The organism is Phyllobacterium sp. SL163 (genome assembly GCF_049896885.1).
In the GTDB taxonomy this organism is placed as follows: Bacteria; Pseudomonadota; Alphaproteobacteria; order Rhizobiales; family Rhizobiaceae; genus Phyllobacterium; species Phyllobacterium calauticae.
The window spans coordinates 1-57671 of the sequence record NZ_JAFCVE010000001.1; the positions used below are offsets into that span (position 1 = coordinate 1).

At 60.7% G+C, this 57671-nt stretch carries 47 protein-coding genes and 1 riboswitch (1 of these 48 running past the window's edge); of the genes, 28 read left to right on the plus strand and 19 right to left on the minus strand.

Features of this window, described 5'->3' with window-relative positions; all coding sequences use genetic code 11:
• The 3 genes from ACP7B1_RS00005 to ACP7B1_RS00015 all read right to left on the minus strand — a co-directional run.
• Positions 1-513: FAD-dependent oxidoreductase (locus tag ACP7B1_RS00005; protein ID WP_426136172.1), on the minus strand; the 513-nt coding region annotated here is incomplete at its 3' end.
• 122 nt (positions 514-635) lie between these two features.
• Positions 636-1400: a DeoR/GlpR family DNA-binding transcription regulator gene (locus ACP7B1_RS00010; RefSeq protein WP_223614114.1), complete on the minus strand. Its 765-nt coding sequence runs from the start codon at positions 1398-1400 to the stop codon at positions 636-638.
• A 310-nt stretch (positions 1401-1710) separates the two neighbouring features.
• Positions 1711-2226, minus strand: a complete 516-nt coding sequence (locus tag ACP7B1_RS00015) for a DUF992 domain-containing protein (protein WP_346305284.1) — start codon at positions 2224-2226, stop codon at positions 1711-1713.
• Positions 2227-2439: 213 nt separating this feature from the next.
• Between ACP7B1_RS00015 and ACP7B1_RS00020 the strand changes: the two genes are divergently transcribed.
• A complete protein-coding gene (locus ACP7B1_RS00020; protein WP_223614112.1) occupies positions 2440-2838 on the plus strand; it encodes a GNAT family N-acetyltransferase in 399 nt (132 codons plus the stop codon).
• A 57-nt stretch (positions 2839-2895) separates the two neighbouring features.
• Here the strand turns inward: ACP7B1_RS00020 and ACP7B1_RS00025 are convergent, their stop codons facing one another.
• Positions 2896-3969, minus strand: coding sequence for an FAD-binding oxidoreductase (locus tag ACP7B1_RS00025; protein WP_346305283.1), 1074 nt, complete (start codon positions 3967-3969; stop codon positions 2896-2898).
• Positions 3970-4094: 125 nt separating this feature from the next.
• Here ACP7B1_RS00025 and ACP7B1_RS00030 point away from each other — a divergent pair, with 125 nt between their 5' ends.
• Positions 4095-4904 (plus strand): AraC family transcriptional regulator, encoded by an 810-nt coding sequence (locus ACP7B1_RS00030; protein ID WP_346305282.1) that lies wholly within the window; start codon positions 4095-4097, stop codon positions 4902-4904.
• An 80-nt stretch (positions 4905-4984) separates the two neighbouring features.
• The gene (locus ACP7B1_RS00035; RefSeq protein ID WP_346305281.1) at positions 4985-5875 is read left to right on the plus strand and encodes a DMT family transporter; all 891 of its coding nucleotides are present in this window, start codon (positions 4985-4987) and stop codon (positions 5873-5875) included.
• A 30-nt stretch (positions 5876-5905) separates the two neighbouring features.
• Here the strand turns inward: ACP7B1_RS00035 and ACP7B1_RS00040 are convergent, their stop codons facing one another.
• Complete coding sequence (locus ACP7B1_RS00040; RefSeq protein ID WP_346305280.1) at positions 5906-6931, minus strand: LacI family DNA-binding transcriptional regulator; 1026 nt, start codon at positions 6929-6931, stop codon at positions 5906-5908.
• A gap of 309 nt (positions 6932-7240) precedes the next feature.
• Between ACP7B1_RS00040 and denD the strand changes: the two genes are divergently transcribed.
• The 10 genes from denD to ACP7B1_RS00090 all read left to right on the plus strand — a co-directional run bounded on the left by denD (position 7241) and on the right by ACP7B1_RS00090 (position 18550).
• On the plus strand, positions 7241-8224 hold the full coding sequence (gene denD / locus ACP7B1_RS00045) for a D-erythronate dehydrogenase (protein WP_346305279.1): 984 nt from the start codon (positions 7241-7243) through the stop codon (positions 8222-8224).
• A complete protein-coding gene (locus ACP7B1_RS00050; protein WP_346305278.1) occupies positions 8221-8997 on the plus strand; it encodes an SDR family oxidoreductase in 777 nt (258 codons plus the stop codon). Before denD ends, ACP7B1_RS00050 begins: the two co-directional genes overlap by 4 nt.
• Before the next feature lie 59 nt (positions 8998-9056).
• Positions 9057-10121, plus strand: a complete 1065-nt coding sequence (locus ACP7B1_RS00055) for an ABC transporter ATP-binding protein (protein ID WP_403179379.1) — start codon at positions 9057-9059, stop codon at positions 10119-10121.
• Positions 10122-10243: 122 nt separating this feature from the next.
• On the plus strand, positions 10244-11557 hold the full coding sequence (locus ACP7B1_RS00060; RefSeq protein WP_223614104.1) for an ABC transporter substrate-binding protein: 1314 nt from the start codon (positions 10244-10246) through the stop codon (positions 11555-11557).
• A 237-nt stretch (positions 11558-11794) separates the two neighbouring features.
• On the plus strand, positions 11795-12721 hold the full coding sequence (locus tag ACP7B1_RS00065) for a carbohydrate ABC transporter permease (protein WP_223614103.1): 927 nt from the start codon (positions 11795-11797) through the stop codon (positions 12719-12721).
• Positions 12722-12735: 14 nt separating this feature from the next.
• A complete protein-coding gene (locus tag ACP7B1_RS00070; RefSeq protein ID WP_223614102.1) occupies positions 12736-13635 on the plus strand; it encodes a carbohydrate ABC transporter permease in 900 nt (299 codons plus the stop codon).
• Between the two features lie 32 nt (positions 13636-13667).
• Positions 13668-15470, plus strand: coding sequence for an IlvD/Edd family dehydratase (locus tag ACP7B1_RS00075; RefSeq protein ID WP_346305276.1), 1803 nt, complete (start codon positions 13668-13670; stop codon positions 15468-15470).
• Positions 15471-15492: 22 nt separating this feature from the next.
• Complete coding sequence (locus ACP7B1_RS00080; RefSeq protein WP_346305275.1) at positions 15493-16245, plus strand: SDR family NAD(P)-dependent oxidoreductase; 753 nt, start codon at positions 15493-15495, stop codon at positions 16243-16245.
• 27 nt (positions 16246-16272) lie between these two features.
• Positions 16273-17112, plus strand: coding sequence for a fumarylacetoacetate hydrolase family protein (locus ACP7B1_RS00085; protein WP_346305274.1), 840 nt, complete (start codon positions 16273-16275; stop codon positions 17110-17112).
• Positions 17113-17212: 100 nt separating this feature from the next.
• Entirely contained in the window at positions 17213-18550 is a 1338-nt protein-coding gene (locus ACP7B1_RS00090) for an MFS transporter (RefSeq protein WP_346305273.1), read from the plus strand.
• Positions 18551-18589: 39 nt separating this feature from the next.
• On the opposite strand, the gene ACP7B1_RS00095 is transcribed toward ACP7B1_RS00090, so the two are convergent.
• The 3 genes from ACP7B1_RS00095 to ACP7B1_RS00105 all read right to left on the minus strand — a co-directional run bounded on the left by ACP7B1_RS00095 (position 18590) and on the right by ACP7B1_RS00105 (position 26701).
• On the minus strand, positions 18590-23194 hold the full coding sequence (locus tag ACP7B1_RS00095; RefSeq protein WP_426136181.1) for a translocation/assembly module TamB domain-containing protein: 4605 nt from the start codon (positions 23192-23194) through the stop codon (positions 18590-18592).
• The gene (locus tag ACP7B1_RS00100) at positions 23191-25077 is read right to left on the minus strand and encodes an autotransporter assembly complex protein TamA (RefSeq protein WP_426136483.1); all 1887 of its coding nucleotides are present in this window, start codon (positions 25075-25077) and stop codon (positions 23191-23193) included. The genes ACP7B1_RS00095 and ACP7B1_RS00100 overlap by 4 nt, the downstream gene beginning before the upstream one ends.
• Before the next feature lie 349 nt (positions 25078-25426).
• Positions 25427-26701, minus strand: coding sequence for a D-amino acid dehydrogenase (locus tag ACP7B1_RS00105; RefSeq protein ID WP_346305270.1), 1275 nt, complete (start codon positions 26699-26701; stop codon positions 25427-25429).
• Between the two features lie 215 nt (positions 26702-26916).
• A riboswitch (glycine riboswitch) is annotated at positions 26917-27003 on the minus strand.
• Between the two features lie 105 nt (positions 27004-27108).
• On the opposite strand from ACP7B1_RS00105, the gene ACP7B1_RS00110 reads away from it, so the two are divergent.
• Together ACP7B1_RS00110 and ilvD are read left to right on the plus strand one after the other, a co-directional pair.
• Complete coding sequence (locus tag ACP7B1_RS00110; RefSeq protein ID WP_105733984.1) at positions 27109-27345, plus strand: Lrp/AsnC ligand binding domain-containing protein; 237 nt, start codon at positions 27109-27111, stop codon at positions 27343-27345.
• Between the two features lie 175 nt (positions 27346-27520).
• A complete protein-coding gene (ilvD, locus tag ACP7B1_RS00115; RefSeq protein WP_346305269.1) occupies positions 27521-29374 on the plus strand; it encodes a dihydroxy-acid dehydratase in 1854 nt (617 codons plus the stop codon).
• 18 nt (positions 29375-29392) lie between these two features.
• On the opposite strand, the gene ACP7B1_RS00120 is transcribed toward ilvD, so the two are convergent.
• Positions 29393-31024 carry a Na+/H+ antiporter gene (locus ACP7B1_RS00120; RefSeq protein ID WP_346305268.1) on the minus strand — a complete coding sequence of 544 codons (1632 nt, stop codon included), beginning with the start codon at positions 31022-31024 and terminating at the stop codon, positions 29393-29395.
• Positions 31025-31631: 607 nt separating this feature from the next.
• Between ACP7B1_RS00120 and ACP7B1_RS00125 the strand changes: the two genes are divergently transcribed.
• Positions 31632-33383, plus strand: coding sequence for a long-chain-fatty-acid--CoA ligase (locus ACP7B1_RS00125; protein WP_426136485.1), 1752 nt, complete (start codon positions 31632-31634; stop codon positions 33381-33383).
• Between the two features lie 38 nt (positions 33384-33421).
• Here the strand turns inward: ACP7B1_RS00125 and ACP7B1_RS00130 are convergent, their stop codons facing one another.
• The 6 genes from ACP7B1_RS00130 to ACP7B1_RS00155 all read right to left on the minus strand — a co-directional run bounded on the left by ACP7B1_RS00130 (position 33422) and on the right by ACP7B1_RS00155 (position 38635).
• Positions 33422-34057, minus strand: a complete 636-nt coding sequence (locus tag ACP7B1_RS00130) for a LysE family translocator (protein ID WP_346305267.1) — start codon at positions 34055-34057, stop codon at positions 33422-33424.
• A 121-nt stretch (positions 34058-34178) separates the two neighbouring features.
• Positions 34179-34556, minus strand: coding sequence for a glyoxalase superfamily protein (locus ACP7B1_RS00135; protein ID WP_346305266.1), 378 nt, complete (start codon positions 34554-34556; stop codon positions 34179-34181).
• Positions 34557-34684: 128 nt separating this feature from the next.
• Complete coding sequence (locus ACP7B1_RS00140; protein WP_426136187.1) at positions 34685-35425, minus strand: HAD family hydrolase; 741 nt, start codon at positions 35423-35425, stop codon at positions 34685-34687.
• A complete protein-coding gene (locus ACP7B1_RS00145; RefSeq protein WP_346305264.1) occupies positions 35425-36483 on the minus strand; it encodes a succinylglutamate desuccinylase/aspartoacylase family protein in 1059 nt (352 codons plus the stop codon). The genes ACP7B1_RS00140 and ACP7B1_RS00145 overlap by 1 nt, the downstream gene beginning before the upstream one ends.
• Before the next feature lie 80 nt (positions 36484-36563).
• Positions 36564-38192 carry a glucose-6-phosphate isomerase gene (gene pgi / locus ACP7B1_RS00150; RefSeq protein ID WP_426136486.1) on the minus strand — a complete coding sequence of 543 codons (1629 nt, stop codon included), beginning with the start codon at positions 38190-38192 and terminating at the stop codon, positions 36564-36566.
• A 173-nt stretch (positions 38193-38365) separates the two neighbouring features.
• Entirely contained in the window at positions 38366-38635 is a 270-nt protein-coding gene (locus tag ACP7B1_RS00155; protein WP_223614085.1) for a hypothetical protein, read from the minus strand.
• A 254-nt stretch (positions 38636-38889) separates the two neighbouring features.
• Between ACP7B1_RS00155 and ACP7B1_RS00160 the strand changes: the two genes are divergently transcribed.
• From ACP7B1_RS00160 to preA, 4 genes are all read left to right on the plus strand, one after another.
• Entirely contained in the window at positions 38890-39333 is a 444-nt protein-coding gene (locus ACP7B1_RS00160; protein ID WP_346305262.1) for an SRPBCC family protein, read from the plus strand.
• Positions 39334-39457: 124 nt separating this feature from the next.
• Entirely contained in the window at positions 39458-41071 is a 1614-nt protein-coding gene (locus ACP7B1_RS00165; protein ID WP_346305261.1) for a GMC family oxidoreductase, read from the plus strand.
• A 226-nt stretch (positions 41072-41297) separates the two neighbouring features.
• On the plus strand, positions 41298-42755 hold the full coding sequence (locus ACP7B1_RS00170) for an NAD(P)-dependent oxidoreductase (protein WP_346305260.1): 1458 nt from the start codon (positions 41298-41300) through the stop codon (positions 42753-42755).
• Positions 42756-42766: 11 nt separating this feature from the next.
• Positions 42767-44077, plus strand: a complete 1311-nt coding sequence (gene preA / locus ACP7B1_RS00175) for an NAD-dependent dihydropyrimidine dehydrogenase subunit PreA (RefSeq protein WP_346305259.1) — start codon at positions 42767-42769, stop codon at positions 44075-44077.
• A gap of 59 nt (positions 44078-44136) precedes the next feature.
• Here the strand turns inward: preA and ACP7B1_RS00180 are convergent, their stop codons facing one another.
• Positions 44137-44874, minus strand: a complete 738-nt coding sequence (locus tag ACP7B1_RS00180) for an acetoacetate decarboxylase (protein WP_346305258.1) — start codon at positions 44872-44874, stop codon at positions 44137-44139.
• A 292-nt stretch (positions 44875-45166) separates the two neighbouring features.
• Positions 45167-45820 (minus strand): HTH-type transcriptional regulator RutR, encoded by a 654-nt coding sequence (gene rutR, locus ACP7B1_RS00185; RefSeq protein WP_223614079.1) that lies wholly within the window; start codon positions 45818-45820, stop codon positions 45167-45169.
• A gap of 210 nt (positions 45821-46030) precedes the next feature.
• Here rutR and ACP7B1_RS00190 point away from each other — a divergent pair, with 210 nt between their 5' ends.
• The 8 genes from ACP7B1_RS00190 (at position 46031) to ACP7B1_RS00225 (ending at position 54434) form a co-directional block, all read left to right on the plus strand.
• Positions 46031-47362 (plus strand): aspartate aminotransferase family protein, encoded by a 1332-nt coding sequence (locus ACP7B1_RS00190; RefSeq protein ID WP_346305257.1) that lies wholly within the window; start codon positions 46031-46033, stop codon positions 47360-47362.
• Between the two features lie 15 nt (positions 47363-47377).
• Positions 47378-48625, plus strand: a complete 1248-nt coding sequence (locus ACP7B1_RS00195; RefSeq protein WP_346305256.1) for a Zn-dependent hydrolase — start codon at positions 47378-47380, stop codon at positions 48623-48625.
• Between the two features lie 62 nt (positions 48626-48687).
• Entirely contained in the window at positions 48688-50142 is a 1455-nt protein-coding gene (gene hydA, locus ACP7B1_RS00200; protein ID WP_346305255.1) for a dihydropyrimidinase, read from the plus strand.
• A gap of 35 nt (positions 50143-50177) precedes the next feature.
• Positions 50178-50972, plus strand: coding sequence for an ABC transporter ATP-binding protein (locus ACP7B1_RS00205; RefSeq protein ID WP_426136488.1), 795 nt, complete (start codon positions 50178-50180; stop codon positions 50970-50972).
• Positions 50973-50984: 12 nt separating this feature from the next.
• Positions 50985-51443: a GNAT family N-acetyltransferase gene (locus ACP7B1_RS00210; protein WP_346305253.1), complete on the plus strand. Its 459-nt coding sequence runs from the start codon at positions 50985-50987 to the stop codon at positions 51441-51443.
• Entirely contained in the window at positions 51440-52315 is an 876-nt protein-coding gene (locus ACP7B1_RS00215; RefSeq protein ID WP_346305252.1) for an ABC transporter permease, read from the plus strand. Before ACP7B1_RS00210 ends, ACP7B1_RS00215 begins: the two co-directional genes overlap by 4 nt.
• Complete coding sequence (locus ACP7B1_RS00220) at positions 52312-53421, plus strand: ABC transporter permease (RefSeq protein ID WP_346305251.1); 1110 nt, start codon at positions 52312-52314, stop codon at positions 53419-53421. The genes ACP7B1_RS00215 and ACP7B1_RS00220 overlap by 4 nt, the downstream gene beginning before the upstream one ends.
• A 26-nt stretch (positions 53422-53447) precedes the next feature.
• Positions 53448-54434, plus strand: a complete 987-nt coding sequence (locus ACP7B1_RS00225) for an ABC transporter substrate-binding protein (protein ID WP_223614071.1) — start codon at positions 53448-53450, stop codon at positions 54432-54434.
• Positions 54435-54500: 66 nt separating this feature from the next.
• Here the strand turns inward: ACP7B1_RS00225 and ACP7B1_RS00230 are convergent, their stop codons facing one another.
• Together ACP7B1_RS00230 and ACP7B1_RS00235 are read right to left on the minus strand one after the other, a co-directional pair.
• Positions 54501-57638, minus strand: a complete 3138-nt coding sequence (locus ACP7B1_RS00230; protein ID WP_346305250.1) for an efflux RND transporter permease subunit — start codon at positions 57636-57638, stop codon at positions 54501-54503.
• An 8-nt stretch (positions 57639-57646) separates the two neighbouring features.
• Positions 57647-57671: the 3' portion of an efflux RND transporter periplasmic adaptor subunit gene (locus tag ACP7B1_RS00235; RefSeq protein ID WP_346305249.1), read on the minus strand. Its footprint extends 1145 nt past the window's final position; 25 of the gene's 1170 nt are visible here — the last part of the coding sequence; the start codon falls outside the window, past its right edge — the gene reads right to left on this strand; its stop codon occupies positions 57647-57649.

Sequence of the window (57671 nt, forward strand, 5' to 3'; positions counted from 1 at the left end):
CACCGCGCCGCGGTCGGCCGCATCGCGCGCATTGAGCGCCACCAGCCGCGCATCATTGACCCAGCAGTCGGAATATTCGAACGCCCGCGTATAGAGCGACTTCAGCGGCCTGGCCGCCGCATCGCGCGTCATGTCGAGCGTGCGCGTCGCGGGCAGCTTCCTGCGCCCGCCAATGTGATCGTAGAGGAACAGACCCAGCCGCAGCAGCCAGGCCGGGCGCAGCCCCGCATGGTGCGGCAGCACGAAGCGCAGCGGCCAGATGATGTGCGGCGCCGCCGCCCACAGCACCTCGCGCTCCATCAGCGCCTCGCGCACCAGGCGGAACTCGTAATATTCCAGATAGCGCAGCCCGCCATGGATCAGCTTGGTGGAGGCCGACGAGGTGCCGCTGGCCAGGTCGTTCATCTCGGCCAGACACACGCTGTAGCCGCGCCCCACCGCATCGCGGGCAATGCCGCAGCCATTGATGCCGCCGCCAATCACGAAAATGTCGTAGATCCCGTCCTGTGCCACCGCTCATCTCCCTGTTCGCAACCGTCCTGCCCGCCAGCACCAGCCAATATAGCATCACTGCGAAACAAATACGAAACCAAAAGAAAATATAACGCGCATCAACTCCCCCGGCAAGCCGGGATTCAACGGGATGTTTCGACCAACCGCACATCCGCGTCCGCACAAATCGTGCGGATGATCTCGCTGTCGCAGCGGTCGGTGATGAATGTATTGACCTGCGAGAGATGGCCGATGCGCACCGGAGCCGTCCGCTCGAACTTGGTGGAATCGGACACCAGGATCACGTGCCGGGCATTGGCCATGATGGCCTGCGCCACCTTGACCTCGCGGAAATCGAAGTCGAGCAACGCGCCGTCATGGTCGATTGCCGACGTGCCGATGACGGCGAAATCCACCTTGAACTGACGGATGAAGTCCACGGCGGCCTCGCCGACAATACCGCCATCGGAACCGCGCACCACCCCGCCGGCAATGACCACCTCAATGTCGGGGTAAACCCGCAAATTGTTGGCGACATTGATATTATTTGTGATCACCATCAGACCTTTCCGGCCCAGCAATGCCTGACCGACCGCTTCCGTGGTCGTGCCGATATTGACGAAGAGCGAGGCATTGTCGGGAATGAGTGCGGCGGCGGCCTGACCGATCGCCTCCTTTTCGGTTGCAGCGATCAAACGCCGTGCTTCATATTCCAGGTTCTGGATACCCGACGGAAACAGCGCTCCGCCGTGGATCCGGTTCAGCAGCCGCTGATCGCACAGATCGTTCAAATCCTTGCGGATGGTCTGTGGCGTCACGCTGAAATGCGCAGCGAGATCATCCACAAGCACGCGGCCATGAAGTTTGGCCATTTCGAGAATTTCAGCGTGCCGGGGCGGCAGGAACATGAGGTATACTTTCGTTTTCGTTTTTCTGAATACTATACGAAAATGAAAATGAGCGCATGTCAATTAGCAATAAAGCGAAGTTGGCAGGCGAATGTGATTTCCAACGGACCAAACCATGCGGCCATCGTCGCGGTTTGAAGATACCCAAAGCGATTTTTGTTTATTCGGCGTCTGTCTCGGACTTACGGTCTGAGGCGGGCTTTATCTGCGCGATCCGCGCCCGCATATCGTTCCGGGTTGCGGATGGCCAAGTGTGAGCCAACGCACCGATCCGGCCGCCGGCAAACGGCGGCCGGATTTTGCCCCTGTTCTATCGGGTTGCGCGCAGTGTCAGCTGCGTTGCGCCTGCAGCGACATTCAGTCCCTGGGTGGCTTCCGCGCTGAATGGCTGCAGGCCGAAGTTCTTCGATGTGCCGCCAACCAGTGCGTTTGCACCGAGACCGAGGCCGACCGAGGCACCCGCGGTCACGCCGACATAATTGCCGGCAAGGGCGCCATCGCCCGCCCGGTTTCCGGCGGCAGTATAAACAACCCACTGCAGATAGGATTTCCTGGTCACCCCGATATCGACGCCAAGTTTGCCGATGCGTCCGGCATATCGTTCAACGGAACCATTGGTCCGCATGAACTTGCATTGAACAGCCTTGCTCGACCCGATCAGCATGCCAACGCCGCCGTCGACGGCGCAGGACAGCGTGCCGAGACGGGTCTTGGGGCCGTTCGCCGCATGGGCCTGATGTTTGGCCTTCTGATGAAGGGGAGCGGCACCTGCGCCCGAAGCCAGAGCCATGGAAACAGCGGCAGCCATTACGATCATTGTTTTCATCATCTATCCTTATTCCGTTGCGGCCCGGCGGTTTGAATGCGCCGTCGAAACCTGAAAACAAACGTGTGCGGGCCGGTTTGGTTCCGGAAACAGGCTATTGCCGCCTGCAACCGGCCTTGGCGTAACTGGCACAGCGGCAGGAAGCGCGAAAACCGGCATTGAAATTTCCGTGCAATCTGCAAGGTTTGCGCAACGGAAATGCCCGGGGAGGACATGGATTTGGCTATCACGTTCCGTATTGATCCTTTTCCGTCCAATGACGAGATGAACGCGCTTTGGGAATGGGCCTGGGATGACTTCGTCTGGAAGGATTTCTCCGTCATTCTTGCCCGCAGCCTTGCCCATGTGGGGGCCTATGACGGGCAGCGGCTGATCGGCTTCGTCAACGTGGCATGGGACGGCGGTGTTCATGCTTTTCTTCTGGATACCTGCGTGCATCCCAAATTCCGCCGGCAGGGCATAGCCACACAATTGGTCAAGGAGGCTGAAAACCTCGCGCGCGATCGCGGAGCTTTCTGGCTGCACGTGGATTTTGAAGCCCGGCTGACCGGGTTCTACCGGGGCTGCGGATTCAGGATGACAGGAGCCGGACTGATCAAGCTGCAACCTTGATCCGGCGCATCGATGTTTTACCGGACAGGAGGGTTGAGGCCCTGAAGCAGCGTGCGCTCACTCGCCAAACCGCGAAAGCCGGAATGGCGACAATCGTTCCTCCGGCCTGTCCGATAAAATTTCCCGGCTCAGCAGCAGGCCGACAGCAGGCGCAAGCGTCACGCCGGAATGCATGACAGCGATGGAAAGGCCATCGAGATGTCCGGCCGGCCCGACAATCGGGAACCCGTCGGCAGGGGTCGGCCGGTAGCCGATGGTGAAAAAATCCAGTGCCAGGGTATCCACATCGTCGAGGTTTGCTTTCAGGCGGGCGAACAGCGCATCCGCGGTTGTCTGCTGATCCTCACCGGGATCGCTGCCACCAAAATCCGCACCCGCAATGATCCGCCCTTCCGCCGTCTGGCGCATGTGCAGATCAGGGGTGATCACGATGCCGTTGAGCCGTTTCTCCATCGGCTTTGAATGAACGATCAGACCCGGCGGCGTCTCCATGGGAAGGGTCACCCCCGCAGTCTGCGCCAGGGTAACGGCCCCTGCGCCCGCCGCGAGCACCACGTGATCGGCCTTCACTGCGCCGAACGACGTAACGACGCCGGCAATGCGCCCGCCCTCCTGGACGAGCCGTGTAACGTTTGCACCAACCAGCAGCCGCGCGCCGCGCGCCTGCGCCCCGGCCAGCATGCGCTGCGCCGCGGCAACGGGCTCAACGGCGCCCTCTTCGGCAATATGCACGGCCACATCCGGCAGTCGCGCCAGATAAGGCTCGCGCGCGGCCACGGCTTGCCGGTCGATGCGCCTCACTCCATAGCCCCAGTGCCCATGCTGCGTGACGTAGGCCTCAAGTTCATCCGGCGATAAATCCCAGCTGATGCCGCCGCACCAGTTCACCCCGATGCCGGGCAGCTCATCGTGCAGGCGCTGCCAGCCTTCCATGGCATAGCGGCGGAAGCGGAAATAGAACTCGGGATTGCCCCAGCTGGCATTGATCCATGCAAAGGACGCAGGCGTGGCAACCCCGCCGCTTTGTTCGGCAACCACCGTGACAGCCGCGCCCTGCCGCGCCAGATGCCAGGCAATCGACGCACCGATAATTCCGGCACCGACCACGATCACATGTTTCTGTTTCGCCATGATTCATTCCTCTTGGAAAGGCCGGGACTCTCTGCGCAGGGGAATGACAGCATCATTTCCGGGCGAATGCCACCGCAAAGGCCGCAAATTTGTGATGGCGCACATCCGGTGATAGAAAGGTCCGCATGATGAAGGGCCAGTTCAGGATAATGCGCTGTACAACCGCGGGGGTGGATGCCGTCGCGGCGGCCACGCGGCACAGCTTTTCCCGGCACACACACGAACAGTACGGCATAGGCGTCATTCACCAGGGCGCGCAAAAATCCCTGAGCGGCCGGGGAATGGTGGAGGCCGGCCCCGGCGACATCATCACCGTCAATCCCGGCGAAGTGCATGATGGTGCGCCCATCGGCGATGCAGGCCGCTCGTGGAAAATGCTCTATTTCGATCCGTCCCTCATTGGCGCGGTGACCGCAGATCTGCAAGAGCACGGCGAAAGACGCGACGAATTTCCCCGGCCCGTTATCCAGGACGTGCGGCTGGCGCACCAGTTCGAGCGGCTCTTCACCGCCATGACGACCACCGGCATTCCCTCGACCATCCGGCAGGAAGAATCGCTGCTGATTCTGCTTGCCGGCGTGTTTGATGAACCGGGCAATCCGCAGCGGCTTCCGACAATACCCCGAGCCATTCGCCGTGCCCGCGACCTGATCGATGATCAGCCGGCACGCGCGGTGACATTGGAGGACCTTTCACGGGAAAGCGGTTTGAGCCGCTTTCAGGTTGTCCGTGCCTTCGCCCGCGCCACCGGCATGACACCGCATGCCTATCTGGTGCAGCGGCGCATCGACCTCGCCCGCCGGATGATCGCCGGGGGATCATCGCTGGCGGAAGCTGCCATTGCCAGCGGCTTTGCCGACCAGAGCCACATGACGCGCACCTTCATCCGCAAATACGGCCTGTCGCCCGGCGCCTATGCCGACGCCATGAACTGAAGCCTTTCCTGCAATTTCGTTCAAGACGAACCCCGCCCGATCCGCTGTTGTGCGCCTTCCCGGGATGAAAAGGATTGCGCATGTCCAAGCAGGTTCAAGGTTATGTTTTTCTCGCACTCGCCATGGTGCTCGTCGGCAGCACCATCATTGCCAGCAAGGTGATTGCAGCGGGCTTGCCGCCCTTTACGGCAACAGCCCTGCGCTTTGCCGTCGCCTTCCCGATATTCCTGTTGCTGATGCGACTGACACGAACCAAGTGGCCGCGGCTTGACCGCTCTGCCTGGATCCTTCTCGTCCTGCAGGCGGGTGCCGGCAGCGTCGGTTACACGACCCTGCTGATATCCGGCCTCACACTGACCTCGGCAACGGATGCCGGCGTCATCATAGGGACGCTGCCGGTGGTTGCCGCAGCCATCGCCATTCTCGTCCTCGGCGAACGGCCGCACCGCTTTACCCTGGTCGCCATTCTGCTGGCGACAGCGGGCGTTGTCAGCATCGCCTTCCGCCCCGGCGAAAGCGGCACACACTCCCTGCCGGGCAATGCGCTGATCTTTGCGGCTGTCATCTGCGAGGGCCTGTTCATTCTGATCAACAAGCGCCTGAGGACGCCCATTCCGCCGCTTGCCCTTTCAACGCTGATGACAGGCCTTGGACTGGCGGTGGCCATCGTGCCTGCCCTGTTCGAAATGCCGTGGACGGGCGGCATGAGCATTGGATCATTCTGGGCTGTCATCTACTACGCCATCGTTCCGACGGTTGGCGGCTTCCTCTTGTGGTATGCCGGTGCCGCGCGGGTCAGTGGCGCCGAAGCCTCGCTCTTTACCGCCGTTGCGCCCGTCTCGGCGGTGGTATTCGCCGTCATCTTCCTCGGGGAAACCGTCAGCCGGAACCAGATCATCGGCATCGCCTGCGTGCTCCTGGCCGTTGGCGGCCTCGGGCTGCAATCCCTGAAACCGGTCAAATCCGCCTGAGCGCGGCGGCGAGTTCGGACAGGACCGCCGTCATGCGGTTGCTCCTTCTATGATGTCATAGCCGGTGTTGATGATGGTCTTTTCAGCCGGGCGTTCGCGGCTTTCCAGGAGTTTTTCGGCGGCGGTCTTGCCGATCAGGAATCGCTTGGAAAGAATCGTCGACAGCGGCAACGGCAAGGCCTGCCCGATATCGAGGCCGTTGAACCCGAAAATGCCCAGCTGTTCCTTCGGCGTAATCCCCGCATGCATGCAATGGAAGATGCCGCCCATGGCCATGTCGTCATTGGGGAAGACGACCACATCAAGCCCCGGCGCTTTCCGGAGGATCGCCTCGAGCAGATGGCGTCCAGCCATGGTGGAGCTGCCCCCCTGCACGCGCTCTTCGGCAACCAGCAGCAGACCGGCCTCTTTCAACGCGGCCCGCAAGCCATCATAGCGGGCGCGGGCGCGATCATCGCTGGCAATGCTGTGACCGGCATAACCGAAGCGGCGGTAGCCACGCTGCACCAGATGTTTGCCGGTGTCATAGCCGGCTTGCCAATGCGACATGCCCACGGCGATATCAACCGGATCGCCATCGATGTCCATGAGTTCGGCGACGCGAAAACGCCCATGCTCCAGATGCCGCCGTGCGGTGGCCGTATGATGCAATCCGGCCAGAATCACCGCTGCAGGCTGCCATGCGAGAAAAGACAAGAGAATGCGTTCTTCGATCACCGGATCGTAGTCGGTGACGCCGATGACCGGCTGAAACGCTGTTTCCGTGAGAGCTGTGTGGATGCCGCGCAGCACATCCGGAAACACAATATTCGACAGGGAAGGCAGCAGCACGCTCATCAGTGTGGAACCCGAAGAAGCAAGACTGCCTGCCGCCCGATTGGGAATATAGCCAAGTTCGGCGATGGCGGCGAGGACCTTCGCCCGTGTCGCGTCGGCGATCGGCCCCTTGTTGCGGACCACGCGAGAGGCGGTGATATCGCTCACACCGGCAAGCCGCGCCACGTCAGCCAAAGTCGGCGTGTCGGCATTCCGGTGCGCGTTGCGTTTGCGTGGCATGGCATGATCCCGGTGGGATTGAGCAGAATAATGATAGCGCTACCATAAATCGCTTGATGAATGCTAGTGAGTGTGCATAACTTTGTGTTAGCGCTGTCATAAGACCCGTCAGGGCTGGCAGGATAAGACGTTCTGGGAGGATCGGTTCTTGAGTTCAGCGGCAGGTATTGCAGGGATTGGCCATGGCCCAACGGGGCTTGGCATGGCCTCTCCGCCACTGTGTCACTGCGAACCTCGCATCTTTTCCCTCGCGCATAGCGTTTGAACAAAACGGGCGGCCTGCCCGCATGACAAAGAGGTTGATTGCATATGCACGTACTGGTTATTGGCGCCGCCGGGATGGTGGGCCGCAAATTGCTGGACAGGATCGCGGCTGAAGAGGGTATCCTCGGCGGCGGCATCGACACGCTGACGCTGGTCGATGTGATCGAGCCGGTGGCGCCCCGCCCCCTCGCCGGTATTTCCACGACAAAAGCGGCCGACCTTTCCGATGCCGGTGTTGCGGAACGACTGATCGCCGGCCGCCCTGACCTGATCTTCCATCTCGCAGCCATTGTGTCGGGGGAAGCGGAAGCGGATTTCGAAAAAGGCTACAAGGTCAATCTCGACGGCACACGGTTCCTGTTTGAAGCGATCCGGCTGGAAAGCGCCAAGGCACCTTATCGTCCGCGTGTGGTCTTCGCCTCCTCCATCGCCGTGTTCGGCACGCCCTTTCCCGACAAGATCGGCGACGAATTCTTCACCACGCCGCTCACCAGCTATGGCACGCAGAAGGCGATCTCCGAGCTGCTGCTGTCCGACTACAGCCGCCGCGGCTTTTTCGACGGCATCGGCATTCGCCTGCCGACCATCTGCATTCGGCCCGGCAAGCCCAACAAGGCGGCTTCGGGGTTCTTCTCCAACATCCTGCGCGAGCCGCTGGCGGGGCAGGAAGCGATTCTGCCGGTGGACGAGAATGTCCGGCACTGGTTCGCCAGCCCGCGCTCGGCGGTCGGCTTTTTCGTGCACGCGGCAACACTCGACCTCGAAAAAGTCGGGCCGCGCCGCAACCTGTCCATGCCCGGCCTTTCCGCCCTCGTCGGCGAAGAGATTGCAGCCCTGAAACGCGTGGCGGGTGAAAAGGCGGTCAAGCTGATCCGACGCGAACCGGACGCGACCATCCAGAAAATCGTGGCCGGCTGGGCGACGGATTTCGACACGCGGCGCGCGGCCGCGCTCGGGTTCAAGGCGGAGACCGTCTTTGACGACATCATCAAGGCGCATATCGAAGACGAACTGGGCGGAACACTATGACCAATTATCAGGATTCAGGCAGAGGCAAGATTGCACTGGTGACCGGCGGCGGCACGGGTGTCGGCAAGGCGATTTCTGTGGCACTGCTCGGTGTCGGCTGGACCGTCGTCATCACCGGGCGGCGCAAGGACGTGCTCGATGAAGCAGCAAGGGCACTGGCCGCCGAGACCAAGGGAACGGTCAATCCCATTGTCTCCGATGTCAGCGATCCCAAATCCGTCGCCGCACTGTTCGAAGCCGTCGAGGCGGCCTATGGACGGCTGGACCTGCTGATCAACAATGCCGGGATCAATGTGCCGAATGTCGCCATGGAAGAGGTGACGTTCGAGCAGTGGAACGCCATTGTCGGCGCCAATCTGACCGGCGCATTCCTGTGCACGCAGCAGGCGCTGAAACTGATGAAGGCACAGACGCCGCGTGGCGGGCGCATCATCAACAATGGCTCGATTTCCGCAACGACGCCGCGGCCGAATTCAGCGCCCTATACAGCAACGAAACACGCCATCACGGGTCTGACCAAGTCGACCGCGCTGGATGGGCGGCCCTTCGACATTGCCTGCGGCCAGATCGATATCGGCAATGCCACCACCGAAATGACGTCGAAAATGGCGGGCGGCGTGCTGCAGGCCAACGGCGAGACGGCAAGCGAGCCAACCATACCGGCGCACTATATCGGCGATGCCGTTGTCTACATGGCCGGTTTGCCGCTGGAGGCCAATGTGCTGTCGCTGACGGTCATGGCGACGAAGATGCCGCTGGTCGGCCGGGGATAGTATTTTCGCGCGGTGTTTTGGGAGAAGCACCGTTGGGCACATTTCAGGGAGGAACAGGCATGGCATCAGTCGAATTCGCCAATGTCAGAAAATCATTCGGGACGCATCCGGTTATCAAGGGGGTTGATATCGAGATCGCCGATGGCGAGTTCGTCATTCTGGTCGGGCCGTCGGGCTGCGGCAAGTCCACGCTGCTGCGCATGCTGGCGGGGCTGGAGAATATTTCCGCCGGCGAGATCCGCATCGGCGGACAGGTGGTCAATGGTCTCGCGCCGAAGGAGCGCGACATCGCCATGGTGTTCCAGAACTATGCGCTCTATCCGCACATGACCGTTGCCGACAACATGGCCTTTTCGCTGACGCTGAAGGGTGCCGCCAAGGCCGAGATCGACAAGCGCGTCAAACCGGCAGCGGAAATTCTGGGCCTCTCCCACCTGCTCGACCGCTTTCCCCGGCAATTGTCCGGCGGCCAGCGCCAGCGCGTGGCCATGGGCCGCGCCATTGTCCGCGATCCGCAGGTGTTCCTGTTCGATGAGCCACTCTCCAATCTTGATGCCAAACTGCGCGTCGCCATGCGCGCGGAGATCAAGGAACTGCACCAGCGCCTGAAGACGACCACGGTCTATGTGACGCACGACCAGATCGAGGCCATGACCATGGCCGACAAGATCGTCGTCATGCATGACGGTATCGTCGAACAGATCGGGGCGCCGCTCGAACTCTATGACCAGCCGGCCAATCTGTTCGTCGCCAGCTTCATCGGCTCGCCCGCCATGAACATGATCAAGGGCAGGCTCGACCCGAATGATGCGCTGAAATTCGTGACGGAGAAGGGTGTTGTCCTGCCGGTGGCCAAAGCGCCGGAAAGCGCCAGAGGACGCGCCCTGATCTACGGCCTGCGGCCCGAGCACATGACGATTGCCGATGGCGGCATTCCGGCAAACGTCGTGGTGATCGAGCCCACCGGATCGGAAACCCAGATGATCATGCGCATCGGCGGCGACGACATTACCGGCGTGTTCCACCAGCGCATCAATGCCCGTCCGGGCGAGACGGTCGGCCTGTCGATCCACGCCGAGGCGACGTATCTCTTCGACGCGGAGAGCGGCAAGCGGCTCGTCTGAAAACCACCAAGCGGCACCTGCCAGTCGGGGAGCGTGTGCCGGTCATATAAGCCCCCGGAAAGCATGGGCCGGAAGCGGGAGACGTTCCGGACATGCTTGTGAAACCCCAAGGAGGAGCATCCATGACCATCAACAGACGACATCTTCTCGGCGCTTCTGCCGGACTTGTGGCCGCTGCCGGGTTGAACCGGCTGGGCCTTACTCCGGCCTTTGCCCAGGCCGCCCCCGCCTACAAGCCGGAAGCAGGTGCAAAACTGCGCCTGTTGCGCTGGGTGCCGTTCGTGCCGGCAGAAGAAGCCGCATGGCTTGCCAATACCAAGAAGTTCAGCGACGCCACCGGTGTTGAAGTGCGTATCGACAAGGAAAGCTGGGAAGACGTGCGCCCGAAGGCCGCCGTCGCCGCTAACGTCGGCTCGGGCCCGGACATGGTGATGAGCTGGTTCGACGACCCGCATCAATATCCCGACAAGCTGGTCGATGTCAGCGAGCTCGGCACCTATCTCGGCGGCGCCCATGGCGGCTGGTATCCGGGTCTCGAAGGCTATGCCAAACGGGACGGCAAATTCATCGCCCTGCCGCTCTGCGCCATCGGCAACGCCATCGTCTACCGCGACAGCCACATGAAGGCCGCCGGCTTCAGCGAATTCCCCAAGGACACGGCAGGCTTTCTTGAGCTCTGCAAGGCCATGCACGCCAAGGGCACGCCCGCAGGCTTCCCGCACGGCAAGGCCGTGGGCGACGGCAACAATTACGCGCACTGGCTGCTGTGGAGCCATGGCGGCAAGATGGTTGACGAAAGCGGCAAGGTTGTCATCAACAGCCCGGAAACGCTGGCCTCGGTGAAATATGCGCAGGAGCTGTACAAGACCTTCATTCCCGGCACGGAAAGTTGGCAGGACGTCAACAACAACCGCGCCTTCCTGGCCGGACAGATATCGCTGACCGCCAATGGCGTGTCTGTCTATTATGCGGCTAAGAAGGACCCGGCGATGGCAGCCATTGCCGACGACATGCGCTCGGTCAATCTGCCCATCGGCCCGGTCGGCCAGTCGGTCGAGCTGCACCAGGCGTCCACGGTCTCCATTTTCAAGCACACGAAATATCCGGAAGCCGCCAAGGCCTATCTGCAGTTCATGTATCAGGCAGACAATATGAACGCCTGGATCGAAGGCGCCAGTGCCTATTGCTGCCAGCCGCTGAAGGAATATGCCGCCAATCCCGTGTGGACATCCAACCCCATCCACGCGGCCTATGCCAAGGCATCGGGCAGCCTGCGGCCGAACGGCTATGCCGGACCGCTCGGAACGGCATCGGCCGGCGTGATGGCCGACTATGTGCTGGTCGACATGTATGCCACCGCCGTGACGGGACAGATGACGCCGGAAGACGCCATCGCCCAGGCGGAAAAACGCGCCAACCGTTACTACAACGTCTAGCCAAAGGGTGGAGACCGGCAGGATGACAAAGAGCGTGAATACAGGATGCTGTGAAGGGAGTGATGTTCTTCACCCCCCTCTGTCCTGCCGGACATCTCCCCCACAAGGGGGGAGATCACATCGGCATCTGCACTTTTGCTTACCTCGCAGTGGCTCAGAGCTGATTGAAACAGCGGTGAAGGTTGATCTCCCCCCTTGTGGGGGAGATGGGCGGCAGCCCAGAGGGGGGTATTCCTTATGACAGCAACAACAAAGCCACCTTCAGCGCTCGGCGCGCTGACCCGGAACAATACGTTCCTGGGTTTCATGTTCCTGTTGCCGGCGGCGGTGTTCCTGCTGTGCTTCCTGACCTATCCGCTCGGCCTTGGTGTCTGGCTTGGCTTCACCGATGCCAAGATCGGCAGGGATGGGGTTTTCATCGGTCTCGACAATTACATAGCGCTTGCCAACGATTCCGTGTTCTGGATGACGGTCTACAATACGGTTCTCTATACCTTTATCGCATCGGTCCTGAAGTTCGCGCTGGGCCTGTGGCTCGCGCTGATCCTCAATGAAAACCTGCCGTTCAAGTCATTCTTCCGCGCCATTATCCTGCTGCCATGGGTTGTCCCGACGGTGCTGTCGGCGCTGGCTTTCTGGTGGATTTACGATGCGCAGTTTTCGATCATTTCCTGGTCGCTGATCAAGCTCGGCCTGATCGATACGCCCATCAACTTCCTCGGTGACCCCAACAATGCGCGGGCATCGGTCATCGCTGCCAATGTCTGGCGCGGCATTCCCTTCGTTGCCATTTCGCTGCTCGCGGGCCTGCAGACCATTCCGCAATCGCTGCACGAGGCGGCCTCGCTCGATGGCGCGACCGGCTGGCAGCGGTTCCGCTTCATCACCCTGCCCATGCTTACCCCCATCATCGCCGTGGTGATGACCTTCTCGGTGCTCTTCACCTTCACCGATTTCCAGCTGATCTACGTGCTGACCAAGGGCGGGCCGGTCAATGCCACCCACCTCATGGCCACGCTTTCATTCCAGCGGGGCATCCCCGGCGGGCAGCTCGGCGAAGGCGCGGCGATTGCCGTCGCCATGATCCCGTTCCTGCTCGCCTCGATCCTGTTCTCATTCTTCGGCCTGCAGCGCCGGAAATGGCAGCAGGGCGGACAGGATTAAGGGGGAGAACGACCATGAGCATTTCCGAACAGACCGCCACGGCGCCACTCACCGACGACGCGCAGGGCATGAGCTATCTCAACCGGCTGCCGCGGCGCATCGTCGTGCTCTATCTGCCGCTGGCCGTTTTCATCATCGTGTTGCTGTTCCCGTTCTACTGGATGGCAATCACGGCGGTGAAACCCAACTCGCAGCTGACGGACTACAACAATTACAGCCCGTTCTGGGTGGTCGGGCCGACACTCGACCATATCAAATATCTCCTGTTCGAGACCTCCTACCCCGGCTGGCTGTGGAACACGCTCGTCGTCTCGGTCTGCGCGACCGTGCTGTCGCTTGCAGCTTCGGTCTTTGCCGCCTATGCCATCGAGCGCATCCGTTTCAAGGGCTCGCGTTCCGTCGGGCTCCTGATCTTCCTTGCCTATCTCGTGCCACCTTCCATCCTGTTCATCCCGCTGGCGGTGATCGTCTTCAAGTTCGGCATCTATGACAGCAAGCTGGCGCTGATCTTCACCTACCCCACTTTCCTCATTCCGTTCTGCACCTGGCTGCTCATGGGCTACTTCCGTTCGATCCCGTTCGAGCTGGAAGAAAGCGCGCTGGTGGACGGCGCATCGCGCTGGCAAATCCTCGTCAGGGTCATATTGCCGCTGGCGGTGCCAGGACTGATCTCTGCCGGCATTTTCGCCTTCACTTTGTCGTGGAATGAGTTCATCTATGCGCTGACCTTTATCCAATCCTCGGAGAACAAGACTGTCCCGGTCGGTGTCCTGACGGAGCTGGTGCGAGGGGATGTTTTCGAGTGGGGTTCGCTGATGGCAGGGGCGCTGTTTGGCTCGCTGCCCGTCGTCATCCTCTACTCATTCTTTGTCGATTATTACGTGTCCTCGATGACCGGTGCGGTCAAAGAGTAATTGGGGCGTGCCCCCATCCAGGAGTTGCTTTCATGACCACCAACAAAACCCCGAAAAAGCTTCGCTCGCAGGAATGGTTCGACAATCCTGACAACCCGGGGATGACGGCGCTCTATCTCGAGCGTTATCTCAACTACGGCCTGACACGGGCGGAATTGCAGTCGGGCAAGCCGATCATCGGCATCGCCCAGACCGGCTCGGACCTTTCACCCTGCAACCGCCATCACATCGAATTGGCCAAGCGGGTGCGCGACGGCATCATCGCGGCGGGCGGTATCCCGTTCGAGTTTCCGGTTCATCCCATTCAGGAAACCGGCAAGCGTCCCGGCGCGGCGCTCGACCGCAACCTTGCCTATCTCGGGCTGGTGGAAGTCCTCTTCGGTTATCCGCTTGACGGCGTCGTGCTGACCATCGGCTGCGACAAGACCACACCAGCCATGCTGATGGGCGCCGCCACGGTGAACATTCCCGCCATCGCCCTCTCCGTCGGGCCCATGCTGAACGGCTGGCACCGCGGCGAGCGCACCGGCTCCGGCACCATCGTCTGGAAATCGCGCGAAAAGCTGACTTCAGGTGAAATCAACTACGACGAGTTCATGGATATTGTGGCGTCGTCGGCACCGTCCGTCGGCTACTGCAACACCATGGGTACTGCGACCACGATGAATTCGCTGGCCGAAGCACTCGGCATGGAACTGCCCGGCGGCGCTGCCATCCCGGCACCGTACCGTGAACGCGGCCAGATCGCCTATGATACCGGCAAGCGCATTGTCGATATGGTGCGCGAGGACCTGAAGCCTTCCGATATCATGACGCGCGAAGCCTTTGAGAATGCGATCGTCATCAACTCGGCCATCGGCGGTTCGACCAATGCGCCGATCCATCTGAACGCGATTGCCCGCCATCTCGATATCGCGCTCGACAATGATGACTGGCAGACCATCGGTCATGACGTGCCGCTGCTGGTCAACCTGCAGCCTGCAGGGGAATATCTTGGCGAGGATTACCACCGCGCAGGCGGCGTGCCTGCCGTCGTGGCGGAACTGCTCAAGGCGAAGCGACTGCCGCACCCATCGGCACTGACGGTCAACGGCAAGAGCATCGGCACCAATTGCGAGGGCGTGGAAAATCTCAACACCGACGTCATTCGTCCCTACGAGACACCACTGAAGAAGAAGGCCGGATTCATCAATCTCAAGGGCAACCTCTTCGACAGCGCCATCATGAAAACCAGCGTGATTTCCGACGAATTCCGCGAGCGCTATCTTTCCGATCCGGACGATCCGGAAGCGTTCGAAGGCATCGCGGAAGTGTTCGAAGGTCCGGAAGATTACCATGCGCGGATCGACGATCCGAAACTTGGCCTCGACGAGAACAGCATTCTGATCATGCGTGGTACCGGCCCCATCGGCTATCCCGGCGCGGCCGAAGTGGTCAACATGCAGCCCCCGGGCTATCTGCTGAAGAAAGGCATCCACGCGTTGCCATGCCTCGGCGACGGCCGGCAGTCCGGTACGTCAGGTTCGCCGTCCATCCTCAATGCTTCGCCCGAGGCGGCGGTCAATGGCGGCTTGGCACTGGTGCGCTCCGGCGACCACCTGCGCATTGACCTGCGCAAAGGCACCGCCAACATCCTCATCGATGACGAGGAACTGCAAAAGCGCCGGGACGACCTTTTGGCAGCGGGCGGCTACAAATATCCGGCCAGCCAGACGCCATGGCAGGAAATCCAGCGCGGCATGGTCGATCAACTGGCGCAGGGCATGGTTCTGAAACCGGCGGTCGATTTCCAGCGCATTGCCCAGACCAAGGGATTGCCGCGCGACAATCACTGAGGCCAACCGTTCGGGAGGGAACATGGCGAACACCATCAGGCGCTATGAGGGGCGGCATGCGGTCATTACCGGCGGTGCTTCCGGCATAGGCTACAGGACGGCGGAGCGGATCGTGTCGGAGGGCGGCACGGTCAGCCTCTGGGACGTCGATGCAGCACGGATCGAGGAAGCAAAAGCCAGGCTCGGTGAGGGCGCGCACGGGCTGGCGCTCGATGTTTCCGACCCGGCGCAGGTGGAAAAGGCGGCGCAGGACACCGCCGCCAGCACCGGCAGGATCGATATCCTCATCTGTTCGGCCGGGATCACCGGGCCGAACGCCAAGGTGGCGGATTATCCGATCGATCAGTGGAAACGGGTGTTCGATATCAACCTCAACGGCCTGTTCTACTGCAACCGCTTCGTCGTGCCGTTCATGCAGAAGAACGGCTATGGCCGCATCGTCAATGTTGCGTCCATTGCCGGCAAGGAAGGCAATCCGAACGCCTCGGCCTATAGCGCGTCGAAGGCGGCGGTGATCGGCCTGACGAAATCGCTCGGCAAGGAGCTGGTGCATGACGGCATCACCGTCAATGCCATTACGCCAGCCACCGTCGATACGCCGATCCTGCAGCAGCTCAAACCCGAATTCATCGACTACATGCTGTCGAAAATACCCATGCAGCGGTTTGGTACCGTCGATGAACTGGCATCCCTGATCAGCTGGATCGCCAGCGAGGAATGCTCGTTCACGACGGGTGCCGTTTTCGACATTTCCGGTGGCCGCGCCACCTATTGATCCCCTCCCAATCAGAAAGGTTACTCCATGAAACTCGTGCGTTACGGTCCTGCCGGTCAGGAAAAGCCCGGGCTTGTCGACAAGGATGGCAAGGTTCGCGATCTCTCGGCTCATGTCGGGGATATCGCCGGTGAAGCGATCTCACCCGCAGGGCTGAAGAAGCTTGCAGCCATTGATCCAGCCTCGCTGCCCGAGGTCGCCGTCGACCGTTACGGTCCCTGCGTCGCGGGAACCGGCAAGTTCATCTGCATCGGCCTCAACTATTCCGACCATGCGGCGGAAACCGGCGCAACCGTGCCGCCGGAGCCGATCATCTTCATGAAGGCGACCTCGGCCATTGTCGGCCCGAATGACGATGTGGAAATTCCGCGCGGCTCGCTGAAGACAGACTGGGAAGTCGAGCTCGGCGTGGTCATCGGCAAGCACGCCAAATATGTCAGCGAAAACGAGGCGCTCGACCATGTGGCGGGTTATTGCCTGATCAACGACGTGTCGGAGCGGGCCTTCCAGGCCGAACGCCAGGGGCAGTGGACCAAGGGCAAAAGCTGCGACACATTTGGTCCCACCGGCCCGTGGCTGGTGACGAAAGATGAAGTGGCTGATCCGCAAAAGCTGAAAATGTGGCTGGAGGTCAATGGCCACCGCTATCAGAACGGCTCGACCGAAACGATGGTCTACGGGGTCAAGTATCTCGTTTCCTACCTGTCGCAGTTCATGAGCCTGCATCCCGGCGACATCATCTCGACCGGCACGCCGCCCGGTGTCGGCCTTGGCCAGAAACCCAATATCTTCCTGAAGGCCGGAGATGTCATGACACTGGGCATCGAGGGGTTGGGCGAGCAGAAGCAGACCGTGGTTCAGGGCTGACAAGGAGCCGGTTTTCCTTACTATGAGAATCACCGCGCCGGATGACGGCGCGGTTTCATGGGCGTTGCGCAGCGTCCGAACGGTACTGGGAGGTCCATTCATGAGCATCGCAACGTCATCTGCCCATCCGCCGCAAAAGGCGCCGGCGGGCGCCAGCAAGGTCCGCTACATCATTCTTGCCATGTGCTTTCTTGGCATAACGATGAATTACCTCGACCGGGCCAATCTGAGCGTGGCACTGCCCTATATCGATGCCGAACTCAATCTTCAGCTGACCAATGCGGAAAAGGGTCTGATCTTCGGCGCCTTCTTCTGGGCCTATGACGGGATGATGCTCATTGCCGGCTGGTTCACCGACAAGGTCGGTTCACGCCGGTCATTCACCATCGCGGCGGTCTGGTGGTCGATCTTTACGGCGCTGACACCGCTGGCCACCAGTTTCTGGGGTTTTTTCGCCGTGCGCTTTGCCCTGGGCGCCGGTGAGGCCCCGGCCTATCCCAGCGCAACCAAGGCAGCCTCCCGCTGGTTCCCCAAGAGCGAGCGGGCCTTCGCCACGGCAGTGATCGATTCCGGTTCACGTGTCGGCACGGTGCTTGCCTTGCCTATCGTTACGGGAATTATCGCCCTGACCACCTGGCACTATTCCTTTGCCATCCTCGGCGCACTCGGCCTTGTCTGGGCCTTCTTCTGGTATGTGATGTATCGCGATCCGGCAGAACACACCGGCGCCAATGATCTCGAGCGTCAGTACATCACCGACAATGGCGGGCGCACCGATGCAACCGACGATGCGGAAGCGGTCAAGATTCGCTGGATCGACCTTTTCCGCTACCGCACCATCTGGGGCATGATGATCGGATTTTTCTGCCTGAACTTCGTCATCTATTTCTTCCTCACCTGGTTTCCGGACTATCTGAAGAATGCCCGTGGCCTCAACCTGGCGGAGCTCGGTACATTCGGCATGATTCCGGGCCTGACCGCGGTGGTCGCCGCATGGAGCGCAGGCGCCTGGGCGGACCGGGCGATCCGCGGCGGTGCCGACGTCACGGCCATTCGCAAGCTCATCATGGTCGGAGGCCTGCTGGGCGGCGCGGCCATTCTCCCGGCGGCACTGGTCTCATCGCTTTACATGGCACTCATCTTCCTGGCGATTTCCTACAGCAGCCTCGCCGTAGCCGCCACGGCCATCTGGTCCCTGCCCGCCGATGTGGCGCCCAGTTCCCATCACGTCGCATCCATCGGCGGTATCCAGAATTTTGCCTCGAACATTGCCGGCATTATCAGCCCGTTCCTGTTCGGCGCACTGCTTGACCGTTTCCACGGCAACTATACGCCCTCCTTCGCCATGGCAGCCCTCATGGCGCTTGTCGGCGCTTTCACCTATGCCTTTGTGGTCGGCCGCGCAGAACCGTTGCCCGTGCTTCCGCCAAGAACCTGAGACGGAGAAGGACATCCCCCTCCGTCCCCGCAGCACCGCTCAATAATCTCTTTCGAAGAACACACCGGCGCCGGAGTCGCCATCGCTGCCGACGGAGCCCTTGGCCTTCAGCTGCGGCGTCACGTCGAGATTGATCGTGCCCTTGGTCTTGCCGCCGGCGCCTGCTTCCACGCCAAGATAGACATTGTCGCGGATATAGCGCCCGGCCTTGACACCGGCATTGCCTTCGCTGTCCGTCGTCACATCGAGATCGTCGAGGCCGGTGCCCTTGCGCAGGCTGTCGAGCAGGGATGAGTTCGATCCGCCGGCTAGTTCCGCCGCGGCGGCTGCCAGCCGCGCAATCTGCAATGGCGACAATTCACTGATGGAACGGTTGAAGATCAGGCGGGCGAGGACCTCGTCCTGCGGCAATTCCGGCTGCGACGAGAACGCGATCTGCAGATCGGATACCCGCCCCTTGACCGTGACATTGACCGTAATGTCGCTGCTCTGGGTGCTCGCGACGAAATTGAGTTCCGGGTTGAGGTCCCCGACCAGCGTGACCTGGCCTTCGGTGAAGGTGATACGCTGCCCGAGAATTTCAAGGCGCCCGCGCACCAGGTCGAACGCACCGACCGGCTGGATATCGGTTGCGGGGCCAGTCAGCCGCACCGAGCCGCCAATTTCCGTATCCAGACCCCGACCGCGCACGAAGATTTTGTTGGGCGCTGTCACATTGATATCGAGCCGCACCACACTGGGCCGTGCGGTGGGTGTTGCCGTGGCGGGCTGGTCGGCCTTGGCGCGCTTCAGCGTCGTGGCGACGGCCTTCGGCGTCTTCTTGTGCTTGACGTCGATGACCGCCGACGAACCGCCAAAGCTTTCGGGAACGCTGATTTCCGCACGGTCGACATTGATGTTGCCGGAAATCACCGGATCGCGCGTCAAGGGGCCGTTGACGCCGAGCGCACCGGTCAGCGTGGCAACAACAAGATTGCCGTCGGCATAGCGGGCCTTGTCGAGTTTGATCTGGATGTTGGCGGGGAAATTGGCCGCTGCATCGGTGGAGATGGTACCCGTGGCGCTGACGGTACCGCCGGTGGAAAGCCCGGCATTGAGTGTGCGGATGGTGACGGTCTGTCCTTCCATGCTGCCAAGCAGGGTAATGCGCTGCAGCCGCAGATTGGTTTCCGGATCGACCACTTCGGCACCATTGGCCGAGAACATGCCGCGGATCAGCGGCTGCTGGAAGCTGCCGGAGACGGATGCGGTGACGTCAATATTGCCTTTTGCCTGCGTGCCGCGATCGGCAAGGAAGCGGTTGGCCAGGGACAACGGGATATTGCCCGTTACATTGATGCCAAGCCCGTTTCCGGAAACCGGCACATTGCCATTGGCCGACACGGTGAAACCCTGCGGCCCGTCAGCCTTGGCCGAGGTCAGCGTCAACGTATCATTGGCAAAGCGGCCGGCGGCGGTCAGCTGCAACGGCGACAGACCGGCGTCCTGCAAAGGCTTGGCGGACAGGCCCGACCCCTTCAGGTCAAACTCCGCATTGGGCTTTTGCAGTGTGCCGGTGATGCGGCCCCTGCCGGTGACGTTGCCTGCCAGGTTCTGATCCTTGACGACGCCATTCAGAGCGCGCAACGGCAGGTTGCCGAGTGTCAGATCGACGGCAAGCTGTCCCGGTGTCAGTGGGACCGAGCCTTTGGCCGATGCATCGAGCCCGTTTGCACCAGTCAGGCGCGCATCGACATTGAGCTGATCGGTGGTCGATGTGCCCTTGGCGTCCAGATTGAGGCCGTCCAGTCCGGCCTTTTTCAGCACGGCGGCGGTGATCGCACGGGCCTGCACATTGAAGTTCACGTCGGGCTTGTCGCGCGTGCCGCCGATCCTGGCGGTGCCATTGACTTCACCGCCCAGTCCCAGATCGGGCTTGACCGCATTGGCGACATCAAGCGGCAGCTTTTCGATGGCAACGGCAAGGTCCAGCTTCTCGGCGACATCGCCGCGGATCGTGACCTTGCCCTTGCCGATATCCAGAATGATATCACCGAAGGAAACATTGCTGCCGGCGACATTGATGGCGGCCGGCTGGACCAGCCGGGCGGCAAGCGCGCCACGGGTCAAGTCCGCATTGGCGAGCGACAGGAGAAAGCCCTTTTCCGTCGGTTGGAGCGAACCGCCAACGGATGTCTTCGCACCATTTTTCAGCGCGGCGTTCAGCTTGAAATCGGTGGTCTTGCCCTGTTGCGCGGCCTGGGCATCGAGGGTTGAGATATCGACACCACCGGCCGAAACCGTGGTGGCCGTGATCGTGCCGTTGGCGGACGGAACCTTGAAGATGTTCTGGGCGGCCAGCACAATCGCCGCCTTGCCGACGATGACATTGTTGGCCTTCAGCCCGTCAATATCGCCCTTGATGTCGATGTTCTGGCTCTCCTCATCATGGCTCAGCGCAATGGCGGCGTTCGCCTTGCCGGTCGCCTCCACGAGGAACAGGGCTGCGGCCGTCGACACATCGCTGGACGCGAGGGTCAGGTTGCCCTGAAGCAGCCCCTTCTTGTCCTGGGTGACATCACCGCGCAGCCGCGTGCCGCCGGCAATGAACTGGATATTGCTCAGGCGTTTTTCGTCCTTGTGCAGGGCAAGTTCCGTGGCAAGATCGGCCCGCACGCCGTCGAGGAACGCCAGACCGGATACCTTGCCGTCCAGCGCGTCCTTGAGCAGAAGTCCGTTGAAGGAGAACGCGCCTTCGCTGAGCTTGCGCCCGGAAAGTTTGCCATCCGGAACCCCGGCATTGAAGGCAAGAGCTATGATGCCCTCACTGCCGCGCGCGCTGCCCTTGACCTTGAGCGCGCCGCTGGTCTTTTCCGACAGGAGCGCGAGGTTGGTGAGATCGAGACCGAAATCGAAATTGGCAGCGCCCGTGGCAAAGGTGCCATTGGCAGTCACCAGCGTCTGCGGGTTTTCGACCCGGAAATTCCTGGCGCTCAGACCCGCTTCGCCGCGCGCAAGCCCGCCGGTGATACGGGTTTCGCCCTCAAGCACGCGATCCGCCGCATCAATGCCAAGCGTCATGCCGGTTGCATGGCCATCCAGCATCAGATTGAAGCCACCGGTCAGCGCTTCGACAGCACCATTGGCCTTCAGATCGAGCGCGCCGGCGAGATCGCGTCCGGCAAGTTCGGAAAACGGTGCGATGCTCGACGCCTTGACCAGGATATCGCCGTTATAGATGAACTTGTCGATGGTACCGGCCAGCGCCGTGCTGAAGCCGTTGGCGGCAACCAGCGCCTGTTTGAGATTGACCGGCGTACCGGCCTTCCAGTCGCCGTTGATCTTCAGCTGGATCAGGTCGCCCAGTGCCTTGGCGATATCGGCGCGCTTGGCCGTGATGCCGGAGACATTGCCGTTCACATCATAGCTCAAGGAACGGGCGGCCGGGTTGTCGAGATTTTCCGCCAGGCCTTTGGCAACGAGATTGACCGTTTTGGCGGCAAAATTGTTGGTGGTGAGGTTGGTGACGTCAAGCGTGCTCGACCAGTCATTGCCGGCACTTGCCCCGAACGCAACCGCCAGCACAGCCTTGTCGACGGTTGTCTGGCCGCCCGCAACCGGCAAAATGACCTTCTTGCCGCTGGGATCGGCAATCGAGGCATCCACCTTCAGGCGGCGCAAAAATCCATCGTTGGTTGTATCGGCTGTCGCATCGACCGCAAGGGCAGCGCTCTTGATGTTCAACCGGTCAAGCGAAACACCACCAGCATCGCGCACCACGCCATTGACCGCCAGCGCGGTATCGTTGCCGAAGAAATCCCGGAAGAGCGGCGGAACCAGCATGGCGATCGCGCCATCGACGGTTGTCTTGAACGCAAGTCCCTCGCCCTGACGGTTGATCTGCGTGCTGCCGGTGAGAACGCGCTTGCCCGCGGCATCGAGCGTCAACTGCAAGGCAATATCGCTGAGCGGGCCCGATCCCTTCAGCGAAAGCGCAACCGGCGGCCTGCCTTCAATATTGAGAAGATTGGCGGCAATACCGTTCTGCGGTTCATTGAGCGACAGATCCAGGTCGAGCTTCTGGCTTTCCTTGGCGTAGGCCGCCTTGATCGCAAAGGTACCGCCCGGGCCGTCAAGGCGCTGCACCTTGAGGTTCGAATCCAGGGAGCCGCCATCGAGCGTCAGGCTACCGGCCAGAGAGATTTCCGACTTCAACCCGAAAATACTGTCGCCGAAGGCAATGCGTCCTACCTGCAAATCCTGCAGGATGACTGCAAGCGGCAACTCCGGCAGGCTGAAACCCTTGGCTTCGGGTGAAGGAAGGCTGCTGGTGTCCGGCAGCGGCTTGCGGATGACATCGATGCGCTCCGCGCCGAGGCTGTTGATATCCAGACGCCCGCGCAGCAACGCCAGACGGCTCCAGACAATTTTCGCATTGGTAATGCGCAGCCAGATTCCTTCACGGTCGGCAATGGTGATGCTGCCGATATTGGCTTCCGATGACAGCACGCCCTGAATGTCGGAAATGGAAATCTGGCGATTGGGCGTCGACAGCTGTTCCTCGACGAAGCTGAGGAAATAGGACTTTTCCGCCTCGGCGCTATCCTGCGCCAAAGCCGGTGCTGCAAAAAGCAGAAGGAATATGACTGCGAAAATCCGGGTCAAAACGCCTGTCCTATACCAACGTAGAATGCAAAACTCGGGTCGTTTGTCCGCCGGTCGAGCGGCATGGCCACATCGAGGCGGATCGGGCCAAGGCCCGTATTGTAACGAATGCCGGCACCAACGCCCACACGCAACTGCTGGGCAAAATCGGGGAAAGACTCTTCACCCACATAGCCCGCATCGACAAAGCCGACGGCACCGATGGTGTTCGTGATCTTGGCGCGCGCCTCCACGGATCCCTCGACCAGTGACCGCCCGCCGATCACATAGCTTGTGCCGTTGCGCTCGACATTGACGCCGATGTTGCGATAGGCGTAGCCGCGCACCGAACCGCCGCCACCGGCAAAGAACAACTGGTCCGAAGGCAGTTCGGCAATTTCTGCGCCGACAATCGTGCCGAGTTTCAGGCGGCTGGCGAGCACGAACCGGTCGTCCTTGCCGAAGCCGAAATAGGTGCGGCCCTCCGCCGTGAATTTGGTGGCGAAGTTGCCATGGTCGATCTCGTAGAATGGCGACAGCAACCCTTCCAGAAAATAGCCGCGCGCCGGATCGACCTTGCTGTTGCGGCTGTCATAGGTGAGGCCGCCCAGCAGACCGACGGTGAGAAAATCGCGCGTGCCGAAGAAATCGTCCTTGAACTGCGATTTGGAAACATTGGCCGTAAGCCTGCCCGAGAGCTCATCGGAGAAAATCTGGGTGAACCCGGCATCGGCCGTAATCGACGTCTGCGTGTAGGCATCGAGCACCTTGCGCTCGCCAATCAGCGAGGCGATGAAATCGGTATCAGGCGTATAAACGCCAGGCTTGGTGAAACTTGCACCCAGCAGATAGCTGTATTCCGAGGGATCGTAGGACTGACTGCCGATGCCGCCGATCTTGGCGTCAATGCGCAGCCGTTCCGCCCGGCCGAAGAGGTTGCGGTGCAGCCAGTATGTCTCAAGACCGAGACCGTCCAGCGTCGAATAACTGCCGCCAACGCCGAAGCGGCGCAACTTCTGTTCCTGCACCGCCACGGTGATCGGCAGCAGGCCGTTGCTATCAATTGCATCGCCTTCCTCGATCCGCGCGGAGCGGAAGACTTCAAGGCGCGACAGTCGTTTCTTGGCTCTCTCGATTTCGTCGGGATCGTATTCCTGTCCCGGCTGCAGGCCGGTGATGAACGCCACGAATTCCGGGTCCATGCGCTCGGTGCCCTTGACCTGCACCGGTCCAAAACCAGCCTTGGCACCGGGATCGGCATCGATGGTCGCGTCAACCCGGTTGGTCTCGTGGTCGGCGATGACTTCACGGCTGACAATCCTGGCTTTTGGATGCCCCTGCTGGCGCCAGGCATCGACCACCAGCCGCTCAGCTTTGACGATGGCTGTCGAGCGGGCGATCTCGCCAGCGATGTAGCCCTGCTTCTCCGGGCTTTCGACAAAGTCTTTCGGGTCGAGCGTCGGCGGCGCCATGTTCTTGACCCGGGCCGACGCAAACAAGAATTGCGATCCGGGATCGACTGAAATGACCACCTTGGCCGGCTTGGACAGCACGGCATCCGGCGGAATATCGCTCGCCTCCTTGCCGTCGACCTGAATGCTGATGGTGCCGCCATAGCGGCCGTCCGCATAGAGCGCACCAAGGATGCGGCGGTAGTCTCCGCGCGCCTTGGCGAGCAGTCCCGCCGCACCGGAGGCAGGCTTGTCCTTGTCGGCAAACAGGCTCGATGCGCCCTCCACGAGCGCCTTGGTTTCATCGCTTGTCGAAGCAGCGGTTTCAACCGTGTATCTCTGCGGATCGGCGATGACCGAATCCGCATCGTCCTCCTTCTTGGCACCCCAGAGATGAACGCCGAAAAGATCAAAGGCCTGGGCAGGCGAGACAAGGGCCGTAAGGGCCAGCAATGCGGCACCGAAACAACTGGCCTGTGGGCGCTTCAAGTCCATCAACCAGCAAATTCCCTACACATCAATAAACACAAGGATACACTGCAGGAACCGTGCGCACGCTGCCTGCAATTGATAAAATTCGCCCTTCGAGCTTAAGAAAACGATAACATGCCGGGAAAAGCTGGCCAACCCGCAATGGCACCTGATCGGCCATGCAACCCGGCATTAGTGGCCATATCGCCACAAAACCGCGATACAAGCGCATTTAAACGCCAATCACTTTTTATGTGCCGCGCGCAATAGTTCGCTTCCAGACCACTTGAAGGCAAAGGGCTGCCCGGAGCGGCTGGCACTCTTGACCGGTTTATTCTGCTGCGGCGAGCCAGCCATCCTGCGGGCTGGCATTGACGGGCATGGCGGCGCTGATGTGCCCGGCGACGATTTCAGCCGTCGCGGCAGAAAGCGTCCATCCGAGATGACCATGGCCGGTGTTGTAGAACACACCGGGCCGCCTGCCTGCACCGACACGCGGCAGCATGTTCGGCATCATCGGGCGCAGGCCGGCCCACGGCACCACATTGGACGTGTCCATGCCCGGGAACAGGTCGCGGCTCCAGTCGACCAGCGGCTTGACCCGGTCGTGGCGAATGTCGCGGTTCTCGCCATTGTATTCGGCTGTACCGGCTACACGCAGGCGCCCCGCCCCAAGACGGCTTGTGACGATCTTTGCATCATCGTCGAGCAGGCTCACCCATGGCGCCGACTCCTGGCTCCCGGCATCGTCCAGATTGACGGTGATCGAGTATCCCTTGACCGGATAGATATTGACGCGGTCGCCGAGCTGGGCGGCAAATTTGCGGCTGGCAATGCCGGCGCAGATGACGATGGCGTCAAAACGCTCCGTCTCCGCCTTAGCATCGGCAACGGAGGCCCTGTTCCATGCAACCACAACGCCACCGGTGCCATGCTTCAACTCCGCCACATCAGCGTCGCCAATGAAGCGCACGCCATAGCGGATGGCAGCAGCGGCAAGGCCGCGGGTGAATTTGTGGATATCGCCGGTCGAATCGGATGGCGTGAAGAACCCGCCATAGAAGGAACCGTTCAGGGCCGGTTCGATGCTGCGGATTTCCTCGTTGGTGACGGCGCGGCGATCGAGACCGCCGGCCTCCAGCAGTCTGTTGACCTTGACGGCGTGGTCATAACCATATTTCGAGCGGTAAATATGCAGGATCCCGCGCTTTTCCAGGTCGAAATCGATCTTTTCATCCGCAGCGATTTCGAACATGCGCTTGCGCGCTTCAATGGCGAGCCTGGTGGTGGCGATGGTATTTTCTTCGTAGTGCGGGATGTTCATGACGAATTCCGCCATCCAGGAATATTTGTGCCAGGAGGGTTTCGGGTTCATCAGCAGCGGCGCATCCTTGCGCAGCATCCACTTCATGCCTTTAAGCACCGTGGACCAGCTGTTCCACACCTCCGCATTGGATGCGGAGAGCTGACCGCCATTGGCGAAGGATGTTTCCATGGCCGCATAGCGGTTGCGGTCGAACACGGTGACGGAATAGCCCTGGCGGGCAAGCGCATAGGCAGTCGTCACGCCGGTGATACCGGCGCCGATAATGGCGATATGGGTCATGATAAAACGGGCCTCAAGCAACACATGGTTTCAGTTTCGCCGTTGACAACGGCACGAAACCCCATCTGTCACGGAACCTGAGAGCTTGGCCCTTTGAGCGCCCGCCGGATGTTTGTCATCCGTGTCGTCGGCGCCTTTTTCCGGTCATGCAACCGGGCAGGGCTTTCTCCTTCGGTGGGTACGACTGTTCAAGCCATACCTCTCTCCAGATGTTCTAGACTATTCTGGTCCTTTTGCCTGAGAGTTTCCGGGGCGGTTGCTCCATCGGCGCCGGTTTTACCGGTCTCTCCCAGATAGTCTGTGCGAACGCGGGGATATATATCGCAGTTGCGAGACGAGAACAACTGGCTAAGAAGCGTCGCAGCAATTATGCTGACTGAAAATCGCCCAGCCTTCCGGAGGAATTTATGAAGCCTGTCTTTCTGCAACTGCAATGCGCACCCGGCAAGACATACGAAGTTGCAAAAACCCTGTTCGAGCGTGAAATCGTCTCGGAGCTTTATTCGACCAGCGGCGAGTTCGACCTTCTGGCCAAGATCTACATTCCGGAAGATCAGGATATCGGCAAATTCATTAACACCAACGTGCTCGATATATCAGGCATTGCGCGATCGCTGACAACGCTGACCTTCACCGCGTTCTGACAGGCCCTCGGCGGGGCGAGACATTACGTCCCGTTTCATGCGCCCGGTATCTGCCTTATGTAATCAATGCAATGAAACACGCCCCTTCAAGGCAATAAAATTCCATTCTTTTGCCATGGAAGCACTTTTTCTGTAAGAGATGCTCCCTCGCCCGTCATCAGCAGGATTTTCGACAATGCCTCCTTATCGTTCACGCACAACCACACATGGCCGCAACATGGCAGGAGCCCGCGGGCTCTGGCGCGCGACCGGCATGAAAGACGAGGATTTCGGCAAGCCGATCATCGCCGTGGTGAACTCGTTCACCCAGTTCGTGCCCGGCCACGTCCACCTGAAGGATCTCGGCCAGCTCGTGGCGCGCGAGATCGAAAGCGCCGGCGGCGTCGCCAAGGAATTCAACACGATTGCCGTGGATGACGGCATCGCCATGGGTCACGACGGCATGCTTTATTCCCTGCCGTCGCGTGAAATCATCGCCGACAGCGTCGAATATATGGTCAACGCCCACTGTGCGGATGCCATGGTCTGCATTTCCAACTGCGACAAGATCACGCCCGGCATGCTGATGGCAGCGCTGCGCCTCAACATCCCCGTCGTTTTTGTCTCCGGCGGACCGATGGAAGCGGGCAAAGTCGTCTGGGAAGACAAGGAAAAGAAGCTCGACCTGGTCGATGCCATGGTTGCGGCCGCTGACGACCGCATTTCCGACGAGGAAGTGAAGGCCATCGAGCGCTCGGCCTGCCCGACCTGTGGTTCCTGCTCCGGCATGTTCACCGCCAATTCCATGAACTGCCTGACCGAGGCACTCGGCCTTTCCCTGCCGGGCAACGGTTCGACGCTCGCCACCCATGCGGACCGCCGCCGCCTCTTTGTCGAGGCCGGTCATCTCGTGGTCGATCTCGCCCGCCGCTATTACGAACAGGACGATGAAACGGTTCTGCCGCGCTCCATCGCTTCGTTTGCCGCCTTCGAAAACGCCATGACCCTCGATATCGCCATGGGCGGCTCGACAAACACCGTGCTGCATCTGCTGGCCGCTGCGCATGAAGGCGAAGTCGACTTCACCATGAGCGATATCGACCGCCTGTCCCGCCGCGTTCCCGTCCTGTGCAAGGTGGCACCGGCCGTTGCCAATGTGCACATGGAAGATGTGCACCACGCGGGCGGTGTCATGGGTATTCTCGGCGAACTCGACCGCGCCGGTTTGCTTGATACATCCGTCTATTCCGTACACGCAGCCAATCTCGGCGCGGCGCTCGACCGCTGGGATGTGGTGCGCAGCAAGAACCCTTCCGTGCATGATTTCTTCAAGGCGGCACCGGGCGGCGTCCCCACACAGGTCGCCTTCAGTCAGGAACGCCGCTTTGCCGATGTCGATCTTGACCGCGAAAAGGGTGTCATCCGCAATCTTGAACACGCCTATTCCAGGGATGGTGGTCTGGCCGTGCTCTACGGCAATCTGGCGGAAGACGGCTGCATCGTCAAAACCGCCGGTGTTGACGACTCGATCCTGAAATTCTCCGGTCCCGCCCGCATTTTCGAAAGCCAGGACAGTGCTGTTCTCGGCATTCTCAATGGCGGCATCAAACCGGGCGACATCGTGCTGATCCGCTACGAAGGACCACGCGGCGGACCGGGCATGCAGGAAATGCTCTATCCGACCAGCTATCTGAAATCGAAGGGTCTCGGCAAGGCCTGCGCACTGATCACCGATGGCCGGTTCTCCGGCGGTTCATCCGGCCTTTCCATCGGCCACGTTTCACCGGAAGCGGCGGAAGGCGGCCTGATTGGTCTGGTTGAGGATGGCGATATTATCGATATCGACATTCCGAACCGCGGGATTCATCTGGCCGTCGACGATGCCATCCTGGCCGAACGCCGCGCAAAAATGGAAGCCAAGGGCACCGCTGCTTGGAAGCCGGAAGAAAAGCGCAAGCGCAAGATCACCACGGCTCTGCGCGCCTATGGCGCCATGGCAACCAGTGCTGCCCGGGGTGCCGTGCGCCAGATTCCCGAGGACTGGAACTGATCGGGGTTCAACGGATACCTACTGGAAGCGGGCTTCCAGTAGGTCGATATCCCGCACCATTTTTGTGGCAATGCTGCTTTCAAGCCGCCTTGCCCGAACCAGGCGGTGAATTTCCTGCCGTTCCGCCCGAAGCGCGGTGATGCGCAGCAGCTTCTCGATCTCCTCGCTTCGCGCCACCTCTTCGCGCTCTTCCCCGAGCTGCATGCGCCCGTCAATACGCTTGCGGTAAAGCTCCATGATGTGGTTGGCGACATCCGTATAGATATCGGCGTCAGCGCGACCCGATGCCAGGCTGTGCTGGGCCCGTTCGATCGCCATAATTGCGGCTTCCGCGGCAGCGATACGGGCATAATCCTCTTCGCGCTGGTTTGAATCCTCGATGGGCAGGTCGATGTTGCGCAGCAGGCGCGGCAGGCTGACGCTGGCCATGACCAGCGACAGGATGATCACACCGGTGGCGAGGAAAATGACGAGATCGCGGGCCGGAAACAGCGAGCCGTCGTAAAGGAACAGCGGCAGTGTCAGGATACCCGCAAGGGTGATGGCACCGCGAACGCCGGCAAACGACATGGCGGCAATCAGCTGCCAGCTTGGCTTGACCACGGCCTCACCCTGCCTGCGGCGCTGCGCCATGGTTACGCGCCACGACACCCAGACCCAGAGAAAGCGCAGGGCAGCCAGAGCGGCATAAATGACCACGACATAGACCAACAGCCACCAGGGGCTGGTCTCGCCGTGCCGCACATTCTCGACGGCACCGGAGAAAATGCCGGGCAGCTGTTCGCCGAGCAGAACGAAGATGGCGCCATTGGCGGCGAACTGCGCCGTATCCCACACCGCGGTGCGGCGCACGCGGGTCAGCGCCATGGACTGGGCCGTGTTCTCGGCATAGCTCATGGTGATACCGGCGGCTACGGCGGCAAGGATGCCCGAGGCATGCACATGTTCGGCCAGCAGGTATGCGCCGAAGGGGATGAGCAGGCTGATGAGAATCTGCGAGCCGCTCTCCTCGCCGAGCTTGCGGGCGAGGAATGCCTTGCCGCGCGTGACGCCAATGGTCACGCCGATACCGATGGCAATGCCGGCAAAAGCAAGCCAGAGGAACGTAAAGAACGCCTCGGTGATCGAGAAGCTGCCGGTCAGCATCGCGGCCACGGCAAAACGCATGCAGACGAGGCCGGACGCATCGTTGAGCAGGGATTCCCCTTCGAGAATATGCATCATGCGCGAGGGAATCGGCACGCGCGCCGCAATGGCGGAAACGGCGATCGGATCGGTCGGCGAGACGATGGCCGCCAGCGCGAAAGCCACCGGCAGGGGTACCGAGGGGATCATCCAGTGCACGAAGAAGCCGACACCGATCACCGTGAAGATGACAAGGCCGAGCGCCATCTCCAGAATGATGCCCTTGTCCCGGAAGAGACCCTCCTTGGGGATGCGCCAGCCATCGAGAAACAACAGCGGCGGCAGAAACAGCAGGAAGAAAATGTTGGGATCGAGCTGCACGCGGATGCTGGTAACCGAGGCAATCGCAGCGCCAAGCCCGATCTGCACCAGCGGCAGCGGTACGGCCAGAGGCAGCACGCGCACGATGGAGTCACTGACCACAACGGCCAGAAGCATCAGCAAGACGATGGTGATTGTTTCCACGGCGAATCCATTTTGATTGTCGGTGCAGGATGAAGGAAAGGCCGGTGCTTTGTCGAGGCGAACCTTGGCAACTTTGCGCCCAGATCGTGCCGATTGGGTGAATTGGCGGCAAAGCACGACAATTCCGCGACAATCAATTTTACGTTTACGTCAATGTAATACTTGCAAGCGCACCGCCTATCGCCATAGATAGAATTGTTGAGTAGCATGTTTAGGGTTGGAGGACCGTGGGCCAGCTACAAGGAAACCATCAGGGGAGGTTAATGTGGCAAAACAGACAACGCCGGTAAAAACATCCGTGACAGCCAAGCGCGCCACTGCAAAGGCAGCGCCAGCCAAAACGGCGAAACCCGCCGCCACGACTGCCAAAGCCGCCGCGAACAAACCAGCCGGTGAGGTCAAGACAACGAAAGCCGCCAGTGCGGCGAAACCCGCTGTGGTAAAGACGGCTGCCAAGGCTGCAAGAACGGCAACAAAACCTGCCGCGAAAACCACAGCGCCGGTTGCGAGCGAAGCCAAGATTGCGGCAAAATCCAAAGCCGCTGCCAAAGCAAACAGTGCAGCACCGGAAAAAGCGGCGGTGAAAACTCCCGCCAAGACACCTGCGATAAAGAAGCCCGCAGCCAAAGCCAAAGCGGCGGCGCCAGCCGCCGAGGCAGCAACGGCAAAGGCGGCGTCCCTCGCCCAAATGCCCGAGCCGAAACTGTGGGTCAAATCCTATCCGGAAGGCGTTCCCGCCGAGATCGGACCGCTGCCCTACGAGAATATCAACGCGCTTTTTGCCACCGCCTACAAGAAATACGCCAACCGGCCGGCCTTTACCTGCATGGGCAAGGTGATGACTTATGCGGAAATGGATCGCAAGTCACAGGCATTCGCGGCGTGGCTCCAGTCACGCCGGCTGGTCAAGGGCGACCGGGTCGCGGTGATGATGCCGAACATCCTGCAATATCCGGTGGCCATCGCCGCGATTCTGCGGGCGGGCCTGACTGTGGTCAATATCAATCCGCTCTACACGCCGCGCGAGCTTGAACATCAGCTCAAGGACAGCGGTGCGAAAGCGATCATCATTCTGGAAAACTTTGCCACGACGCTGCAAAAGGTCCTGACGGCGACGCCGGTCAAACATGTCGTCGTTGCGACCATGGGCGACATGCTGGGTCTCAAGGGCCATATCGTCAATCTGGTCGTGCGCCGCGTCAAGAAAATGGTGCCGGCCTGGTCCCTCCCTGGTCATACACCGTTCAAAACAGCGCTGGCGCAAGGGGCTGCGCTCACGCTGAAGCCGGTCGAGGTCAAGCGGGACGATATCGCCTTCCTGCAATATACCGGCGGTACGACAGGGGTTTCCAAGGGCGCCGTGCTGATGCACAGCAACATCGTGGCCAATGTCACGCAGATGCGCCTGTGGGTGGAGGTCGGCTTCCGCAAGAAGGGCCGTCCGGACAATCTGACGTTCATTTGCGCCTTGCCGCTCTATCATATTTTCGGCCTCACCGTGAATGCGATGATCAGCATGGAGCTCGGCGGCAACAATGTGCTGATCCCCAATCCGCGCGACATTCCCGCCTTCGTCAAGGAATTGCAGAAAGTGCCGATCCACGTCTTCCCGGGTCTCAACACGCTTTTCAACGGACTGCTCAACAACGAGGATTTCCGCAAGCTCGACTTCCGTAACCTGATCCTGACACTGGGTGGCGGCATGGCCGTGCAAAGACCGGTCGCCGATCGCTGGTTCGAGGTGACGCGCGGCCTGATCACCGAAGGGTTCGGCCTTTCCGAGACATCGCCGGTTGCCTCGGCCAACCGCCTGGATGCCACGGAATTCTCCGGCACGATCGGCACGCCGCTGCCATCGACCGACTTCTCCATTCGCGATGATGACGGCAAGGAACTGCCATTGCTGGAAGTCGGCGAAATCTGCATTCGCGGGCCGCAGGTCATGGCCGGATACTGGAACCGTCCGGACGAGACAGCCAAGGTCATGACAGCGGACGGCTTCTTCCGCTCCGGCGACATGGGCTATATGGATGAGCGCGGCTACACCAAGATTGTCGACCGCAAGAAGGACATGATCCTGGTGTCCGGCTTCAATGTCTATCCCAACGAGATCGAAGAAGTCGCCATGGAACATCCTGGTGTGCGCGAGGCGGCGGCAATCGGCGTTCCCAACGAGCACTCCGGCGAGGTGGTCAAGCTCTTCATCGTGCGCAAGGATCCCCTGCTCACGGAAGAGGCGGTCAAGGCATTCTGCGCCGAGCGGCTGACCAACTACAAGCGCCCCCGAACGGTCGAATTTCGCGACGAACTGCCGAAAAGCAATGTCGGCAAAATCCTGCGGCGCGAGTTGCGCGGCTGACATCCGAGAAAGCCGTCCCCGAGGCGGCTTTCTTCTTTTCAGACGCTGGCACGCCGGTAGAGCGCGAGCGAACCGGCAAGCGCGAGCAATGCACCGCCGCAGATGCGGTCGAGCCACAGCGCGCCTGATTTCTTCAGGACGCGGACCGCCTGCGAACCGAGCAGGGCATACCCGAACATGATTGCAAAATCGAGCGTGGCGAAAATCACCGCCAGCACAGCATATTGCGGGATTTGCGGCATATCGGGCGCGATGAATTGCGGCAGGAAGGCCGAAAAGAACAGGTAGCCCTTGGGGTTGGTCACCGCAACAAGGAAGCTCTTGAGAAAGATGGCGCGGGTGGTTGCCGGTGGCTCGTGCGTGGCTGTGCGCAGCGACAGGTCAAGTGTTCCCTTCGAGCGCAGAAGCATGAGGCCGAGAAAGGCGAGATAACCGGCACCGAGCCATTTGACCACCGAGAACCAGAACTCCGAGGCTGCAAGCAAGGCGCCAAGGCCAAGGGCAACGGAGCCGATCAGGACGAAATCGGAAATGACCGCACCCGCCATCCCCGCCAGGGCGCGGCGGACACCGAAGCGCGAGCCATTGGTCAAAGCCAGAAGAACCGTCGGCCCCGGCGTGGCTATGCCGACGAAAGCAACGAGAGCAAAGGCCAGAAGCGTTGTTGCGGTCATGTTCATCCCCTCTTGGCGCCAGATTACGGACATCCCTGCCGCTGACATTACCCATGGCACGAAGCCGGTCAAGCGGGCGCGCGTCCCTGTCCTTCACGGGGAAGGACAGGGCAGCCGGAGATTAAAGCGGCTGGCCGACATCAATGCGGTTGCCGTCGAAATCCTCGAAGACGAAGGCCCTGAGGCCATACTCCTTGTCCTTCAAACCCTTGATGATGCGCAGACCTTGTGCCCGGCAGATCGCATGCAGGGCATCGACATTGTCCACCATCATATGGATGACATTGAAGGGCGCTGCCTTGTGGCCTTTCTGCAATGTCAGGTGCAGTTCGGCATTGTCGCGTTTCAAAATCATGAACCCGACGGGATCACCATTCTGGAAGGTTCTGGAAAAGCCGAGAACGCCCGTGTAGAAATCATGGGCGCGCTGCATATCCGCAACCGGCAGCATGGCTGCTATCCGTCCGAAATGGATGGAGCGGGCGGGACTATCGTTCATGTCATAACCTCATGGCTTGAAAGCTCAGGCAGGCTTTCCCGGACGGTGCCGGTTGGAGCTGCTGCTTTTGTCGATCAGATCATGAGACGGTGCCCACCGGATTTCTATAGCGAGAGGTGTTGTCTCCATCAAGTCCGCAAAGCTTTCGCGCGTCCCGCCAGGAAATCCGGCAGATCGGCGATCGAGCCCAGAATGGCGTCGCTCAGCGATGCCAGATCATCCAGCGTGCTGTTGCCGGAGAGAACGCCGACAGCCAATCCTGCGCCGGCCGCATGGGCCATTTCCAGATCGTGGCCGTTATCGCCGACCATGGCGATGGCGCTGGCCGGAATACCGGTCTTGGCCGCAAACAGCTCGAGCTGGTCGGCGTGGGGTTTGGCCCGTGCGACGGAATCATAACCGATGATCACTGAAAACAATGCGGTCAATCCCAAAGCCTCGGCGGTTGCGCGCGCACCGGCTTCCGAATCATTGGTGGCGATGCCAAGGACGAACCCCTGCGCGGCCAGCCGCTCCAGCGTTTCGCGCAATCCGTCGATGCCGACGGCCCGGCGCGACCCTTCGCGCACCGTATAATCATCGTAGCTGCGGATACGCTCGCGCTTTTCCTCCAGCGTCAGTTCCGGATGCCAGAGATCGACAATGTCATTGATCGTTCCGGCGGCGACAACCGAGCCGCCGCGGAACCGTTCCATCTCCCAGTCATAGCCGCCCGCTTCGACAAGCGCGCGGGCGCGATCCACATCGCCATCCGCCGCCTTGTGCGCCAGTTCCATCGTGATGCCGAACCACGTCCGGTTGAAATCGACCAGCGTACCGTCCTTGTCAAACAGGATGGCACGGATTTCCGAAGGATGCGTGCGGGGCATCATGCTTCCAGCGAGCCCGGCCGCGCCTGATCGGAGCGCTTGGAACCCAGGAGCTTGAGAAGGTCGTCGCCCCGGCGGGTGTAACGATGGCTGCGCCGCGTGAGAATACGGCCCGCCTGCGGCGCCGTCAGCGTGATATCGCCGGAGGGGTCGCCGGGAACGGTGACCACCGTGACGAGTTTTGCGCCTGCCGCGACCTCGTCGCCAATGTTCACATGGAACAGGATCATGCCGCCCTGCGGCGCACGCACCATTTCGACATTCTCGAGTGGCGTAACCGGGCCCTTGAAATCAACCGTCAGCGTGACAGCGGGGTCGGTGATAACACCGCGATGCACCAGGAACCGGTAGAGGCCTTCCGCATCCGCCTTGCCTGTTGCAATATCGACATCGTTCAATCCGCGGAACTCGACTGTCGTAACAGCGCGCCGCTTCATGTCACGTTTGGCTTCCGGCAGCTGCAATACCGGATGGGCGCAGGCTTCCTCAAAGGCCGCATCGGCAGTGCTGTTCCAGGACAGGATCGCCGTTGATCCGAGCGCCGCAGCCAGATCGTACATCTCCGGCAGGAATGCCTGATGGATGTAGAGGTAGTTTTCACTCTCGTCATCGCAGTGCAGATCGAGCACGATGTCGTGCGGCAAAGCGAGGCGCAGCAATTGCGCCTTCAGCCGTTCAGCCAGGGATTTCGGACCATCGATCGGAACCAGGCCCGATGTATCGAACGTATCGAGCAAAGGAAAAGAGCGGTTGAAATTGCCGCTGGAGAAGAATTCGAAACGGCCGAGATGCTGATGCGACAACCACTGAGCGGAACCAACCGGATTGGCCTGCGGGACAACGGTAATGTTACCGGCGATGCGGCCTTCCCTGCCGGCTTTTTCCAGCATGGGGATGAGGAAATGCAGCGCCGCCTGTCCGGGCAGTTCCGAACCATGGAGCGACGATTGCAGATAGGCACTGACCGCCTTTTCATCCTTGCCGGCAAAACGCAGCACACGCAGTTCGATATGATTGCCCGGCACATCGCCGGCCAGCTGGATCGTTTCCGTCTTCATCAATGCTTTTCCAGTTCCTCACTTCCGGCCCTGGAGCAGAGGCCGGATACCCATTCTGTTTGTTATCGGGCCACTATAGCCTATTTGCCGCGACGCTTCCTCAAGTGCGCGACAAGACCTTGCGTGGATGCGTCCTTGTCCGTTGGTTTTGCCGCTCCGGAGATGATCGGCAGAAGCTCGGTCGCCAGTTCCTTGCCGAGCTCGACACCCCATTGATCGAAGGCATTGATGCCGAAAAGCTGGGCCTCGACGAAAACGCGATGCTCGTAAAGCGCGATCAGGCGTCCCAAGGAGAACGGATCGAGTTTGTCATAGACGATGGTGATCGATGGCCGGTTGCCTTTGAAAACACGGTGCGGCGCAATGCGGTTCACCTCGGATTTCGCCAGGTTCTTTGCCGCGAGCTGCGCCCTGGCTTCTTCCAGCGTGCGGCCCTTCATCAGGGCTTCCGACTGGGCCAGACAATTGGCCAGGAGCATCTCATGCTGATTGTCGAGATGCGGCTCGTGGCCCTTCGCCGCGACGATGAATTCAAGCGGGATCGTATCGGTTCCCTGATGCAGGAGCTGGAAGAAGGCATGCTGACCGTTGGTGCCGGGTTCGCCCCAGACCACCGGGCCGGTCGGACCGGACACCGGCTTGCCGTCGACGGTGACGCCCTTGCCGTTCGATTCCATGTCGAGCTGCTGCAGGTAGGCCGGCAGGCGGGCCAGCCGCTGATCATATGGGATCACGGCGCGGCTGGTATAGCCGGAGATGGCGCGATGCCAGTAGCCGACCAGACCAAGCATCATCGGCAGGTTCTTGGAAAGCGCCGCCTTGCGGAAATGTTCGTCCATCGCATGGGCGCCATCGAGAAACCGGCCAAAGTTCTCTGGCCCGATCGCAATCATCAATGGCAGACCGATGGCCGACCAGATGGAATAACGGCCGCCTACCCAGTCCCAGAAGCCGAAGATACGATCTTCCGGAATGCCGAAGGCGTCGACCTTGTCGAGCGCCGTGGAAACGGCGGCAAAGTGCTTGCCGACAGCCTTTTCACCCAGCGCATCGGCGATCCATTTGCGCGCGGCGCGGGCATTGGTCATGGTCTCGATGGTGGTGAAGGTTTTCGACGCGATGATGATCAGCGTCGTCGCCGGATCGAGGTCTTTCAAGGTATCGGCGATGTGTGCCCCATCAACATTGGAGACGAAATGGGTCTTCGGCCCGTCATGATAGGGTGACAGGGCGAGCGTTGCCATGGCCGGTCCGAGATCGGAGCCGCCAATGCCGATATTGACCACATCGGTGATCGGCTTGTTCTTCGAACCCTTGATGGCGCCGGAGCGCAGGCCATCCGCATAGGCGCCCATGCGCTTCAGCACATCGTTGACGCCGGGCATGACGTCCACGCCGTCAACCTTGATCGGCTTGTTGGAACGGTTGCGCAGCGCCACGTGGAGAACGGCGCGGCCTTCAGTATTGTTGATTGGTTCGCCGGCAAACATCGCATCGCGCCGGGCTTCCACATGGGCAACTTTTGCCAGATCAGCAAGGAGGGAAAGCGTCTCGTCATTGACCAGGCACTTCGACCAGTCGAGGAGAAGATCGTCGAGACTGAGGGAATAACGAGAGAAGCGTTTGGGATCTTCCATGAAGGTCGCGCGCATGTTTTTCGGCGCGCCGCTTTTGAAGTGTGCTTTCAATGCCTGAACGGAGCCACGCAGGTCGTTCGCTTTCACTGTCGCCATTTCTCTCTCCTGAAGTCACGCCTTGATCCTGACAGAGTGGAACCTGCCACCGGAATCATTTTGTTTCAATCGATTTAAAGCAGAATCTCTTCCGATTTTACATCAGGTAATCTGCGCCGCAAATCCGGGCGGAACTGCGGCGCGAAAGTTTACGAGCCCTTGATGGCTGTCAGAACGTCGTCATACGCCTTGCAGGCATCTTTCAGATCGGTCTGGCCCTGATATTTGGTGGCCAGTTCCTGCATCTTGGCAACGATTCCCTGAGCCTTGGACGGGTCCTTGGTAATGACCTGCTGAACGGCAGCGGTGATTTCACCGGCCTTTTTGGTCAGCTCTTCCTGGGTGCAGGTGGGGGCTTTGGAACAGCCGACGAGAGCGACAGCCAGCAGCGAAATGCCGGCGACCATTTTCAATTTCATGTGCAGTCTCCCTTGATGAGATGAATGAAGTAGAAGAATAGTTGGGTCAGTACTTTGTGGCCGTCATCCCTGCGGAATCACAAAGTCTTAATCCTGTTATTACACCGCTCCCGTCCGGTCCAGCATCTTCATCGCCAGTATCATGATGTTTTGTGACAGGATTTAATACAGTGGCAGGAAGAACGAAGTTTTATAAATCATGGACAGATGAAGTCGTCTATCTTAGCTTTCTTCTTCCAGGGAGGCATTGAAACATGGATATGACCGGCGAAGAACGCATTGCAGCGCCCCGCGAAGCAGTCTGGAAGGCATTGAACGACACGGAGGTGTTGAAAGCCTGCATCCCCGGCTGCGAAAGCCTCGAGCGGATTTCCGATACGGAACTGGAAGCCACGGTCGGCGTCAAACTCGGCCCCGTCAAGGCGCGCTTCAACGGCAAGGTCGAATTGAGCAATCTCAATCCTCCGCTGTCCTACACGATCACGGGCGAGGGCAAGGGTGGCATTGCCGGTTTTGCCAAGGGTGGCGCCGATGTCACCCTGATCGAGGAAGGCGGCGAGACCGTGCTCACCTATACGGTCAATGCCGATGTCGGCGGCAAGATCGCCCAACTCGGCAGCCGCCTTATATCCTCCTCCGCCAAGAAACTCGCCACCCAGTTTTTCGAGAATCTCAATCAGGCCGCCGCCGGCACCTGACACGCCGGACAATTCGACAGGCCTGTCGCATTTTCCATAAGCCATGGCGGAATGACGTTTGGGTTTGCTACGATGAAGCCGGATATCCTGCCTGGATAAATAGATTGTGTTCGGGCTGGAATTCATGCGCGCGTTTGATTTCATCATTGTCGGATCAGGCTCTGCCGGATCGGTTGTCGCCGAGCGCTTGTCCGCCAGCGGACGCCACACGGTTCTTGTGCTGGAAGCGGGCGGGACGGACCGTCGGTTCTTCGTGCAGATGCCGCTCGGATACGGCAAGACCTTCTACGACAAATCCGTCAACTGGATGTACAAGGCCGAAGCCGATCCGGGTCTTGGCGGCAATGCGGATTACTGGCCGCGCGGCAAGGTGCTGGGCGGGTCGAGTTCGATCAATGCCATGGTCTATATTCGCGGCGCGAAGGAGGATTTCGACGAATGGCGCGCGCGCGGCAATCCCGGCTGGGGCTATGACGATGTGCTGCCGGTGTTTCAGGCACTGGAAGACCATGACGGCCCCGCAAAAAGCCTTGGCCGCGGCGGACCACTGCATGTCACCGATTGCTCGCACCTGTTTCATCCGCTGGCCAATCAGATTCTGAAGGGCGCGCAGGAGGCCGGCCTGCACTACAATCCCGATTTCAATGGCGCCACGCAGGAAGGCACGGGGCCATTTCAGCTGACCACGAAAGGCGGACGGCGCATGTCCGCCGCCAGGGCTTTTCTGCGCCCGGCGATGAAACGCCCCAATGTCACGGTTCTGACCGGCGCGATGGTGCAGCGGATTGTCTTTGAGGGCAAACGGGCTACCGGTGTTGCGTTCACCCGCAACGGCCGGACCGAGACGGTCAGGGCCGGGCGCGAAGTGATCCTGTGCGGCGGCTCCGTCAATTCTCCGCAACTGCTCGAACTGTCCGGGATTGGCAATGCGGCACGGCTGCAGGAATTCGGCATACCCATCGTGCATGACAATGCGCAGGTTGGGGAAAACCTGCAGGACCATCTCGGCATCAATTACACCTACCGGGCCAACGTGGCCTCGCTCAACCAGGTGCTGCGTCCGTGGTGGGGAAAACTGCGCGTCGGCATCGAATATCTGCTGCTGCGGACGGGACCCCTGTCGATCAGCATGAATCAGGGCGGTGGCTTTTTCCGCACCGATCCGTCGCGGCAGCGCCCGAACATGCAGCTGTATTTTCAGGCCTTTTCCACCGTGCGGCCGAGGGAAGGCGAACGCCCGATCCTGACCCCCGATCCCTGGCCGGGCTTTTCCATCGGCCTGTCCAATTGCCGTCCGACCAGCGTCGGGTCCATCCATATCCGCTCTAGCAATCCGCTCGACGCACCGACCATCGCGCCGAACGCTTTTTCAACCGGGCATGACGTTGCCGAGATGCTGGATGCGGTAAAGTTCCTGCGGAAAATCGCAGCGACGCCAACCCTGTCGAAGCTGATCGTCGAGGAATTGCTGCCCGGTCCGCATTGCCGGAGCGATGAGGATCTCATTGCCGATTTCCGCCGGCGCAGCGGCACGGTCTATCACCCGGTTTCGACCTGCCGCATGGGGCCGGACCCGGCAGTATCGGTGGTCGACCCGCGTTTGCGGGTGCACGGCGTCGAAGGGCTGCGTGTGATCGACTGCTCGATCTTCCCCAATATCATTTCCGGCAATACCAATGCCGCCGCCATGATGGTCGGGGCAAAAGGCGCAAGCCTTGTTCTCAACGATCTGATCTAGCTTTTCCCCGCTGCCCTTGCCAGATTTGCGTGGATATCCAGCCGTGCAAACGAAACGAATATGATTCAATTTCATATTTCTTGACCGTTTGATAAAAAATTTGACCTTTTGTGAAAATCTGGCATTCTTTCCATCAACAGGCGCTGGACAAACCGGCCCATCACCAAATTGCGGCACGCCCAAAGGGAACGGGATGCTGCAGTTTCAGAAATGGAGAGGCGATTTCATGGGATCGATCGATTCTGGAATCCGTGATGTGAGGGCCGGGCGGCTAGAGTCCGATGCCTACACCGATGTTTTTTCCGATCTGCACCCGGCATTGACGCGGCATGAAGCCTTTGTCGAATCCGACCGCTGCTACTTCTGCTACGATGCGCCCTGCATGAACGCCTGCCCGACGGGCATCGATATTCCGCTGTTCATTCGCCAGATCGCCGCCGACAATCCCACCGGTTCTGCCAAGACGATTCTGGCCGAAAACATTCTCGGCGGCATGTGTGCCCGCGTCTGCCCGACGGAAACCCTGTGCGAACAGGCCTGCGTGCGTGAGACCGCCGAGGGCAAGCCGGTGAAAATCGGCCTTCTGCAGCGCTACGCCACCGACCATCTGATGGAAAAGGGCCAGCACCCCTTCAAGCGCGCCGAGCCGACAGGCAAGAGCGTTGCCGTCGTCGGCGCGGGTCCGGCCGGCTTGTCGGCGGCTCATCGCCTTGCCAAACACGGACACAACGTGACGATTTTCGAAGCCAGGCCAAAAGCCGGCGGCCTCAATGAATATGGCATTGCCGCCTATAAGAGCGTCGACAATTTTGCCCAGAAGGAACTCGATTTCATTCTGGAAATCGGCGGGATCACCATCGAGAACGACAAGGCGCTTGGCCGGGACATCAGCATCGATGCGCTGAAAGCCGGTTTTGATGCGGTTTTCCTCGGCATGGGATTGCCGGGTGTGAACGAGCTTGGCCTCGAAGGCGAAGATGCCGCCGGCTGCATCGATGCCGTCGACTACATCTCCGTCCTGCGCCAGAGCGAGGACCTGTCGCAGATCGCCGTCGGACGCGACGTTGTCGTCATCGGCGGCGGCATGACGGCCATCGACGTGGCCGTGCAGACCAAGCTGCTGGGCGCCGAGAACGTCATCATCGCCTATCGGCGCGGGCCGGAAAGCATGAACGCCAGCCCCTATGAGCAGGAACTGGCGCTGAAAACCGGGGTGATCATCCGTCATTGGTTGCAGCCGCGGGCGCTTACCCGCAACGCATCCGGTGAAGTCTGCGGCATCACGCTGGATTATACCGCCATGGCCGACGGCAGGCTTGCCGTCACCGGCGAAAGCATCACCCTTGCCAGCGACCAGATTTTCAAGGCCATCGGCCAGACGCCGGCAGAGAGCATCCTTACCGAAGCCGGGCTTGCCCTATCGAAGGGGCGTATCAGCGTCGACGCCGACCGCCGCACCTCGATCCCCGGCATATGGGCTGGCGGCGATTGCATTGCCGGTGGTCAGGACCTGACCGTGGCCGCGGTGCAGGACGGCAAGCTTGCCGCTGAATCCATCCACCGGGCGCTGACGCAGCAGCCGGAGAAAGTCAGCGGCTTTGTCGAAGCCGTCATGGCGGAAAATCCGGACGGCGCGTCGGCCCCGGCGCAGCACCCCACCCATCCAAGCCACATCGCTGGCTGAAGGAGATCGACATGGCTGATCTTTCATCGAATTTCCTCGGCATCAAATCCCCCAACCCCTTCTGGCTGGCCTCCGCACCGCCGACAGACAAGGCCTACAATGTCGAGCGCGCCTTCAAGGCGGGCTGGGGCGGCGTTGTGTGGAAGACATTGGGCGAAGAGGGCCCGCCCGTCGTCAACGTCAACGGCCCGCGCTATGGCGCGATCCACGGCCCGGACCGGCGCTTGCTTGGCCTGAACAATATCGAGCTCATCACCGACCGTCCGCTGGAAGTGAACCTGCGGGAAATGACCGAGGTGAAGAAGAAGTGGCCCGACCGGGCGCTGATCGCCTCCATCATGGTGCCCTGCGAGGAGAACGCCTGGAAAGCCATCCTGCCGCTGGTCGAGGCTACCGGTGCGGACGGCATCGAGCTCAACTTCGGCTGCCCGCACGGCATGTCCGAACGCGGCATGGGCGCGGCGGTCGGCCAGGTGCCGGAATATATCGAGATGGTGGTGCGCTGGTGCAAGCAGTATACGCGCATGCCCGTCATCACCAAGCTGACGCCCAATATCACCGACATCCGCAAACCGGCACGGGCAGCAAAATCCGGTGGTACCGATGCCGTGTCACTGATCAACACGATCAACTCCATCGTGTCGGTCGATCTCGATACCTTTGCGCCCAATCCCTCGATTGACGGGCGCGGGTCGCATGGCGGCTATTGCGGCCCGGCCGTCAAGCCCATTGCGCTCAACATGGTGGCGGAAATCGCCCGCGATGCGGAGACGCGTGGCCTGCCGATCTCCGGCATCGGCGGCATCACGACATGGCGCGATGCGGCGGAATTCATCGCGCTCGGTTGCGGCAATGTGCAGGTGTGCACGGCGGCCATGACCTATGGCTTCAAGGTCGTGCAGGAAATGATCGACGGGCTCTCCGACTGGATGGACTCCCGCGGCTTCGCTTCCATCGAGGACTTCCGCGGCATGGCCGTGCCGAACGTCTCCGACTGGCAGTACCTCAATCTCAACTACATCACCAAGGCGCAGATCGACCAGGACCTGTGCATCAAATGCGGCCGCTGCCACATTGCCTGCGAGGACACGTCGCACCAGGCCATCACGGCAATGGTGGACGGCGCCCGGCATTTCGAGGTGATCGACGAGGAATGCGTCGGCTGCAACCTCTGCGTCAACGTCTGCCCTGTCGACAACTGCATCACCATGGTGCCGATGACCTCGGGAGTTGACCCGCGCACCAAGCTGCCGATCCAACCGGACTACGCCAACTGGACCACCCATCCCAACAATCCGATGGCCAAGGCCGCCGCCGAATAACATTCAAAACCCGCCGTTAAGGCGGGTTTTTTCTTTGTCAGACTGCCCGCAACCGGCAGCTACACCTTCATGTAATCGTACACGACTTCCCCGAGCCCGAGGGTCAGATCGGCGATGAAATGCGTTCCCGACAAGACTTCCAGAACGGGCAGGCCCGCAACATTGGCCATGACATGCGCATGAAGTTCGAGCGCCGCCGGTGCCGTCCACGCGCCTTTCAGATCGATATCCTGCAGGTGATATTCGACCAGCTCGCAGATGCGCGCGGTACCGTCCACATGCGGAATGATCTTGATGAGATAATTCGGCAGCAGCATGGATTTCAGAACGGCGGCATGATCGGCCGGCTTGTGCTTGTAGCCCATGGTGCCGGTGGCACAGAGCACACTGCCGTAATGCAGCGTGCCGAGGATGGTTTCGCCCTCATGGGAGATTTTCGGCTTGGCGAGTTTCTTGGGAAAGCCCCAGATTTCGCGCCCGCCGGCAATCGGCGCATCATCGTCGAGATACATGGAATGGACGTAGACGCCATTCTTGCCATTGAAGCGGACCGGGATGACCTGGCCGGATTCGGTGTAATCGCCAAAGCCGGTGGAATCTGGCATGCGGATGAACTCGAATTTGACAATAGGCTCGGTAATCTCCAGCGGCTCAGGCACCACCGCCCGCAGCGCCTCCGGATCGGTGCGATAGGTGATGACCACGAATTCGCGGTTGATGAAGCGGTAGGGACCCGGCGGATAGGAGGGGTTGGTGAGCGGCATGGCATAGGCGGAACGAACATCGGATATTTTCACGGGGGCATCTCCGGATGTCAGGGGAACCGGCTTTGATGCAAGCCAGGCGCGGCAACGGATATTGCGACGCAGCGGAACAATAGTGCAATGCACAATCCGCGTCTGTCAATTTCGCGTGAGGCATGTGTTTTGCATCAACATCGTGCGTGGTTCGACAAGCTCACCATGAGGGATGGAGGTGGATGGCAGGGAGCTATATCCACTGCATTTCCGATTGGCCTTGCAGTCAACAATCTCCCTCATGGTGAGCTTGTCGAACCACGCACAATCGACCTGCAATCGACCAATCCCCTCACCCGCGCGGGCGAATGCCATTGAGAATGATGCTCAGGACCGCCTGCGCCGTCTGCTCGCGGAAACCGGGGCGGCCAACCTGATTGCCCATGATGGCGCGGACCTGCACATCGAAATCCGCATAGTGCTGCGTGGTCGCCCAGATCATGAAAATCAGGTGATAGGGATCGACCGGTGCGAGCTTGCCTTCGCCGACCCAGCGGCGGATCACCGCCGCCTTGTCGTCGACCAGCGGCTTCAGGTGCTTGCTCAGGAATTCACTGATCGCTGGTGCGCCATGCAATACTTCGTTGGCAAACAGCCGCGACGCCTCCGGGTGGCTCTCCGACATGCGGATTTTCAGGGTTATGTATTTGCGCAACTGCTCGATCGGGTCGCCCTCGGGATCGATTTCCGCCAGCGGCGCCAGCCACTCCGCCAGCGTCTCTTCCAGCAGCGTCACATAGATGTTCTGCTTGCGCGGAAAATAGTAGAGCAGGTTCGGCTTCGACATCCCCGCCTTGTCGGCAATCTGGTCGATGGTGGTGCCGCGAAAGCCATAGGCGGAGAAAACATCGAGAGCGGCATCGAGGATGAGACGGCGATTGATTTCCTGGATGCGCGTCGTCTTTTCCGGCACATCGCTCGTCTTTTTCTTCGCTGCCCTCGCCATGCCACTCATCCCTTTTTGTTATCCGGCGCGACGGGCCGTTTCGTCGCATCCCGGAACCGCTTTTATTCCCCATAAAGCGCTTGACCGGCTTCCTATGCTCTTCTAGCCTGCATTTTGACCAACTAGTCAAGTTTTTGATTGCACCACAGGTTCAATCATTCGGGAACACAAAACAAGCGGCAATGTCCGCAAACAGGAGGCGTACGTCACATGTCGAAATCGGCATTGGGATTGGGCACCAATAATCTCGAGGCGTTCTGGATGCCGTTTTCGGCAAACAGGCAGTTCAAGCAAAATCCCCGTCTTCTGGTCAGCGCCAAGGACATGCATTTCAAGTCCGCCGACGGCCGCGAAATACTCGACGGAACCGCCGGTCTGTGGTGCTGCAACGCCGGTCATTCGCGCCCGAAAATCGTCGAGGCGGTACAGAAGCAGGTTGCCGAACTCGACTACGCGCCCGCCTTCCAGATGGGCCATCCCAAGGTCTTCGAGCTGGCGGCGCGACTTGCGGCCATGCTGCCGTCCCCCATCGATCACGTCTTCTTCACCAATTCCGGTTCGGAATCGGTCGACACGGCACTCAAGATCGCCCTCGCCTATCACCGCGCCAAGGGCAACGGCACCAAGACCAAGCTGATCGGCCGCGAGCGCGGCTACCACGGCGTCGGCTTCGGCGGCATTTCCGTCGGCGGCATTTCCGGCAACCGCAAGACATTCGGCAATGCGCTCGGCGGTGTCGACCACATCCGCCATACCCACGATCTCGCGCGCAACGCCTTCACGCGCGGCGAGCCCGAATATGGCGTTGAATTTGCCGACGACCTGGAAAAGGTGATCGCCCTGCACGATGCTTCCAACATCGCCGCTGTCATCGTCGAACCGGTGGCCGGATCAACCGGCGTGCTCATCCCGCCGAAGGGGTATCTGCAGCGCTTGCGCGAAATTTGCACGAAGAACGATATTCTGCTGATCTTCGATGAAGTCATCACCGGCTTCGGCCGCCTCGGCACCCCCTTCGCCGTGGATTATTTCGGCGTGGTTCCCGATCTCATCACCACCGCCAAGGGCATCACCAGCGGCGTGATCCCGATGGGCGCGGTGTTTGCCTCCAAGCAGATCTACGATGCATTCATGACCGGCCCGGAAAACATGATCGAACTTTTCCATGGCTATACCTATTCCGGCCACCCCGTTGCCTGCGCGGCAGCGCTTGCAACACTCGACACCTATGAGGAAGAGGGCCTGCTTACCCGTGCGGCGGAGCTTTCCGACTACTGGGCCGATGCATTGCATGCCCTGAAGGGCCTGCCGCATGTCATCGACATCCGCAACCTCGGCCTGATCGGCGCCATCGAGCTGGAACCCATACCAGGCGCACCGACCAAGCGTGCCTTCCAGGCATTCCTCGATGCCTATGAAAAGGGTGTCCTTATCCGCACCACGGGCGATATCATTGCGCTATCGCCACCCCTGATCATCACCAAGGGCCAGATCGAGCACCTCTTCGATACACTGGCCGACGTCCTGAAAAACCTGGCATAGTTGAAAGGCTCTCACATGGCGCTCACTGGAAATCTCAGGATCAACGGCGACCGTCTCTGGGACAGCCTGATGGACATGGCGAAGATCGGACCGGGACTGCGCGGCGGCAACAACCGCCAGACCCTGACCGACGAGGACGCCGAAGGCAGGCGCCTGTTCCAGAGCTGGTGCGAAAAGGCCGGGCTGACCATGGGCGTCGATACCATGGGCAACATGTTCTTCCGCCGCGAAGGCACCGACCCGGATGCCCTGCCCGTCTATGTCGGGAGCCATCTCGACACCCAGCCGACCGGCGGCAAATATGACGGCGTACTCGGTGTCCTCGGCGGCCTCGAACTTGTCCGTACGCTCAACGATCTCAACATCAAGACCAAGCACCCGATTGTCGTGGTCAACTGGACCAATGAGGAGGGTACGCGCTTTGCCCCCGCCATGCTGGCATCGGGTGTCTTTGCCGGTATCCACACGCAGGACTGGGCCTATGCCCGCGAAGACGCCAAGGGCAAGACGTTCGGCGACGAGCTGGAGCGCATCGGCTGGAAGGGCGACGAGGAGGTGGGCGCGCGCAAGATGCACGCACTGTTCGAACTGCATATCGAGCAGGGCCCGATCCTCGAAATCGAAGGCAAGGATATCGGCGTCGTCACCCATGGCCAAGGCCTCTGGTGGCTGCAGATCACGCTGACCGGCAAGGACAGCCATACGGGTTCCACACCGATGCCGATGCGCCGGAATGCCGGGCTGGGCATGGCCCGCATCACTGAACTCGTCCACACCATTGCCATGGCGCACCAGCCCAGCGCCGTCGGCGCGATCGGCCATTGCGACGTCTATCCGAACTCGCGCAATGTCATCCCCGGCAAGGTGGTTTTCACCGTCGATTTCCGCTCGCCCGACCTTGCCACACTCAATGCGATGAAGGCAGAGCTCGAGGAGAAGGCACCAAAGATTGCCAAAGAGCTCGGGCTGGAAATCAAGATCGAAGAAGCCGGACATTTCGATCCCGTCACTTTCGACCAAGGCTGCGTAACCGCCGTGCGCAATGCAGCCGAGCGGCTGGGTTACAGCCACCGCAACATCATTTCCGGCGCGGGGCACGATGCCTGCTGGGTCAACCGGGTTGCGCCAACGGCCATGGTCATGTGTCCCTGCGTCGATGGGCTCAGCCACAATGAAGATGAAGAGATTTCCAAGGAATGGGCGGCCGCGGGCGCGGACGTCCTCCTGCATGCTGTTCTGGAAACGGCTGTGATCCAGACCTGACCGGATACCATTTCCATACAGAGCAACATGTTCGACAAAAAACCAATAAGGGGAACGGACACATGGCTACGAAAGTGATCAAAGACGGGACCATCATTGCCGCCGACCGCACCTACAAGGCGGATGTGCTGATCGAGGGCGACATCATTGCCCAGATCGGTACGGATCTTTCCGGCGATGAGATCATTGATGCGACGGGCTGCTATCTGATGCCGGGCGGCATCGATCCGCACACCCATCTCGAAATGCCCTTCATGGGCACCCATTCTTCCGATGATTTCGACACAGGCACCGCCGCGGCGCTGGCGGGCGGCACCACCATGGTGGTCGATTTCGTCCTTCCCGGCGCCGACGGCCTGCTGGCAGCCTTGCAGGACTGGTTCCAGAAGGCAGGCAAGGCGCGCACCGACTATTCCTTCCACATGGCCATCACCGGCTGGAACAAGCAGATCTTTGACGAGATGCCGAAGGTGGTGGAACGCGGCATCAACACGTTCAAGCACTTCATGGCCTATAAAGGCGCCCTGATGGTGGACGATGACGAGATGTTCGCCTCGTTCACGCGCTGCGCCGAGATCGGCGCCATGCCGCTGGTCCACGCCGAGAATGGCGACGTGGTCGCCCATCTCCAGCAGAAACTCCTGGCAGAAGGCAACAACGGACCGGAAGCCCATGGCTATTCCCGGCCGCCGGAGGTCGAGGGGGAAGCCGCCAACCGCGCCATCATGATCGCTGATCAGGCCGGCGTGCCGCTCTACATCGTGCACGTGTCCTGCGAGCAGGCGCATGAAGCCATCCGCCGCGCCCGCCAGAAGGGCATGCGCGTCTATGGCGAGCCGCTGGTGCAGCATCTGACGCTCGATGAGAGCGAGTACAAGAACAAGGACTGGGACTATGCGGCGCGCCGGGTGATGTCGCCGCCCTTCCGCGACAAGAGTCATCAGGACGGCCTGTGGGCCGGTCTCGCCTCCGGCAGCCTGCAGGTGGTGGCGACCGATCACTGTGCCTTCACCACGGAACAGAAGCGTTTTGGCGTCGGCGATTTCACCAAGATTCCGAATGGCACCGGCGGCCTCGAGGACCGCATGCCCGTGCTGTGGACCAGGGGCGTTCGCACCGGCCGCCTGACGCCGAACGAATTCGTGGCCGTGACCTCCACCAACATCGCCCGCATCCTCAACATCTATCCGCGCAAGGGCGCCATCCTGCCGGGCTCCGATGCGGATATCGTCATCTGGGACCCCGAGGCATCGAAGGTGATTTCCGCCAAGACACAGAAATCCGCCATCGACTACAACGTGTTCGAAGGGATCGAGGTCACCGGCCTGCCGCGCATCACCCTGTCACGCGGACAGATCGCCTACAAGGACGGCGAAGTGCTGGCCCCGACCGGCAGCGGCCGCTTTGTCGAACGCGAGGCCAATGCGCCGGCCAATCGTGCACTTTCCACGTGGAAGGAACTCACGGCACCGCGTAAGGTGGAGCGCGATCCGAAAAACATACCGGCGGGTGTCTGATGACAGTCGTCGCGCTCAGACCCAAGGCCCAGTCAATGCCAAACGCGACGCCAACGAATGTGATCGACGTCAAGGACCTGTCGCTGGTCTTCAAGACCAATGACGGGCCGGTCAATGCCCTGTCGAACATCAACCTTGCGGTCAATGGCGGCGAATTCGTTTCATTCATTGGCCCATCCGGCTGCGGCAAGACCACCCTCCTGCGGGTGATCGCCGATCTGGAACAGCCGACATCCGGGACCATTTCCGTCAATGGCATGACGCCATCCGAAGCGCGGCAGAATCGCGCCTATGGTTATGTGTTCCAGGCGGCGGCGCTTTATCCATGGCGCACCATCGGCGGCAATATTTCCCTGCCGCTGGAAGTGATGGGCGTGCCAAAAGCCGAACGGGCGAGCCGCATCGCCAAAAACCTCGAACTGGTCAACCTTGCCGGTTTCGAGAAAAAGTTTCCGTGGCAGCTGTCGGGCGGCATGCAGCAGCGCGCCTCCATAGCGCGGGCACTGTCCTTCGATCCCGACATGCTGCTGATGGACGAACCTTTTGGTGCGCTGGACGAGATCGTCCGCGACCACCTCAACGAAGAGCTGCTGAAGCTGTGGGCCAAGACGCAGAAGACGGTGATCTTCGTCACGCACTCCATTCCGGAAGCTGTGTTCCTGTCGACAAAGATCGTGGTGATGAGCCCGCGTCCCGGCCGTATCCACGAAATCATCGACTGCAATCTCGGCACGGAACGCACGCTCGATATCCGCGAGACGCCGGAATTTCTCGAAATTGCCCACCGGGTGCGCGAGGGCCTGCGCCATGGCCATTCCTATGATGAGTAGCCGGGGCGCATGATGACCACGATCCGCGCCGCCAAACTGCGTGACATGTCCGACTGCGCGGCTATCGTCAATGCGTGGATCGACGCTACGGAATGGATGCCGCGCATTCATTCGGCGGACAACGTCACGGACTATTATTGCGATACCGTCTTTTCCAGATACGAAGTCTTTGTCGCCGATGACCATGACATGGTGGCCGGCATGGTTGCGCTCGCGCCTGACAACATGGTCAATGCACTCTACGTGCATGCCGACCGGCGCGGCAGGGGCATCGGCAAGGCGCTGCTGGATCACGCCAAGCGGCAGGCCACGGGACCGGTGGAGCTTTGGACCTTTGTGGCGAACACTGGTGCCCAGTCCTTCTACAGGCGCGAAGGCTTTGCCGAAATGCGCCGCACCGATGGCGACAATGAAGAACATTTGCCGGATATTCTGTATCGCTGGCAGCCTGAAGCGGGGATGCATTCATGAACTTCATCCGCAACAGCGTTGTTCCCGTTGGAACGGTCCTCCTCGCCATTCTGGCGCTGTGGTATGCCTTCGCCATCATCCTCAATGCGCCGTTCGAACGGGATCAGGCCGCACGCGCCAACACAACGATCTCCACCCGCCAACTCATCGCCAACACGATGGCGCAGGAGCGCCCGGTCCTGCCCGCGCCGCATCAGGTGGCCGAGGAAATCCGCAAGACCGTGTTCGATATCAGCCCGACATCGAAGCGCAGTCTCGTTTATCACGGCGGTGTCACCCTGTCCTCGACCTTGCTGGGTTTCGGGCTTGGCACGCTGCTCGGCATCCTGCTTGCCATTGCCATTGTCCATTCGCGCACGCTCGACAAAAGCCTGATGCCCTGGATCATCACGTCGCAGACCGTGCCCATCCTTGCCATCGCTCCGATGATCATCGTGGTTCTCAATGCGGTCAATATCACCGGGCTCCTGCCCAAGGCGATGATCTCCACCTATCTGTCGTTCTTTCCCGTTGCCGTCGGCATGGTCAAGGGCCTGCGCTCACCCGAGATCATGCATCTCGACCTGATGCACACCTATAATGCCTCGAAGGCGCAGGTGTTCTGGAAGCTGCGCTGGCCGGCGTCCATGCCCTACCTCTTCACCTCGATGAAGATTGCCGTCGCCATCAGCCTGGTTGGTGCCATTGTCGGTGAACTGCCGACCGGTGCAGTCGCGGGCATCGGTGCGCGGCTGCTGGCCGGTTCCTATTATGGCCAGACGGTGCAGATCTGGGCCGCATTGATCGCAGCGGCGCTGATGGCGGCCGTTCTGGTCAGCCTGATCGGGCTGATGGCCACGCTCGTCAACCGGCGCATGGGAGTACGGCCATGAGACTATCCCGCTCCCCGCTGGCCATTGCCGCCTTCCTGCTTGCCGTTCCCGGATTGCTGATATCGTCCGGCGGCGACGTTCTCGACACCCTCACCTATTCGACCCCGGTCATCCTGTTTGTTGCCGCTGCCGTTGCCATGTTCACGAGCGTATCGATACCGTCGCTGATCGTCGTTCTGGCGCTTGTCCATGTGGTCGCCTTCTGCCTTATCGGACTGCTCCACGCGATGCCGCAGCCGCCGGGACCGTCGATCGGCTACTGGTGCATGGTGACCTCATCCTGGCTGCTCGCGTGGTTCAGCGTGCAGAATCTGGCCGGCCTGAAACTCACTTCGCCGCAGGCCCAGCGGCTGGTCAATCTCGCCCTGCCGGTGCTGTTCGGTGCGTGGCTGCTGATCCTGTGGGAAATCATTGTCCGTGGCTTTGGCGTACCGAGCATTCTGCTGCCGCCGCCATCCATGATCGCCGAGCGCATTTCCAGTTCCGTACCGACGCTCTGGGCGGATTTTCAACAGACATATCTGAAGGCCGCCATTGCCGGTTACGTCATCGGTTGCGGTTCGGGTTTCCTTGCCGCCATCATTGTCGACCGGGTGCCTTTCCTGCGCCGGGGACTGCTGCCCATCGGCAATCTTGTGGCCGCCCTTCCCGTTGTCGGCATCGCGCCGATCATGGTCATGTGGTTCGGTTCCTACTGGGAATCGAAGGCCGCCGTGGTCGTCATCATGACTTTCTTTCCCATGCTGGTGAATACCGTGGCCGGACTTGCAGCATCCGGCGCGATGGAACGCGACCTGATGCAGACTTATGGCTCCAGCTACGGACAGACTCTTGTGAAGCTGCGCCTGCCCGCCGCCATGCCCTTCATCTTCAACGCGCTGAAGATCAATTCGACGCTGGCCCTCATCGGCGCCATCGTTGCTGAATTCTTCGGCTCGCCCATTGTCGGCATGGGCTTCCGCATTTCGGCGGAAGTCGGTCGCATGAATGTCGATATGGTGTGGGCGGAAATTTTTGTTGCGGCGCTTGCGGGCTCGCTGTCTTACGGGCTTATTACCCTCATCGAGCGGGCGGTTACTTTCTGGCACCCTTCCTACAGAACTTAAAAACAAGAACAGAGGAGAACTGAAACATGAAGAAGACGATAGCATTGACGATGGGTCTGGCGATGACGCTGATGGCGGGCTCGGCGCTGGCGGCCGACAAGCTGACCCTGCAGCTGAAATGGGTCACGCAAGGCCAGTTCGCCGGCTATTATGTCGCCAAGGACAAGGGTTTCTACAAGGAGGCCAATCTCGACGTGGAAATCAAGCCGGGCGGACCTGACGTTGCCCCGCCGCAGGTGATCGCCGGCGGCGGCGCCGATGTGGTCGTCGACTGGATGCCATCTGCCCTCGCCACGCGCGAAAAGGGCCTGCCGCTCGTCAACATCGCCCAGCCGTTCAAGCGCTCCGGCATGATGCTGACCTGCCGCAAGGAGACCGGCATCACCAAGCCGCAGGATTTCAAGGGCAAGACCCTCGGCGTCTGGTTCGGCGGCAATGAATATCCGTTCCTGTCGTGGATGAACCACCTCGGCCTCAAGACCGATGGCGGCCCGAACGGCGTCACCGTCCTCAAGCAGGGCTTCAATGTGGATCCTCTGATCCAGAAGCAGGCGGACTGCATCTCGACCATGACCTACAATGAATACTGGCAGGTGATCGATGCCGGCATTCCCGCCGATCAGCTGGTCACGTTCAAGTATGAGGACGAGAAGGTCGCTACGCTCGAAGACGGTCTTTACGTGCTGCAGAAGAGCCTCGATGACCCGAAGATGGTGGAAAAGCTCGCCCGCTTCGTCAAGGCGTCAATGAAGGGCTGGGACTATGCCCGCCAGCATCCGGACGAAGCGGCCAACATCGTGCTTGAAAACGATGCCAGCGGCGCGCAGACCGAAAAGCACCAGAAGCGCATGGTGGCTGAGATCAACAAGCTGACTGAGGGCTCCACCGGCGTTCTCGATGTGGCAGCGGCCGAGCGCACCGTGGAGACACTCCTCGGCGGCGGCTCCGATCCCGTCATCACCAAGAAGCCGGAAGGCGCTTGGACAACGAAGGTTACGGACGCCGCGAAATAACGATTCGCAGCCGGAATGAACAAGGCGGGGAGCAATCCCCGCCTTTTGTTTGCATGAATAAGAATCCTATTCAGCGGGCAGGGGCGGCTGCGACACCACTTCCAGAAGTTCCCGCTCGAGCCGCGCTTCCTCTTCCGCTTTCGGCTTGGAGAAACCGGCAAGCAGGAGATAGGCAACCGGCGTCAGGAACAATGTCGAGGCCGTGGCAAGGCCAAGACCACCGACGATGACCCAGCCGAGGGCAATGCGGGCCTCAGCGCCGGCACCGCTGGCCAGAACCAGCGGAACACCACCGAGAATGGCACAAAGCATCGTCATGACCACCGGGCGCAGGCGGATATTGGAGGCTTCCTCGATGGCCTGCCGCACAGTCCGGCCCTGATCGCGCAAATGGTTGGCGAATTCAACAATCAGGATGCCGTTCTTGGCCATGATGCCGACAAGCAGCACCAGCCCGATCTGGCTGTAGACATTCATGCTGGTGCCGGTGAGCACCATGGCAAAGACCGCGCAGGCCAGGCCGAGCGGAACGGTCGCCATCACGATAACCGCGCTGATGAAGCTTTCAAACTGTGCCGCGAGCACGAGCAGGATGATCAGGATGGCGAAACCGAAGGTGACGAACATGCTGGCGGAGTTCTCGCCGAGCGTTGCTGCCTCGGCGAGCGGAATGATGCGGTAACCCGGCGGAAGCAGTGGTGCAGCCACCTCCTGCGCTACCTTGTAGGCATCACCCAAGGCAAAGTCAGGACTGAGGGCGGCCGTTATGGCGACAGACCGCATCTGCTGCTCGCGGGTCAATGCCGGCGGCACTGCCACTTCCGTCAGCTTGGCAATGGTCGCCATCGGCACGAAGCGGCCGTCGCTGGTGCGCATGAAGACGTTTTCGAGATCGGTCGGGTCATTGATCGGATTGGTTGTTGAGACCAGCTTCACATCGAAACTGCGGTCCTCGATGTAGACCGAACCGATCTTGTAGCCATCCAGCACCGATTGCAGCGCCTCGGCGAGACCGGTGATCTCGATGCCGAGATCGGATGCACGCTCGCGATCAATGGACACGGAAAGCTGCGGCTGCGTCGGCTCATTGGTCAGGCGCGGCCGGTCAAAGCGTTTGTCCTTTTCCAGCGCCGACACGATCTTGGCGGCGGCCGTTCCGAGATCGGCGTAATTGGTCCCGACAATGGCGAATTGCAGGCCGTTGCCCGCGCCGCGAATGCCGAGCGAATTGGGCTGGGCGGCAAAGACCTGGATGCCGGGAATATTGCGCACGCGCTTGGACACGTCGGCGAGAATTTCCTGCTGGCTCCGGTGACGTTCCTTCCATGTGGCAAGGCTGAGCACCATGAAACCGCGATTGGTGTTGCCGTTCTGTCCGGCGATGGAAAACGTGTTCTGGATTTCACCGGAATCGCGCATCGGCTGGATCAGCGTCTCGATCTGGCGCATCTGGTCGTTGAGATATTCAAGGCTGACGCCCTGCGGTGCCGTGATGCGCAGGAAGGCCGAAGCGCGATCCTCGGTCGGCGTCAATTCCTGTTTAAGCAGCGAAAAGGCGCCGAAGGCTGCCCCGGCAAACAGCAGCGATGCCAGGACCACGAGCCATGGCGCGGCCAGACATCCGTGCAGCATGCGGCGATAGGCTTCGAGGAACCAGCCGCCAACCCGCCGGACAAGGCCCGGCGAATGGTTGATATCCTCGTGCTTGGCTTCGCTTGCCGAGAGCAGGCGCGAGGCCAGCATCGGACAGAGCGTAAGCGCGACGACGGCTGAGAGCAGCACGCAGATTGCCAGCACGAAGCCGAATTCGCGGAAGAGGCCGCCGGTCTGTCCGGGCAGGAACGAGAGCGGCACGAACACCGCCGCCAGCGTCACCGTCGTTGCGATAACCGCGAAAAATACCTCCTGCGTGCCAAGCACGGCAGCGGCGCGCGGCCCCATGCCCTGGTTGCGGCGCCGCACGATGTTTTCGAGCACGACAATGGCATCGTCCACCACGAGACCCGTCGCCAGCACCAGCGCCAGCAGCGTCAGGATGTTGATCGAGAAACCGGCGAGATAGATCGCCGAGATGGTTCCGATCAGGGCGACCGGCATCGACACCGCGGGGATCAGCGTCGCACGCAGGTCCCACAGGAAGAGATAGATGATCAGGATGATGATGAAGACCGAGGCGCCCAGCGCGATTTCAACCTCATGCACGGCACCGTTGATGAAATCGGCATCGTCACTGGTCACGCGGATATCGACGCCTTCCGGCAAGGTTTTTTGCAACTGACCGATAGCCGTCCGGACGCCTTTGGAGATATCGAGCGTGTTAGACTGCGCCTGGCGGATGATGCCAAGACCAATGCCGGTCTTGCCATTGGCGCGCAGCGTCGATGTGCCGATATCGGGACCGAGCGTGACGGTTGCGACATCCCGGATCTTGGTACGATCCTTGATGATGATGTTTTCGAAATCCTCCGGCGTCGACACCGGCGCGGTGGCGCGGACGACGATGCTCTGGGCACTGCTGTTGATCTGACCGGCGGGCGTATCGAACGCCATCGTGTTGAGGGCCGTGCGGACATTGGCAACCGTCAACCCAAGGCTTGCCAGTTTGCCCTGATCGATATCGATGCGGAAAATCTTGCTGCGGTTGCCGTTGATTTGCACGTCCGCGACACCGGGCACCGATGCAAGCACGTCCTTGATCTGGTCTTCGACCAGAACGGTCATGTCTTCGACGGCCATCGTGGTCGAGGTGACGGCAAGGCGCATCACCGCATCGGCATTGGCATCCGCCTTGACGATCTGCGGCGGATCGGCCTGCTCCGGCAGGGTGTTGGTGATGCGGCTGATGGCATCGCGCATGTCGGCGGCGGCGACGTTCAGATCGACACCGTCATTGAACTCCACGGTGACGCGGCTGGTCCCGAAGGACGAGCTGGAGGAAATGGATTTGACCCCGGAAACGCGGGACACCGCGCCTTCAATCGCAGCGGTCAGCTCGCGGTCAACCGTCTCGGCGGCGGCCGCCTGGAATGTCGTCGTTACCGTCACCACGGGCCGGTCGACATCCGGCAGTTCGCGCACGTCGACACCATAGAAGGCGGCAAGCCCGGCGACGACGATCAGGGCATTGAGCACCAGCGCCAGCACCGGGCGGCGGATGAAAAGGGCGGTGAAAGTGGAGCCGGACTGTCCGTGTGAATTGCTCACGCCGCACCTCAGCCCTTTTCGCCGACGGAAGCC

Coding starts and splice junctions, on each gene's coding strand:
- ACP7B1_RS00205 (WP_426136488.1), top strand. CDS start 50,178: ATGCCAAACGCGACGCCAACGAATGTGATCGACGTCAAGGACCTGTCG.
- ACP7B1_RS00225 (WP_223614071.1), top strand. CDS start 53,448: ATGAAGAAGACGATAGCATTGACGATGGGTCTGGCGATGACGCTGATG.
- ACP7B1_RS00080 (WP_346305275.1), top strand. CDS start 15,493: ATGGCGAACACCATCAGGCGCTATGAGGGGCGGCATGCGGTCATTACC.
- ACP7B1_RS00040 (WP_346305280.1), bottom strand. CDS start 6,931: ATGCCACGCAAACGCAACGCGCACCGGAATGCCGACACGCCGACTTTG.
- ACP7B1_RS00070 (WP_223614102.1), top strand. CDS start 12,736: ATGAGCATTTCCGAACAGACCGCCACGGCGCCACTCACCGACGACGCG.
- preA (WP_346305259.1), top strand. CDS start 42,767: ATGGCTGATCTTTCATCGAATTTCCTCGGCATCAAATCCCCCAACCCC.
- ACP7B1_RS00085 (WP_346305274.1), top strand. CDS start 16,273: ATGAAACTCGTGCGTTACGGTCCTGCCGGTCAGGAAAAGCCCGGGCTT.
- rutR (WP_223614079.1), bottom strand. CDS start 45,820: ATGGCGAGGGCAGCGAAGAAAAAGACGAGCGATGTGCCGGAAAAGACG.
- ACP7B1_RS00220 (WP_346305251.1), top strand. CDS start 52,312: ATGAGACTATCCCGCTCCCCGCTGGCCATTGCCGCCTTCCTGCTTGCC.
- ACP7B1_RS00165 (WP_346305261.1), top strand. CDS start 39,458: ATGCGCGCGTTTGATTTCATCATTGTCGGATCAGGCTCTGCCGGATCG.
- ACP7B1_RS00160 (WP_346305262.1), top strand. CDS start 38,890: ATGGATATGACCGGCGAAGAACGCATTGCAGCGCCCCGCGAAGCAGTC.
- ACP7B1_RS00130 (WP_346305267.1), bottom strand. CDS start 34,057: ATGACCGCAACAACGCTTCTGGCCTTTGCTCTCGTTGCTTTCGTCGGC.
- ACP7B1_RS00060 (WP_223614104.1), top strand. CDS start 10,244: ATGACCATCAACAGACGACATCTTCTCGGCGCTTCTGCCGGACTTGTG.
- ACP7B1_RS00105 (WP_346305270.1), bottom strand. CDS start 26,701: ATGACCCATATCGCCATTATCGGCGCCGGTATCACCGGCGTGACGACT.
- ACP7B1_RS00025 (WP_346305283.1), bottom strand. CDS start 3,969: ATGGCGAAACAGAAACATGTGATCGTGGTCGGTGCCGGAATTATCGGT.
- ACP7B1_RS00020 (WP_223614112.1), top strand. CDS start 2,440: ATGGATTTGGCTATCACGTTCCGTATTGATCCTTTTCCGTCCAATGAC.
- ACP7B1_RS00035 (WP_346305281.1), top strand. CDS start 4,985: ATGTCCAAGCAGGTTCAAGGTTATGTTTTTCTCGCACTCGCCATGGTG.
- ACP7B1_RS00170 (WP_346305260.1), top strand. CDS start 41,298: ATGGGATCGATCGATTCTGGAATCCGTGATGTGAGGGCCGGGCGGCTA.
- ACP7B1_RS00210 (WP_346305253.1), top strand. CDS start 50,985: ATGACCACGATCCGCGCCGCCAAACTGCGTGACATGTCCGACTGCGCG.
- ACP7B1_RS00065 (WP_223614103.1), top strand. CDS start 11,795: ATGACAGCAACAACAAAGCCACCTTCAGCGCTCGGCGCGCTGACCCGG.
- ACP7B1_RS00190 (WP_346305257.1), top strand. CDS start 46,031: ATGTCGAAATCGGCATTGGGATTGGGCACCAATAATCTCGAGGCGTTC.
- ACP7B1_RS00145 (WP_346305264.1), bottom strand. CDS start 36,483: ATGAAGACGGAAACGATCCAGCTGGCCGGCGATGTGCCGGGCAATCAT.
- ACP7B1_RS00140 (WP_426136187.1), bottom strand. CDS start 35,425: ATGCCCCGCACGCATCCTTCGGAAATCCGTGCCATCCTGTTTGACAAG.
- ACP7B1_RS00195 (WP_346305256.1), top strand. CDS start 47,378: ATGGCGCTCACTGGAAATCTCAGGATCAACGGCGACCGTCTCTGGGAC.
- ACP7B1_RS00055 (WP_403179379.1), top strand. CDS start 9,057: ATGGCATCAGTCGAATTCGCCAATGTCAGAAAATCATTCGGGACGCAT.
- ACP7B1_RS00215 (WP_346305252.1), top strand. CDS start 51,440: ATGAACTTCATCCGCAACAGCGTTGTTCCCGTTGGAACGGTCCTCCTC.
- denD (WP_346305279.1), top strand. CDS start 7,241: ATGCACGTACTGGTTATTGGCGCCGCCGGGATGGTGGGCCGCAAATTG.
- ACP7B1_RS00050 (WP_346305278.1), top strand. CDS start 8,221: ATGACCAATTATCAGGATTCAGGCAGAGGCAAGATTGCACTGGTGACC.
- ACP7B1_RS00010 (WP_223614114.1), bottom strand. CDS start 1,400: ATGTTCCTGCCGCCCCGGCACGCTGAAATTCTCGAAATGGCCAAACTT.
- ACP7B1_RS00075 (WP_346305276.1), top strand. CDS start 13,668: ATGACCACCAACAAAACCCCGAAAAAGCTTCGCTCGCAGGAATGGTTC.
- ACP7B1_RS00155 (WP_223614085.1), bottom strand. CDS start 38,635: ATGAAATTGAAAATGGTCGCCGGCATTTCGCTGCTGGCTGTCGCTCTC.
- ACP7B1_RS00135 (WP_346305266.1), bottom strand. CDS start 34,556: ATGAACGATAGTCCCGCCCGCTCCATCCATTTCGGACGGATAGCAGCC.
- hydA (WP_346305255.1), top strand. CDS start 48,688: ATGGCTACGAAAGTGATCAAAGACGGGACCATCATTGCCGCCGACCGC.
- ACP7B1_RS00110 (WP_105733984.1), top strand. CDS start 27,109: ATGAAGCCTGTCTTTCTGCAACTGCAATGCGCACCCGGCAAGACATAC.
- ACP7B1_RS00015 (WP_346305284.1), bottom strand. CDS start 2,226: ATGAAAACAATGATCGTAATGGCTGCCGCTGTTTCCATGGCTCTGGCT.
- ACP7B1_RS00090 (WP_346305273.1), top strand. CDS start 17,213: ATGAGCATCGCAACGTCATCTGCCCATCCGCCGCAAAAGGCGCCGGCG.
- ilvD (WP_346305269.1), top strand. CDS start 27,521: ATGCCTCCTTATCGTTCACGCACAACCACACATGGCCGCAACATGGCA.
- ACP7B1_RS00030 (WP_346305282.1), top strand. CDS start 4,095: ATGATGAAGGGCCAGTTCAGGATAATGCGCTGTACAACCGCGGGGGTG.